Here is a 57,671-nt window from a genome sequence, read left to right as displayed (position 1 = left end):
AATCGACAGGCCCCGTCCGGTGGCAACGGTCTCCGGTCCGAAGATCACGTCCAGGGGATTGGCCGCGAACGCGTCCACCGGATCCTTGAAGCTCATCACCGCGATCCAGAAGATCGGAAAACTTGCGAGCAGGCACCAGAACGCCAGGAAGCCGGCGGAGGAGACGCGCAGCGCCATCGGCTGCTGCATGGACTTCGGCAGGCTCATACCTTGCCTCCCTTGTGATCGCGCCAGGTCTTGCGCAGAAGCGGCACCAGCAGGACGACGATGCCGATCATGGTCAGCATGGCGCTGGCCGAGGCACGCGAGATCGACCGGTTGCCGCTGTCATCGGGCGTCAGGAAGTCGTAGGTCAGCCATTGCAGCGAGATGCGGTAGGCCTGGCTGGAGAAGCCGACGATTTCCTCGAACACCCGGTAGGAATCCATCAGGTGGATCAGAGAAATGAAGACGATCAGCGGCATCAGGTGCGGAATGACGACGTAGCGCAGGCGCTCCCAGCGGCTGGCCCCGTCGATCATCGCGGATTCCAGCGTGTCCTGGTTGACCGTCTGCAGGCCGGCATAGAACACCACGAAGGCAAACGGTGCCACGTGCCAGACCCGGTAGAACATCATCAGGAGCTCGATGGTCCAGCCCTGGGCGAACATCGAAATGTCCCGGGCAAGCCACCATTCCAGGAAGGCGGTCATGATGCCGTCGCCGATGAACAGCCAGCGGATCGACAGAGCGCCGATCACCGGGGTGATGATAAAGGGCAGCAGCGATACGAAGATGATGGGGCCACGTATCATGCGGGTGGCGTTGTTGACCGTGATCGCGATCGCCAGCCCGACGCCGATAACGAGGGGAAGCGTTACCAGCGTGAAGGTGAGGGTAAAGCGCAGCGCCTTCCAGAAATCGATGGTCAGCAGCGCGCCTATATCGAAGGCCTTCAGGGCTGCCCAGGCCCGGTCGGGCTCCAGGACATTGCGGTAGCTTTCCAGCCCGACATATTTGACCGTGGTGACGATCTTGCCGTCGTCTCCCAGAATGGGCTGGGTCTTTGTTTCGGTCACGCAGGTCTGGGTCGGGAAACCGGGCGTGCAGGTTTCCACCTGAACCGTCTCGAAAACCGGCTGGGTGAGATAGAAGCTCTGCAGAAACACGCTGATCAGCGGCGCGGCAATGAAGAGCAGCATGAGGAAGATGGACGGGCCGACAAAAGCGGCGAATGTCTTGGAATTCATGCTCCCCTCCCGGTCTGCGTGTTGAAGTGGATGGACGGAGGGCGGGACCGCCCTCCGCTTTTGCCAGGCCTGATTACTTGATCAGACCGGCTTCCTTGGCAGAGGTCGTGTAGGCGCCAGCGATGTCCTTCAGCGTCGTTTCCGCGTCCTTGGCACCGGTCAGGTAGTCGGCAACACCATTGCCGAGCGCGGTGTGCATCAGGCCCATCTGGGAGCTCGCCGGATAAGGCAGCGCGCCGGCTTCGGCGGTCTGGACCACGCCCTGCGCCAGGGGACCCGGCTCATACCCCTGCACCAGCCAGACAGCGGCGTCATTGTTGGCTTTCACCATCTCCGGGGTCAGGCCGTTCATCGCGACCCGGAAAGCGGCTTCGGCTTCTTCGTCCGTGATGTTCTTGGCGATGACCATGCCATCCCACCAGAGCGTCGACGCGGCACGTGCATTCGCTGTCGGTGCGCCGGCCATCTTCACCTTGCCGACCACCTGGGATTCGTCCGGATCGTCCATCGCGCCGGCGCGGCTGGCCCACAGGTTCGCCATCGCGATCTTGCCCTGCTGGAACTGCTGCTGGACATAGGTGCTGTCGGACACGAGATATTCCGGGTCCATGTACTCGGTCAGCTTCTTCAGCATCTCGAGCGAGGCAATGCCCTCGGCATTCTCGATGGTCGGGGTGTTGTCCTCGGCAAAGAACGTGCCGCCCATGCCCAGATACATGTTGACGAATTCCTCGCCAAGGTTCCAGCCGGTCTGGAAGGTGCCGCCGATCGGATAGTCGACGACGCCGGCCTCCTTGATCTTCGCGGCCGCCGCCAGTACCTCGTCATAGGTCTTGGGCACCGGAATGCCGAGATCGGTCAGGATGTCCTCCCGGTACATCAAATGCTGGGCGTTGACCATCATGGCGATCGCCATGATCTTGCCGTCGACCTTGATTAGCTGGTTCGGCGTCAGGTTCTGACCGTATTTTTCGACCAGGTCGTCAAGCGGACGGACCGTGCCTTCGTTCATGAGCGGCACCAGCGTGCCGTTGGCGACGCCGCCGATCTGGTAGAGTGCAGGGTCGGCCGCGAAGGCTGCCGGCTGCTTGGTGCGAAACTCCTGGTCGAGCTCCGCTTCGAAATTGCCGCACTTGGCCATTTCCGTGGTGACGGCCTTCCAGGCCTCGAAACCCGCCGACAGCGACTTGATCGTGGTGGTGTTTTCAAAATCGCAGGCGCTGGCCGCGCCCGTGACCGCCAGCGTCATCGCGCTGGCAAGAAGCAGTTTCTTCAACATCTGTCAGGTCTCCCTGCTGTTCTACGCGCCTCTCTGGCGCAGCTCTGGTTTGTTTGGCTTGGTGCCGATCGGACCGGGTTCACACGTCGAGGCGTGCCCCGGTCTCGTGATGAAAGAGGTGGCAGATCCCTGCCGGTATGCTGAGGCCGACGGTCTCGTCGATCTCGATGCGAAAATCCTTGTTCGCCTTGACGGAGACCAGGGCCCCGCCGGCCTTGACGGTGATCATGGTGGCATCACCGAGCAGCTCCATCGTGTAGACAGGCGCGCTGATCTGGGCGGCCCCGCCCGCCTGGGCAACCGCCGCATCTTCTGCGCGGAAGCCGAGCGTGACTGGACCGTCGGGCCCAGTGAGGCCGCCAATTGTGACGTTTACACCGGTGAAGGTGCCGCCCGCGAGCGTTCCGGTCATCAGGTTCATGGCCGGAGAGCCGATGAACCCGGCAACAAAGGTGTTGGCCGGCTTGTCGTAGATGTCGGTCGGCGTGCCGACCTGCTGGATCACGCCGCGCTTCATGACGACGACGCGGTCGGCCAGGGTCATGGCCTCGATCTGGTCATGGGTGACGTAGATTGTGGTGACTTTCAGTTCATGCTGCAGGTTCTTGATCTGGGCACGGGTGGAAACCCGGAGCTTGGCGTCCAGGTTGGAAAGCGGCTCGTCCATCAGGAAGACGTTCGGCTCGCGCACGATCGCCCGGGCGAGCGCCACGCGCTGGCGCTGGCCGCCGGAAAGCTCCGCCGGCTTGCGGTGCAGGAATTCCCGAAGTTCGACCATGTCCGCGGCGCGCAGGACCCGTTCATCATGGCTGGCGGGATCGACCTTGCGGACCTTCAGCGGAAAACGGATGTTCTCGTAGACATTCATGTTCGGGTAAAGGCCGTAGGACTGGAACACCATGGCGATGTCCCGATCCTTGGGATCGAGGTCGTTGACCACGCGGTCGCCGATAACGATCTCGCCGTCCGTCGCATCCTCCAGCCCTGCGATCATGCGCATGGTTGTGGTCTTGCCGCAGCCGGACGGTCCCAGAAGGACGAGGAATTCACGATCGGCGATGGTCAGGTCGAAATTGTCGACCCCGACAAATCCACCCCACCGTTTCGACACGTTCTTGAGCTGAATTTCAGCCACAGCGTCCCTCCTCAATCGTCCGCTGGCCATTTTTTGCATTCCTATGCAAAATAGCTAGACACAGAGATAAGACTTTGGCAATGATTTTTTGCATACGAATGCAAAATAGTGTTTCGGCACACAAACCCTTGGTATTGGCAGGCACTCCCATGTCCGACTTCCGGCAAGCTCCCCACTCCTTCCTGAACGGCATTTTCGCGACCGGATCCGATGCGGATAAGGAGCTTATCTCCAAACACTTACGCGACGACGTGGTGTTCGATGTCGCCTTTCCGGTCAATCGGCTGGAAGGGTGCGACGCCGTTGTCGAGGGGTTCTATACGCCGCTGAAAGACGCTTTCTCGCATGTGCGCCGGCGCGACGAGATCTTCATTGGCGGGCCCAACCGGCGCGCGCCCGGCGGTCACTGGATTGCCAGCGTCACGCATTATGTCGGCAATTTCGAAAAACCGCTGTTCGGCATTCAGCCGTCACATCACCTCGTGTTCCTTCGTTCCGGAGAGTTCTACCGGGTGGAGCCGGACGGCCGGATTTCGGAAGCCAAAATCATCTTCGATCTCCTTGACCTGATGCGGCAGGCGGGACTCTTCCCCCTGCCCCAGATGCTCGGCACCGAAATGCTGTTTCCCGGTCCGGCCACCCATGACGGCGTCCTGCCGAAAGGCCAGGCGAATGGCGAAAAGACGCTCGATCTCTGTGAAGCCATGCTGGCCGACCTGAAGGCCTTCGACCCGGAAAATTTCACCTCCAAGGGACAGACCGGCGACGACGGCTACTGGCATGACGACATGCTCTGGTACGGGCCGGGTGGCATCGGCTCGAACTATCGCTGGAGCGGCTTTGAGAAGGATCACCGCGCTGCCTTCCTGACGGCCTTTCCAGACCGGGTCGGCGGCAATCACTATTGCCGGATCGGCGACGGCAACTTTGCCGCCGTCAGTGGCTGGCCGTCCATGACCATGACCCATCAGGGCGACTATCTGGGCGTCAAGGCGACCGGCAAGCCGCTGACGCTCCGGGTGATGGATTTCTATCGCTGCGCCGGTGGCAAGATCATGGAGAACTGGGTGCTGCTGGATTACCTTGAGCTGTTCCACCAGATGGGCGTGGACCTGATCGAGAGATCCCAAACCGCCGGCAAGCCTTAAGGCTCAACCTAACGAGGCCCATTTTCCTCATTGCAATCGGGCATACCCCTACACAAGCTCACCTACAGAACCGAAATAATAGTCCGAAATCTGGCTAGTATCCAATAATCAAAGCCTAAATAGGAAAACTCGGATCACGCGATCCCTTTTTGGTATTATTATTACCTTCGGACAGCCTACGGACAACTTGACGTGTATTTTTTTCTTAGTCCATATTGTTGGAGAAGTTAAAATCCAAAAAACCACGTTGTGTGAGGGGGATACTCAATGAGAAATCGGGAGAATTCGCCAAAATTCGGCGCCTATTTAGCAACCAGTTAAAGTTGAACAGCCGACATCCCGGCACTTGGCGTTGAATCCATCGAGTTGCGCTTGCTCTTGGAGAAACAACAACTCACTGGCATCTCTTACCTTTTCGAAGATCTACAAAAACAATAAACTCAAAACTACTTCCAAAAGGCAAGCCAGCTACTCTCATAAGCGATTTTAGCTATTTAAAACGTAATTATCGAGGAAAATGATGGGTGACACACTAGATGAAATTAAGAGTAACTTACCGATCGAGACCACAACTGCCTATGCCGGCATTATGGCACTAGCAAATCGAGGAGAAAACATCGCAGGCCATATGAATGCTATGACTATTGTTTTTGTAATACTACTTCTCTTTACGGCCGCTCTTAGCCTTATCAGAACCAAGTCTCTTTTGAGTCTATGTCTTGCAATATCAGGCTTCACCGTTTGGGTGATTAATATTGACATCACCCGTTTCTCAAACATCGTTGCGAACATTTATAACGAGTACTTATTGCCCTCTGGAGCTGACCCAACAGAATTCACAGACGGCCTTGAACTGATTTTGCCCAGTCTTGCGATTTTCTATAGTGTAATACTCACAATCATTTCAGCGGCTAAATCAAAAGGTGTATGGGGAGAAGCAAATGGGTAATCTCGCTTGGTCAAGAACCGACATCAAGTCAATTTGCTTGGCTTTTTTTGTTGCAACTATTTGGCCGGATGCAGTCAGCGCCGCATCGTTCGACGGTGCGTTATCATTAAACAGGGAGAACCTGTTTGGAACGATCGCACTTGTTCCCAAGGCGATCCGGAAAGGTCAATTCTCCAGTATTAATAAATACAATGTGATACCACATGAAAGTGAAGTAAAATTATCTGGGCAAACTGCGTATTGTTTTATCGCCACCCATTTTGACCCGGAAAATTCCAGTAAAATTCTTGCTTACAAATTCAGCACTACCGTTATGGAGGGAGATCAACTATTAGTCGTAGACCCGGGAACCCGTAAAACTCTTCCAATTACAAACAACAACGCGAGCACAAAATTTCCTTCTTATTGCATGTATGCTCGTGCCGCCGGCACCAAGATGAACGTGAGTGTTCAGATAAAGACTTCTGAGAGAGAAATAGATCGAAGTTTCACCATTGTTTTTCAGTGAAACCACCTTGGGTCAGGAGCCCTACTCAAGCTGTCCTTCTTCACTTGAACTGTGGAATGGCCCAGCCAGCAGAACTTAACGACCGGGGAAAACGTCAGCAACACGAATTGATCGTGCGCTTGAACCGGGAGGTTTCAGAAGCAGGCCGCCGCCGCCCTGGTGTTCGGCGGTCAATGTCACCGGCCGCCGCCCAATAGATTCTCCATTGTGAGGTCGATATTGCGCCTTTGCCGGCGCAGGTCGCGGATCTGGCCGTGCCACCTCTGATCCAGGGCGCGCAGCTGGGAATTCACCTCGACCCAGAAATCGTACTTCAGATTGGTCGACAGAAGGATCTTCTGGTCTTCGGACAGATCCGGATGGTTTTCGTCGATATAGGCTCTGACATCCCGTTCGAAACGCCGGTACCAGTCCGCGCGTTCGGTTTCGGACATCAGCAGCAGGCCATTGGCCGGCGCGTCGATCGACATGAAGATTTCGGCGATCCGGTGTGACACCAGCTCCTCGATCATCTCGCGCATGGCCCGGCGCAATTCTCTTGGACGCGCGTTCGGATCGCGCAAGATGGCGCGGTGCCGTTCGGTTCCAATCGACGTCTCCAAAAGACCCGTGCGGTAGGCCGCGAAATCCTCCGGCGAAAACTCCGTCTCGTTCCATTCCTCGCGGATGAGATCAAAAAGGCGCGACAAGGCGCTGTCGCCTACATAACGCTGGAGAAAATGCGAGACCGGAACCCGGAGCAGGATGGTCTGCAGGATCTGAGCAGAGATGAACCCGGTCACGCCAAGGCCGATGGCGCGCGACGCGGTCACGTCGATGGTCGTGCCCAACGGAGTCGCAACGGACACCGTCCGGGCCACAACGGGTGCGCCGAGCCGGCCGGTCACAAAGGCGGCTCCATAGGCCCGGGACAGGATCTGGGAAACCACAAACGCTCCGAAACAGGCGGCAATTCCTGTCACCGCGACGATCTTGACGTCCCGGCTTGCCTGCTCCAGATCCGCGGCAAATTGTGAATGCGTGGCCGCCTCGTGCAAGCTGCCGGCAATGGCCTGACGATGGGCGCCGTAGACGACCACTTCCGAACGTTTCTGTTGCAGGATCGCCAAGGCGGCGATCGCGGTATCCAATTCAACGAGGCGTCGAGTGCGCCTTGACTGATCTCCTGGCATTTCGGGCTCCTGTCATGAATATTTGCGTAAAACGCTTCATACACATGGCAATCGGGAGCGGCTCATCAATGTAACCTCAAGAAAAGCGGCAAAAAATCGCGCAGACATGTGAATCTCGTCACACCTCACAAGAATTTCAACTGGATTTGACTTCCAAATAACAACTCAAGATGGCGTAATTATTTCACCGGGACCCATGAGCTCCTGATGTTCCGAAACAAGGCCCCGGCAAACCGGGACATCAGACGTCCCGTTCCTCCCAAAGACTGGACTGTCGCGTCACCAAATCGACGTCGTAGCGCTTCTGGTCCGGCGGGCGCTTGCCTGCCGTGATCCAGGCGAGCATCGCCTCGGCGGCGTTTTGGCCGAACAGGGCGGAATCACAGCGAACGGAACTGAGCCTTGGATAGGCGATGGAACTTTCCTCGATGTCGTCGAAGCCGACGATCCTGAAATCCCGGCCGGCCCGGATACCGGCCTCGGCAAAGCCGCTGAGCATGCCAAGAGCGACCAGGTCGCTGAAACAGATTGCCGCCTCGATGTCCCGGTGCTCCTTTGCAAGATGCAGGGCGATGTCGCGGCCGAAGGCTCGCGAGGGGCGACCGTAAAAGGCTTGGGGTGCAAGACCGCCCGCCGTCATTGCTTCGTGATAACCGGACATGCGTTCCAGCGTGATCGGACGGTCCTCGATGCCGCCGACAAACGCGATTTTTCTGCATCCTTGCGCGATCAGGTGTTCTCCCGCCAGCCGGCCGCCGGCCGTGTAGTCATGGGAGGCGAAGGGAAACAGGTCCGTACGCTCGTCCACCTGACGCAGCACCTGCATGGTCGGAATGCCCGCGCGCTCGATACGGTCGAACGGCCGGTCCTCGCCGCCATAGGTCGGCGATATGACAAAGGCCGAGACACCATGTTCGATCATGCTGTCGATCACCTGCGCCTGGATGTCCGGTTTTTCGTCGGTGTTGGCAATGACGGTGGAATAGCCCTGACGGGCAAAACACATCTGGGCACTGGCGGCGAATTCGGTGAAGAATGGGTTGCGCAGATCGTTGATGATCAGGCCGATCAGGCCGGACGCCGCGCCGCGCAGGCCGGCGGCCGAGCGGTTATAGACATAGCCGAGCGTTTCCATGGCCGCGGTGACCTGGTCCCGGGTCTGCTGCTTCACCAGCGAGGAATTCTGCAGGACAAGGGAGACGGTGGATTTCGAGACCCCCGCCTTTTTGGCCACATCCAGTATGGTCGCCCGCTTGCCCATTCCCTGTCCCTATTCCACGCCGTGGAGCTTCAATAGCAGCTTCATCCGGTCAACCGCCACCTCCGGCTTTGACAACACCCGGGCCTGATCCGCAAGCCGAAACACTTCCGCATAATGAGTGATCTCCCGGGCGGACTGGAAACCTGCCGGCATGATGAAGTGGCTCTGCGCGCCGTTCAGCCAGGCAAGGAAGGCAATGCCGGCCTTGTAAAACTGGGTCGGCGCCTTGAAGATCTCGCGGCTGAGCGGCACGGTCGGCGCGAACAGCGTGTGGTAGGTCTCCATGTCGTCCTTGGCCAGCGCTTCCAACGCCTGGCTCGCGGCAGGCGCGATCGCTGCGAAGGCTCCCAGAAGCGCATGGGAATAATGTGTTCCGTCGCCGGCGATCAGGTCGGCATAGTTGAAATCGTCGCCGGTATAGAGCCGGACCCCTTCAGGAAGTCTCGCCCGGAACCGTTCTTCATAGGCCTGGTTGAGCAGCGAGATCTTGATGCCGTCGACCTTTTTCGCGTGCGCCTTGATGATATCCAGAACCGCCGAGGACGCGGTTTCGAAATCGGCGGCACCCCAGTAGCCGGCAAGCGCCGGATCGAACATGTCGCCGAGCCAGTGCAGCACGACCGGCGCCGCCGCCTGATCCAGCAGCCTGCCATAGACAAAGGCGTAATCGTCCGCTGTGGCGCCGATTGCCGGAAACGCGCGCGAGGCCATCAGGATCACCTGCCCGCCGGCCGCCTCAACCGCCTCCATCTGTTCGGCATAAGCAGCCAGGATATCGTCACGATTCTTCAGCTCGGACAGCAGCTTCTGATCGGTGCCGGCGCCGCAGGCAACGCGGGGTTTCAGCGGATGGGCCTTTGCTTCCCGCATCGTGCGTTCGATGAGTTCCTTCGCCGTCGGCCAGTCGACCCCCATGCCGCGCTGTGCCGTGTCCATGGCTTCGGCAAGGCCAAGGCCCTGATCGAACAGCCAGTTGCGGAACCGGAGCGTGTTCTCCCAGTCGACCGCAGGAGACCCGACCCAGGGATCGCGCTCGGCGAGCGGATCGGAGACGACGTGGGCGGCGGCAAAGGCGGTGCGGGTGAGCGGCACTTCGGGCGCGCGTGGCACCAGCGGCTCCCCGGTCAGCCGGTAGGGTTCCAGTTTATTGGCATAGGTCGGAAGGGTCAGCATCGGAAACTCCAGAATGGGCGGTGGGCCAGGTCAGGCCGCGACCGGAATGTCCAGCACCAGGATGCCGTCGATCCCGCCGATTGCGTTGGCGACGAGCTTGCCACCAAGGGCCTTGTGGTCCGGGTGGGTTTGGTAGCGTTCCAAAGCGTCCCAGTCGTCGAAATCGACGACAAAACCGTGCATATAACCCCGTTCGATCTTTTCAGGACTTTCGCTGCGCCCGGAAGTGATGCCGCGGATGCCGGAGACCTGCTTTTCGATCTCGCGCAGCTCGGCGAAGAGGTCCGAGATCGTCTCTTCCGAGACGTCTGGCTTGAACTTGATGAGGACGATGTGACGGATCATGGTCAGGCTTTCAGGTCTTCACGGATCATGTCGGAGGCTTTTTCGCCGATCATGATGGCCGCGGCATTGGTGTTGGAGGAAATGACGTTCGGCATGATGGAGGCGTCGACGACGCGCAAGTTTTCAATGCCATTGAATTTCAGGCGCGGCGTCACAACAGCGCCGTCATCGACGCCCATGCGGCAAGTGCCCGCCGGGTGATGCGAGGTCTTGGAATGCTCACAGATGAACCGGAAATACTCATCGTCCGTCTTGAGATCCGGTCCAGGCAGCCGCTCGGCCTTGATGAAGGGTTTCAAGGGTGCCTGAGCCAGGATCTCCTGGGTCAGCTTCAGGCCGCGGATCGACATTTCCCGGTCACGCGGATCTTCCAGGTAATTCGGATCGATCAACGGTTCGGCCGACGGATCGGCGCTGCGCAGGCGTACTGTGCCTCTGGAGCGCGGCCGCAGGTAGCAGGAATTCAGGGTGACGCCGCCATCGGGCATGGCGGCCACGCCCGATTCAATACCGGTGCCGAGGCCCAGGTGAAACTGAAGATCGGGTGAGCGCGCTTCCGGATCCGCGTACCAGAAACCGCCGGTCTCGAACAGGCTTGAGGAGACCGGGCCGCGCCGGGTCAGGAGATATTGCAGGCCGGCCATCACAGACAGGTGCGGCTTGGCGAACCGGTCATAGGTGTGCGGTCCGCTGACCTCGCAAATGCAGTAGAGATCAAGATGATCCTGCAGGTTGGCGCCGACATTCGGCTGGTCGAGCACCACATCGATGCCAAGGCCATGCAGATTGTCGGCCGGGCCGATCCCGGAGAGCTGCAGCAGCCTCGGCGAGCCGATCGAGCCGGAGGAGAGGATCACTTCCGCGTCCGCGGTCAACCTGGTGCCATCGACCAGTTCGACCCCGGTGGCCTTGCCCGCTTCCACCACGATCCGACGCACATTGGCGCCCGTGCGGACCTCGAGGTTCGGCCGGTTCTTGTTGGGGGCCAGATAGGCCATGGCCGCGGAGGACCGGCGGGCGTTGCGCTGGGTCAGCTGGTAATAGGCGACGCCATCCTGTTTCTCGCCGGTGACATCCTCGTTCTTCGGAATGCCGAGGGCGGCCGCGGCCTCGAAATAGGCCTCGCATATGGGGAGCGGCGCGCAGGGTTTTGAAACGCCGAGCGGCCCGCCCTTACCGTGATAGCGGTTGTCGTAGGTGTCGTTGTCCTCGGCCTTGCGGTAATAGGGCAGCACGTCCTCATAGCCCCACCCCTCGCAGCCCAGCTGGCGCCATTCGTCATAATCGAGCGCGTTGCCGCGGGTGTAGATCTGGGCGTTGATGGCGGAGCCGCCGCCGATCACTTTGGCCTGGGTGTAGCGGAAGACCCGGTCGTTCATGTGCTTTTGCGGCACCGTGTGCCAGCCCCAGGAACCGATGCCCTTGGTCATTTTCGCGAAGCCTGCCGGCAGGTGATAGAACGGATGCCAGTCGCGTCCGCCCGCCTCCAGCAGCAGCACCTTGATATCGGGATTTTCCGTCAGCCGGGCCGCGACGACGGAGCCGGCGCTGCCGCCGCCGATGATGATGAAATCGTAGCCTTTTTCCATGTTCAACCCAAAGAGTGCTGTTTCTCAAAGACGCGGGATCGACAGCCCGCCATCCACCTTGATGGTCGTACCGGTCGCAAACGCCATCTGGCCTTCTGCAAGCGGCACCACGGCTGCGGCGATGTCTGCCGGCTGGCCCCAGCGCGCCGCCGGCACCAGCCCCTGTTCGATCTGCGCGGTGTATTTGTCCTTTACCCCTGCCGTCATCGGCGTCTCGATGATGCCCGGGCGAATTTCGAAGACGCCGATGCCGTGCGGCGCCAGGCGCACGGCAAAGAGCTCGGCCATCATCGCGGCGCCCGCCTTCGACAGGCAGTATTCGGCGCGCTCAACCGAGACCATGCTTGCGCTGACCGAGGTGATGAAGATCAGGGAGCGGTAGCTGCCGGCATCGCGTGTGAGCATCCGCCGGGCAACCTCCTGGGCCAGGAAAAACGCCCCGCGCAGGTTGACGCCCATGACGAAGTCGAAATTGTCCGGCTGCAGATCCAGGAGATCGCCGCGGATCTTTGCCGGAACGCCTGCATTGGAGACCAGCGTGAAAACGGGCCCAAGTTCCTGTTCGATCCGGTCGAGCACGGCCGCATGACCATCGATCTCCTGGAGATCGTGCTGGAAATAGGCTGCATCAGGGCCGAGACGGGCGAGTGCCTCGGTGACTTCCGGATCGCCGGCCGAAAGCTGGGCCAGGATCGCAACCCTGTATCCCGCCGCAACAAGCGCCTCGGAAATGCCGAGACCGATGCCGCGCTGTCCGCCGGTGACCAGTGCCAGCTTGCTCATGCCGCCAGATCCTTTTGAATCGTTTCCGCCGTCCGGAGCGCAAGCGCCGCAACCGTCAGGGCCGGGTTCACCGCCGCCGAGGTTGGCAGTGCGCCTGCGTCGGCGACATAAAGGTTCGGATGGTCCCAGGTCCGGCAGTCGGGCCTGAGCACCGACGTTGCGGGATCGTCGCCCAGTCTCACGGTGCCGCATTGGTGGGAGGGGACCTGGCCGTCGAAGAGACGGGTCATCACCAGCGGAAAGCCGGCCCGGCGCAATGTCTGCCGCATTTTTGAGACCAGCTTGTCATGGGCGGTCATGTTGGACCGGCGCCAGATCAGCTGCACCTTGCCCTCGTTCAGGACCACCCGGCTCTCGGGATCTGGCAGGTCCTCGGAAATGAGATAAAGATCGAGCGCGTGACCGGAAATCCAGCGCGCGGCGATTTTCGGCAGTTGCGGTACCTGGATCTTCAGGATGTCCGGGGTGACCCGCCCCAGAAGCTGAACATTGCCGAGCGGCCTGCCGTCCTCACCGTCGTCCAGGTACCACTCGTTGATGCCGAAGGTCTTCTGGTAGACGGAGGTGTTGCGGAAGCGTGGGTCGATGGCGATCATCGCCGTTGCATTGTGGTTCATGAAGCAGCGGCCGACATAGTCGGAGCTGTTTGCAATGCCCGAGCGCAACAGCAGCGCGGCGGACTGGACAGCCCCGGCGCACAGCGCCACCACTCCCGGCGTCAGGCAGATGTCCTCGCCGTCCTTCTCATAGACGACTTCCTCGATCCGGTCGGTCTTGTAGCCGGTGCGCAGCTCCCTCACCTCGGCCCCGGTGACGAGGCTGACATTGTCGTGGGAAAGCGCTGCCGCCAGGGGACAGGTCTCGGCGTCCATCTTGCCGCAGCGCAGATCCGGATAGCCGTCCCAGCCGGTCTGCCCCGCGTCGAGCCAGCGGTCGATATCGACCCCGAGCGGCAGGCTGAAAGGCACGACGCCGGCCTGTTCCAGGCGCCGCCTGGCGTGACGGATCGCCTCTTCGTCCGGCACGGGCGGGAACGGATAGGGTTTGCCATGGGGCGGCTCGGTGGCATCGGAATGGGCATCGCCGCGGACCTGGAACAGCTGCTCTGCCGCATCGTACCAGGGCGACAGCTCCTCATAGGCAAAGGGCCAGGCGGGCGAAACGCCGTCATAATGCTCAAGGGCGGCGAAATCCTCTTTCCGGTAGCGGATCAGGACCGCGCCGTAGAGCTTCGAGTTGCCGCCGACATTGTAGTAGTTGCCCGGCTCGAACGCCTCGCCATCGGCATCAAGCCAGGTCTCGTTGGAGCGGAAGGCGCTGTTGGTGTAGATGCGCCAGGGATCGCGCGCCGGTGCGTCGTCCGGGATACGGTTGCCCCGCTCCAGGATGACAATACGCGCACCGGACGGCGCAAGGCCGGCGGCGAGTGTCGCGCCGCCCATGCCGCTGCCGATGATCACGATGTCCGGGGCGTTGGTCACGGGTCAGGCAATCCTGTTTTCTGTCTGCGGATCGAAGGCAACCGCCTTTTCCATGTTGAAGGCAAAGGGGAAGACGTCCCCTGCCCGCACATTGACGTCTGCGCGGAACCGGCCGGTGACATCCTTGCCGCCGATCTGGCTGACCACAAACGTATCCGAGCCCGCGGGTTCGGTCACTTCCACCGGAGCCTCCACCATGTGGACCGCGTTGGAGTTGCGATCGGCGCCGTCCTTGTCGGTGATCGCTTCCGGGCGAATGCCGAGGACGATGTCACGGCCGACACTGGAGGCAAGGGTCTCACCGGCAAAGGGCACTGCAGCGGACTTGCCGTCCGCGAGCGCGATTTCGGCCGCCGGACGTCCGTCGAGCGAGACAACCTTGGCCGGGAAGAGGTTCATCGAGGGCGAACCCATGAAGCCTGCGACGAACATGTTGGCCGGGTTGTCGTAGATCTCCTTGGGCGTGCCGAGCTGCTGGACATAACCGCCATACATCACCGCGATCCGTGTCGACAGCGTCAGCGCCTCGATCTGGTCGTGGGTCACGTAGACGATGGTGGTGCCGAGCTTCTGGTGCAGCTTCTTGATTTCGGTGCGCATGTCGACACGCAGCTTGGCGTCGAGGTTGGAGAGCGGCTCGTCGAACAGGAACACGTCGGGTTCGCGCACCAGGGCGCGGCCCATGGCAACACGCTGGCGCTGGCCGCCCGACAGTTGTCCCGGCTTGCGGTCGAGCAGATGGCTGATCTGCAGAAGGTCTGCGACCTGGTCAATGCGTTTCTGCCGTTCCGGTTTCGGGATGCCGTGCATTTCCATGCCGAAGGAGATGTTTCCGGCAACGGTCATGTTCGGGTAGAGCGCGTAGGACTGGAACACCATGGCGATGTTCCGGTCCGCCGGCTTGACGCCGTTCATGCTGCGGCCACGGATCGCGATCTCGCCAGAGGTGATGTCCTCCAGTCCCGCAATCATGTTGAGCAGCGTGGACTTGCCGCAGCCGGATGGGCCAACCAGCACCAGAAACTCGCCTTCCTCAACGGAGATGTCCGTCTCGTGCAGGACTTGCAGGGAGCCGTATGATTTTGTGGCTTTTTTGATATCCAGGAAGCCCATGGTCTTATCCTTTGACTGAGCCGGCCATCAGGCCGCGGACGAAGTAACGGCCCGCGACAATATAGACGAGCAGCGTGGGCAGCGCGGCCATGATCGCGCCGGCGAAATGGACGTTGTATTCCTTCACGCCCGTTGACGACTGCACCAGGTTGTTCAGCGCGACGGTCATCGGCTGGCTGCTGAAATCGGAGAAGGAGGCGCCGAACAGGAAGTCGTTCCAGATGTTGGTGAACTGCCAGATGATGCACACCACCGCGATCGGCCCCGACGACGGCAACAGGATGCGCCAGAAGATCCGGAAGAAGCCGGCCCCGTCGATCTGCGCGGCCCGGACCAGCTCGGTCGGAAAGGCCGCGTAGTAGTTGCGGAAATAGAGCGTCGAGAAGCCGATGCCGTAGACGAAATGCACGAAGATCAGCCCGGTCACGGAACCTGCCAGGCCCATCAGGCCGAGCATGCGGGCCATCGGGATCAGCACCATCTGGAACGGGATGAAGCAGCCGAAGAGCAGCAGGCCGAAGACAATGGTCGCGCCACGGAACGTCCACTTGGTCAGAACATAGCCGTTGAGCGCGCCGACCAGCGTCGACAGGGCGACCGCCGGTACGACCATGATGATGGAATTGAGGAAATAGGGCTTCAGGCCTGTTGCCTCGACGCCGACCTGGGCACTCGACCAGGCACTGAGCCAGGGCGCGAGCGTCCAGTCCTTCGGCAGCGCCATCATGCCGCCCGCGGTGATTTCCGACAGGGGCTTCAGGGAATTGACCAGCATCACATAGAGCGGCAGCAGGTAGTAGATGCAGAACAGGGCCAGCAGGGCGTAAAGGACAAACCGGCCTGGACTGAACGAGCGGGAACTGGTTACGGTCACCATCACTTTTTCTCCCGCAGTTCCGACCAGAGATAGGGCACGATGATCGCGGCGATCGTCATCAGCATGATCACGGCGGAAGCCGCGCCGATGCCCATCTGGTTCCGGGTGAAGGTGTAGGAATACATGAAGGTTGCAGGCAATTCGGTCGATGTCCCCGGCCCGCCGCCTGTCAGCGCGATGACCAGGTCATAGGACTTGATCGCCATGTGTGCCAGCACCACGAAGGCGGACATGAAGGCCGGGCGCAGCTGCGGAATGATAATCCGGCGGTAGAGCGCGAAGGTCGAGGCGCCGTCGATCTGGGCCGCCTTCATCATCTCGCTGTCGATGCCGCGCAGGCCTGCCAGGAACATCGCCATGACAAAGCCGGAAGTCTGCCAGACCGCCGCGATGACAATGGTGTAGATCGCCATTTCGCGATCCTTGATCCAGTTGAACTTGAAATCGGTCCAGCCCCAGCCCTGGACGACCGCCTCGATGCCGATGCCGGGATCCAGGAACCATTTCCAGGCCACGCCGGTTACGATGAAGCTGAGCGCCATCGGGTAGAGATAGATGGTCCGGATGAAGCCTTCCGCGCGAATGCGCTGGTCGAGCAGGATCGCCAGCAACAGCCCCAGCACGCAGCAGATCGCGATGTAGAGAACACCGAAGATCACCAGGTTGGAAACGGCGGTGTCCCAGGCGCGCAGCCGGAACAGCTTGTCGTAGTTCTCGAAGCCCACAAGCCCGAAGGTCGGCAGGATCCGGCTGTCGGTGAAGGAGAGATAGAGCGTGAACAGGATGAAGCCATAGACGAAGATCGCCACGATGGCGACGGTCGGGCTCAACACCAGTTTGGGCAACGCGTCACGCAGTCTGTCAGCAACGGAACCGCGCGGGTTCGCTGTTTCAGAAATAGACATTGTCAGTCCCCGGCCGTTTTGGAGAGAGCGGTGACGGATCACCGCTCTCATTGGCACGCTTATTTGTTGATCTGAACCGCGTTGACGAGTTCCTCGACGGCGGTCTCGCTGTCGTATTCACCGTTGAAGTGGGCGGTGATGACGTCATACATCGCATTCTTGATGGCTGCCGGGTTGGCATGGCCATGCGCCATGGAGCCCACCAAATTTCCACTTGCTGCAGCAGCCTTCAGATCGGCTATACCCTTTTTGCCGCAGGCATCGAAAGCTTCGTCCGAAACATCGGTTCGCGCAGGAACCGAGCCTTTCACCACGTTGAACGCTGACTGAAAGTTTGGCGACATTATCGCGGCCGCAAGTGCAGCCTGTTCCTTACCGACTTCGGGTCCTTGAGCAAAAAGTGCAAACTGGTCGGAAAGGAAGGTCACCTTTCCTTCTGTACCCGGGAAGCGGAAGCAGAGGAAATCCGTATCGGGCTGCTTGCCGGCATTGAGGAATTCACCCTTCGCCCAGTCGCCCATCATCTGGAAAGCGGCGTCGCCGTTGATGACCATCGCAGAGGACAGGTTCCAGTCGCGACCGGAGAAGTTGTCATCCACATAGGAGCGGATCACGGCCATCCGGTCGAAAGCCTGCTTCATCGTATCAGAGCCGAGGGCTTCCTCGTCGAGATCGACAAAGACCTTGTTGTAGAACTCAGGTCCGCCAGTCGATAGGACGACCGCATCGAACACCGTCGCTTCCTGCCAGGCCTGACCGCCATGAGCGATGGCGGTCTTGCCGGAGGCCTTGACCTTTTCCAGCGCGGCGACGAATTCGTCCCAGGTCTGCGGCGGCGCAATGCCGAGCTCGTCTAGAACGGCCTTGTTGGCCCAGACCCAGTTTGTGGAGTGCACGTTCACGGGTGCTGCGACCCACTTGCCGTCATATTTGGAGAATTTCTGCAGGGCTTCGGGCACGACATCGTCCCAGCCTTCCATGCCGGCCAGGATGTTCAGGTCGGCGAGCGCGCCTTCCTGGGCCCAGTCGGTGATGTCGAAGCCGAGCATCTGCACGGCGGTCGGCGGGTTGCCGGAGGTCACGCGCGCGCGCAGCACGGTCATGGCCTGGGTACCGCCGCCACCGGCGACCGGCATGTCCTGCCAGCCGATGCCCTGGCTTTCCAGGTCTTCCTTCAGAACGTTGAGGGCCGCAGCCTCACCGCCGGAGGTCCACCAGTGCAGGACCTCGACATCCGCTGCCTTTGTCGCTGTGCCGGCCGCAAGAAGCGCGGCGGCCGCTGTCATCATGGTTGTGAACTTACGCATAGATTTCCTCCCTGACTGCGTATCTTCATCCTTCCAGTCCGGGGATCAGGTCCCCGGGTCGACCCAAGGCGCGCGCGTGCGGCCGATCCGCATCGTCACGGTTTTCGCCTCGAGAAACTCCTCCAATCCGTATTTGCCCAGCTCCCTTCCCTGGCCGCTTTCCTTGACGCCGCCAAAGGGCAGTTCGGCAAAGCCGTCCATCCAGGTGTTGGTCCAGACCGTGCCGGCCTGGGCGCGGCGCGCGAATTCCATGCAGGTGTGGACGTTCTCGCTCCACACGCCTGCGGAAAGGCCGTAATCCGCGTCGTTGACCAGCGCGATGGCCTCGTCCAGCGTCTTGAAAGTCAGCACCGACAGTACCGGGCCGAACACTTCCTCGCGGGCGATCGGCATGTGGCCTTTCACATTGGCGACCACGGTCGGCTGGTAGAACTGGCCGGCAAGTCCCGGCACTTCGAGAGCAGCGCCGCCGAGGCGCACATCCGCCCCAGCCTTCGCGGCCTCCTGCACATAGGTGTCGATCTTCTGCTGGTGGCCGGGGGTGATGATCGCCCCGACCTTGGTCGATGGGTCCAGCGGATCTCCGAAGGGAACCTTGCGCGACACCTCCACGATGCGCGCAACGAAGGCCTCGGCTATGTCCTCGTGCACGATAATTCTGGATCCGGAATTGCAGCATTCGCCGGCATTGAAATAGACGCCGAAGACGACTGCATCGACGGCACTTTCAAGATCCGCGTCCGGAAAGATAACCTGGGGATTTTTCCCGCCAAGTTCGAGCGACACCTTCTTCAGGGTGCCTGCGGCTGCCTTGACGATGGCCTTGCCGACGCCGGTCGAGCCGGTGAAGGTGACCATGTCGACGCGCTTGTCCGCCGTCATCGCCGTTCCCACCGGGTCGCCATAGCCGAGCACGATGTTGACGACGCCGGCGGGAAGTCCGGCCTCGATCAGGAGTTCGCCGAGAATGACGGTCGTGGCCGGTGTCATTTCCGAGGGCTTGATCACCGCGGTGCAGCCGGCAGCCAGGGCGAAGGGCAGTTTCTGGGACACGATCAGGAACGGGAAGTTCCACGGCGTGATGATGGAGACGACGCCGATCGGTTCCTTCAGCACCAGGCCGAGAAAGTCGTTGCCGAGGGAATTGTAGCTCTCGCCGTGAAGCGTGCGGGCGAGCGAGGCGGCAAAGCGCCAGATGTCGGCAGCGCCTTCGATTTCCGCCCGCGCCTGACTGATCGGCTTGCCGGATTCCAGCGTTTCCATGAGCGCGATCCGCTCCCGGTCGCGGTCGATCAGATCGGCAACCTTCAAAAGAAGCGTCGCCCGGTCCTTGCCGCTGGTCCACGACCAGCGCCCCTTGTCGAAGGCCAGCCTCGCGGCGGAGATCGCCGCATCGACATCCTGCACGCCGCCCTTGCTCGCGCGGGTCACCAGGCTCGCATGGGAGGGCGACAGGCGCTCGAAGGTCGCCCCGTCCGCGCTTTCCCGCCAGCTGCCGTCGATCAGGTGCCGGGCAAGGAAAGACTCGTTCGGGATTTTGGCTTCGCTGATCGAAACAACGTTGAGGTCACTCATGGTCATTTTCCAGGAAAAGTCGGTTTGCGTTTTTCGCGAAAGGCGGTGACGCCCTCGTCGCGATCGGCGGTCGGCCCGATCATGCCGGCTCCCAGCGCCTCGATCATGGCGCCCCGGTCTTCGTCGACAGCCGCGTGGATCATGTATTTCGCCACTTCGATGGCGCAGGGCGAGCGCGACGCCTGTGCTTCCGCGATTTCAAAGGCCCTTGAGCGCGGGTCCTCGGCGATCTCCGCGCAGAACCCGGCCGCGTGGGCGCGCTCTGCCGAGATCCTTCGGCCGAACAGCGCCATTTCCTTCACCAGCGGCTCGCCAAGCAGGCGGATCAGCCGCTGGGTACCCGACCAGCCGGGTACGATCCCGACCGCGGCCTCCGGCAGGGCCAGCGTTGCCGCCGGCGACATGACGCGCATGTCGGCGGTGCCCGCAAATTCCAGCCCGCCGCCAAAGGCATGGCCGTTCATCGCCGCGACTGTGGGTTTGGCAAGGCGCGCCAGGCGGTCGAAGATCCGGTGGCCATAGCGCACCCAGTGGCGGGCAAAGTCCCAGGGTTCCAGCTCGGACCAGGCGAGAATGTCGGCCCCGGCACAGAAGGCGCGGCCCTCCTCCGCGCTGATAACCACTGCGCGGATGCTGTCGTCCCGCTCGATCTCCACGCAATGCGGTTCGACGGCTTCCAGCATTTCCAGCGTGAAGGCGTTCAGCTTGGCCGGATTGTCCAGGCGCAGCTCGGCGACACTGCCATGGCGGATCAGGTGCAGCGCGCTCATAGGGCAAGCTCCATCGCGCCTTCATTGAGCAGAGCCTTCGGCATCATCTGCAGGTTGCCTGCCAGTTTCACCCGCCCACCGGAGGCTTCGACAATGTCCCTTTGCGGATCAATGCCCGGCATGATCTCGGTCGCTGTCAGGCCGTCGCCAGTCAGCTCGATGACACAGCGCTCGGTGACGTAAAGCACTTGCTGGCCGAGCTCGCGAGCCCGGCGTCCGGAGAAGGTGACGTGTTCGACCTCGTCGACCATCTTGGTGAACTTGCCCGGCGTTTTCACCTTGAGGGCGTCCGGTGTCAGCTCGATCTCTGCGCCGGCCTCAAACAGGCCAGAGAAGACGATCTTGCGCGCATTGGCCGTGATGTCGACAAAACCGCCGCAACCCGCTGTCAGGTAAGGTTTCTTGCCGAGCTTGGAGACATTGACGTTGCCGTCCAGGTCGACCTCGAGAAACGACAGGAAGGAAACGTCGAAGCCACCTCCCTGAAAATAGGTGAATTGCTGTGGCGACGGCATGAAGGCGTCCGCGTTCGAAGCGCAGCCAAAGGCAAAGCCGGTCAGCGGCATGCCGCCCGTTGCACCCTGCTCGATTGCCCAGGTGACCGCCTGTTCGCGGCCGGCCTCCAGAAGCACCCGCGGCACGATCGCGGAAATACCGAAGCCGAGATTGGCGGTCTGGCCGGCGCGCAGCTCCATGGCGGCGCGGCGCGCGACCACCTTTTCCACGCTGTGCTCGGCCAGGGAGAAGCTGGACCAGGGCCGCATGATTTCACCGGAGATGGCCGGATCGTAATCCGTTTCCGTGGTCTGGCGCTGGTCGGGATCGACCACGATCAGATCGACCAGGTGGCCGGGAATACGCACGTCATGAGGGCGCAGGGACCCGCAGGCGGTGACCCGCTTGACCTGCGCGATCACCAGGCCGCCATGGTTGCGGGTCGCAATGGCCTGTTCCAGACCGCCGAGATAGGCGCCCTCGTGTTCATAGGTCAGGTTGCCGCTTTCATCCGCCGTCGTCGCCCGGACAATAGCAACATCGGGCACGATGTTCGGGAAATGCAGCCAGGTTTCGCCGGCAAGCTCCAGGCGGTTGACGATCGGTTTGGCTTCGGCCGCCTCGTTCATGGCGCAGCCCTGGCGAACGGGATCGACAAACGTGTCGAGGCCGACCTTGGTCATCACGCCCGGACGACGCGCCGCGACATCGCGATGCATGTCGAACAGGATGCCCGACGGCACGTTATAAGCAGCGACCCGATTGTCGACGAGCATGCGCCAGATCTCCGGCATGGGCAGCGACGACGGTCCGGAGGGATAGGACCCGGCGATGATCGTCGACAGCAGTCCATCCTTGGCGATGTGGTCGATGCCCTTGATGCCGTACATGTCGCCGGCCGCGATCGGGTGCAGCGTCGTAAGGTTTCTCGGATGCCCTTCCCGGTCGAACCTGTCGCCGATGGCTTTCAGGATCCGGTCCGGGCATCCGAGGCCGGAGGAAGAGGAAACGGTGACAACCGCGCCATCCGCGATGCGTCCGGCGGCGTCTTCCATGGAAACGATCTTGGAGGTCATGTTCAAAAGCCTCCGTAATTGACGGTGACGGCCTGGCCGGTCTGCGCGGCCTCGCGCACGGCAAGGGCGACCGCGAGCGACTTGATGCCGTCGACACCGTCCGCCGACGGGGCGCCGGTGCCCGCGACTGCACCCTTGAAGAGACCAAGCGCATATTCGTAGAGATTGTGTTTTGCGAACGGGATCGCGTGCTCGCCATCCGCATCGACCAGGACGATCTCGCCGGTCGGCTCCTGGGTCATGACGTTGCGGGCGAAGAGCGAGCCCTTTGTGCCGTGGAATTCGATGCCGGTGCCGGCAAAGGGATGGGTGAAGCTCTCATGGCTCTCGACCATGGCGCCCGAGGGCATCGACCAGACGGACATGACGCTGTCCTCGACCCCCTGCCCCATCCCGGAGGCACCCGCTTTCGCAACAACTTCCTGCGGGTCTTCACCCAGGTGAAAACGGACCGTGTCCGCGTCATGCACCGTGATGTCGGGAATAACCCCGCCGCCGGCGGCCGCGTCGTTGATCCGCCAGCCCTGCAGCACTTCGGGCAGATGCACCGCGTGGAAGACACGAGCGCTCAGCACTTCGCCGATACGGCCCGAGCGGATCAGGTCGCGAATGGCGAGATGGGAGCCGGCATTGCGCAGATGGTGATTGGTGGCAAAGACGACACCCTTTTCCTTTGCAGCCCGGACCATTTCGCAGGCGTCGTCCAACGTCATCGCCAACGGCTTTTCGCACAGGATATGCTTGCCGGCCGCGATCGCCGCCAGAGCCTGGGCATGATGCTTCTCGTTGGTCGTGGAGATATAGACCGCGTCGACGCTGTCATCCGCAAGCAGCTGGTCCAGATCGGTAAGGCTCCGGCCAATGCCGTTCTCGCGGGCATAGCCTTCGCCACGCGCGGCATCCGAACTGAGCACCGACAGGATGTCACCGCCCTGTGCGCGGATCGCCTCAATCATGTAGCTCGACGCAATCCGGCTCGCGCCGATCAGGGCCCAACGCATTCAGACCTCCCAGATATCTTGTTGCTTGCCTTTTTTGGAACGTTCCAAATCTTGTTTCTGAATATTGGAACGTTCCAAATTTGTCAAGAAAGGAATCCGAAATTTAGAAGCACTGCGCTTCGCGCTCTACAAGCGAGACCTTTGCAAGGCGTTTCAGGCAACGCTCGGCATGGAAAGGAGAGAGATGGTTTTAATGGGCGCTAGCTTCGGCAATTGCGGATGTCACGACGCTGGCCCGACCTTCTTCCGTCGCACCTTTGTCGGCGTTTCACCGAACTCGGCCTTGTAGGCTTGCGAGAAGGTCGGCGCGGTCAGGAATCCGCAGGCGATCGCAATCTCGATCAGGGAAATATGCGTGCTGGTCACCAGTGTGTGGGCCTTCTTGAGGCGGATCTTCTTGTAGAACCGGGCCGGGGTCGTGTTGAGATAGACGGTGAAGAGCCGTTCCAGATGGCGCGGCGACAGGCCGACCTGGCTGGCAAGGTCCGACAGGCGCAACGGCGCCTCGACATTCTGCTCCATTAGCTGGACGACCTTCTGAAGCCGCTTCTCGAACAGGTTTGTGTTGTCGCTCATGCCCTTGGGCTGCGGATGGGAAAACCCGCGTACATTCTCGACAATCAACAGGCTGGCGATCTCGGCGCATTGCCAGCTTTCCAGATGGCTGGCCAGTACCCCGATCACGGCTTCGACGGAAAAGCCCTCGCCGGAACTGGTGACGATGCTGCCGTTTTCCTGGGCAAGGCTGTCCGAAAGCTGCGGCGTGTTGCCAACCTCGCGCAGCAATCCGGCATCGCGCCAATGCGCGGTCGCGCTGCCGTCTTCCAGATTGGCGGCCTTGATATATTCGCGCGACGCATCGGAAAGAAGCAGCACCCGCCGCTGAAGCTTCTGCATGGCCCGGAGGCGGCGCAGCCAGCCCTCATGCCGGTTGCCGGGACCGGCTATCACGATCAGGCAATCGCGCAGGAACTGGTCGCCGATGGTCGGCTCCGCGCGCGCAATCATGTCCGACCGGCTGTCGACGAAACCCGGCGTGTCCGATGTCAATTGCCAGGCAAACCGGTCCCGGTTCAGGACGTCGTTGGCCGTTCTCAGGACGGACAGAACCGAGGCCAGTTCGAGATCGGAAAAGCCGGGTTGAATGAAGATTTCAAACGTGAGCTTGTCATCTTGTTTTTGGTTGTCAGTCGGCACTTGGCTCTTCGATTGCGGCGTTCGGGTTTCGGGCGCGGCACCGGTCAAGATGCTTTGCAACTACATTGCCCCAAGGGTCTACTGCCCAAACTTCACCTTAGTCAAATCGTTGACACGAACCTGCAAAACGCAAAAACACGCACGGCTCCCGTCAAAACGGAAGCCGGTGCGGGTTCATGTGCCGATTGTCGGGCGTATCGCCCTACTTCGTCTTTGCGTCCAGGCTGTATCGGCCGGCGCCGAAGGCAACAATCTGCAAAAGGCCACCAGCAATGGCGATGTTCTTGAAGAAGTGGATGAACTGGTTCTGATCGCCCAGCTGGTTGTGGAACGCCAGTGCGGCAGCGACCGTGAAGAGGGCCATGATGCCAGCGGCATAGCGGGTCTTGTATCCGGCGATCAGCGCGAGACTGCCGAAGATTTCGACAACAACGGCGGCAATATAGCCAAGCGTTGCAAAGGGCAATCCGGCCGCGTCGATCCAGGCGATGGTCGCTTCCGCCGAGCCCAGTTTGTTGATGCCCGCAAGAAGAAACAGCGGCGCGATCAGAAACCGCGCGGCGAGCGGTGCCAGGCCGTCCAGGGTCCCGAAGAGTGCAGCTCCGGTAGTATCGGCACCGGTATTCACATTGAGAACAGTCATGGGTCTTGTCCTCATCTGTCCGGCGATCCCCCTGAGCGCCTTGCTGTGAGATCACGATACTGTTTATCTAATATTTTATAAGGTAAGTATTTTTCGCCTGTTTGTTCAACAATATCGAACAATCATAAATACTCTCGCACCGATTTCGAGAGAGAACCCATTGACCTGTGCGCTTCCATTGTCATTCCGGTTTGACGCGATAGCGGCAAGACCACGCCCCAGTACACCGTGTCGCAAACGCTTGAAAACCAAACACAACTACGTAGTTACCGGGCCCCGACCTTCCGCTTCGCTCCAGCCGGGATGACAAAATGAGAGCGTGTATCTTTTGCGTAAGGCAGCGACGCTTCCGGAGGAGTTTCTGCTCTTGGCAGTGGGTCTAACCTCATACCTCCCCGCAGCGCTTACCTGTCCGGTTCCGGCCCCTCCTCCTTGAACCTTACGGGCGGTGACTTTTCCGGAATGAGACCGGCGCGGAACCGCTGCAGCACCACCTGCAGCAACAGACCGACCAGCAGCATGCGGATGAAGGAGCTGCGTGTGGCCCATTCTGGCGGCAGACGGTTGGTGAAGATTTCCGTCACCGACCACAGGGTCCAGATGGCGAGCGCGCCCAGGATCGCCCCCTTGTTGTTGCCCGAGCCACCTGCCATCAGCATCACCCAGACAAGGAAGGTCACGAGCAGCGGATCGGTCGCGGTCGGCGACAGGAAGCGGAAATAATGCGCCGACAGGCCGCCGGCGATGCCCATGACGGCGCAGCCGATGACGAAGGTCTGGATGCGGAATTTCTCGATGTTCTTGCCGGCCGCCGCCGCCGAAGTCTCGTTGTCGCGAATGGCCCGGAGGCTCCGCCCCCAGGGACTGTCATAGAGACGGCTGGAGGCCACGAAGACCAGCAGCACCACCAGCCAGACAAAGCCCAGAAACACAACGTCGCTCATGCGGCCTGTGGCCAGGTCGCCAAGCGGGCGCGGAATTCTGGACACGCCTAGGCTGCCATTGGTGAGCCAGTCCTCGTTGACGATGACCAGCCGCAGGATCTCGGCAATGCCGATCGAGGCCATGGCCAGATAGTCGCTCTTGAGGCGCACACAGATCTTGGCAACCGCCCATCCAGCCAAACCGGCGAGGATCGCCGCGCCGACAAGTCCGAGCGGCACAGGCAGACCGTAACCGCCGAGATGCCGGGACGAGGCTGCCGTGGTCAGGATCGCCGACGAATAAGCGCCGACGCCGTAGAACCCGGCGATTCCCGCATTGAAGAGCCCGCCCATGCCCCACTGAATGTTGAGGGCGAGGCAGAGCAGCGCGTAGATGCCGCCGAGGATCAAAAGGCTGACGAGATAGAAAAAGAGACCTGTGAGTTCCATCAGAGCAGCCTCCCCTTGAAGAGGCCCTGCGGCCGGAAGATCAAGAGCGCGATCATGCAGATGAAGGCAACCGCTGTCTTGTAGGACGGCGAGATCAGTGCGTCGTCGCCGATCCAGTGATAGGAGGACAGCTCCTCGGCAAGGCCGATCAGGAACCCGCCGGCCATGGCGCCCATGGGTTTGCCGATACCGCCGAGGATCGCCGCGGCGAACATCGGCAGGAGCAGGTTCCAGCCGAGGTTCGGATGGGCGCTGGTGTTGAGCGCCGCGAAAGCGCCGGCAATGGCCGCAAGCGCCGCGCCGATGATCCAAGTCCAGCGCACCACTTTTGCGGTATCGAGACCCGAGACTTCGGCCAGTTCCGGATCATCCGCCACGGCGCGCATCGACCGGCCGGTTCGGGTCCGGCTCAGGAAGAAATGCAGCAGCACGGCGATGATGGCGGTGGCGACGATTGCCTGGAGATGCAGGACGGACACCCGGATCGTGTCGAACAGCACCAGGGGCGGCTTGACGCCTGTCGAGAACACCTGGTTTTCCGAGCCCCAGATCAGCTGCACGAGCGAGCGGAACACCAGCGCAATGCCGAAGGAGGAGATCACGGTGTAGATGGTCGGGAGCGCGCGCAGCGGCTGGTAGAATAACCGGTCCACCAGCAGCGCGGAAACGATGGTCAGCACCATGCCGAAGGGGATCAGCAGCAGCGGATTGACCGGCAGGATCGCCGCCGCGGCGAGGATGCCGTAGGTGCCGAGCGTCATCAGATCGCCATGGGCGAAATGGGCAAAACGCAGAATGCCGAAGATCATCGAGATGCCGACGGCGCCGAGCGCATAGATGCTGCCGATGGTCAGCGCCGGAAACAGATAGAAATTGATGAATTCGATCATGCGGCCGCGCCTCCCAGAAACAGGCGGCGGACGTCTTCATCGGCGAGCAGTTCCTTGCCCGTGCCGCTGACATGGTTCCGCCCGGCCACAAGGATATGGCCATGATCGGCGATCTGCAGCGCCTGGCGCGCGTTCTGTTCCACCATCAAGATCGTGATCCCGGTTTTGCGGATGTCGAGAAGCAGATCGAAGATCCGTTCCAGATAGGCGGGCGAAAGGCCCGCGGTCGGTTCGTCCAGCAGGATAAGCTTCGGCTCGCTCATCAAGGCCCGGCCCATGGCAACCATCTGGCGCTGACCGCCGGAGAGCTCCCCCGCCGGCTGGCCGAGCTTGTCCTTCAGGTCCGGGAACAGGGCGAGGATCTTCTCGCGTGTGGCGGCCTTGTCCTTCGGCGGGGCGGCATAGGTGCCCACATCCAGGTTCTCTTCCACCGACAGGGTGGCAAAGACGTTTTTCGACTGGGGCACGGCCGAGACCCCGAGCGGCACCAGCGCAGAGGTCTTGCAGCCGACCAGTTCCTTGGCGCCAAGGCGGATTGAGCCGGCGGCGACTTGCGTCAGCGCGAAAATGGTCTTTAGAAGCGTCGACTTGCCGGCCCCGTTCGGGCCCAGAATGACCGCGATCTCGCCCGGCTCGACGGTGAGTGAAATGTCCTCGATGATCGGCGGGCCGCCATAGCCGGCCGTCAGATCCGTAACCGACAGACGTTCGGTCATAGGCGGGCCTCGTATTTGCCGCCGCCGAAATAGGCTTCAATGACCCGTTCGTCATTGCGGACAGCCTCGACCGTGCCTTCGGTCAGGAGCGTGCCTTGCGCCATGACCAGCACGTGGTCGCAAAGCTTGGAGACATAGTCGAGATCGTGCTCGATCAGGCAAAAGGTCAGCCCGCGCTCGCGGTTGAGCATCAGGATCTTGTCGGCGAGCTTGCCTAACAGCGTTCGGTTGATGCCGGCGCCGATCTCGTCGAGCAGCACCACCTTGGGCTTGCGCATCAGGGCCCGGCCAAGCTCGACCAGTTTTTTCTGGCCACCAGAAAGATTGCCGGCTTTCTCGTCGATGACATGCTCCAGTTCCAAAAGGCGAATGGTGTCACGCGCGGTGTCGTAGATCTCCCGCTCCTCGGCGGCATAGCGACCACGGCGAAAGATCACGTTGATGACATTCTCGCCTTCCGGGGCCGACGCGGCGGCCATCAGGTTTTCAAGCACCGAGAGACGGTCGAATTCATGTGGGATCTGGAAGGTGCGCGCGAGGCCCGCCGCTGCCCGCTGGTGGGGTTTCAGGCGGGTGATGTCGCGCCCGTCCAGGATCACCCGTCCGGAAGTTGGCCGGACAGCGCCGGCGATCACGTTGAAGGCGGTGGTCTTGCCCGCACCATTCGGCCCGATCAGGCCGGTGATGCGGCCTGCACCGATTTCGAAGCTTGCGTGGTCAACCGCCCGCAGTCCTCCGAAATCGACGCAGATCTTGTCCAGTCGGATCACGTCAGGTCCGGCTTATTCGACGATTTCGACTTGCTTATAGCCGTCGCCATCGACGACGAACTTGCCGATGTAACCGCCGACATCGCCATTGGCGTCGAATTCAGCGTTGCCACTGGCGCCGTCATAGTCGATGTCCTTGCCTTCCTTAAGGAGGGCTACGGCCTTGGCCCATTCGCCCGGACCGACTTTCTCGCCGGGAGCCATGGCGACATCGCGCAGCGCCTGAGCCATTGCGGCCCGGTCGGTCGAGCCGGCCTTCTCGATGGCCAGCAACGCCAGGAAGGTGGCGTCATAGGTCTGGTCGACAAAGGCCTTGTCGGCGCCTTCGCCATATTCGGCGTTGAAGGCGTCATGCAGGGTCTTCTGAGCCGGGTTCTCGGCCGGAGACGTCGGCGAGGAGAAGAACGAGGTCTTCAGCGCGTCAGCGCCGACATTCTCGATCAGGAGCTCGTCACGCAGGCCGTCGGTGCCGACAAACTTGGTGAAGAGACCGCCCTCGATGGCCTGGCGCACGATCTTGCCGCCACTGTCACCGGCATAGGCGATCACGACCAGAGCCTGCGGCTCACCCTTGGCGAGACTTGCCAGTTCGGAGCGGTAGGAATCCTTCTTTTCCTCGTGCTTGTTGGACGCGGTGATCGTGCCGCCAGCGGCCTCATAGGCAGCCTGGAAGGTCTGGCCGATGCCCACGCCGTAGTCGTTGTTGACATAGGTCAGCGCGACTTTGTCGAGGCCGTCGGCAAGCACCATCTTGGCGAGGATCTCGCCCTGGTAGTTGTCGGAAGGCACGATGCGGAAGACGAGACCGTCGTCCTGAAGGTCGGTCATGGCCGGCGAGGTCGCCGTCGGCGAGATCTGGGCAACGCCGGCCGGAATGATCGCGGCTTCGGCGGCGGCGATGGTGGTGCCGGACATGAGCGAACCCATGACGATCGGCACGTTCTCGATATTGACCAGCTTCTGCGCCGCATCGACCGCGCCCTGGGCCGTGCCGGTGGTGTCGCCATAAACCGCCACGGCCGTACCGCCGAGCAGGCCGCCCTGGTCGTTCACCTGTTTCACGGCGAGATTGGCCGCGTTCTGCAGCGGCGGAATGAAGTTTGCGATCGGTCCGGTGATATCCATCAGAACGCCGATCTTGGTGTCGTCCGCGAAGGCGGCGGAGCCTGCGCCCAGCAAGGCTGCGGCCGCCACAAATGTCGTCAACTTCCTCATGCTGTCATCCCCTCTTGAAGCTTGCTGTCATTACGCCTGCACGGTTTGCTCATTCCTCCTCGGCAAACTTTCCTCGCGCAGGATTTCCGTATCGAACCGGCCCGGCAGGCTGACTTCCAGCAGTTCCAGGTCGGTTGTCGCGCCCGTGTATCTGGTCGCCATTTTCGGCGGGATAACGAAGGCGTCTCCGGCGGACAGGCGGAAAGGATCTTTGCCTTCGCCCTCAAGGGTCATCTCGCCTGCCAGCACAAAGTTGAACAGGATGTCGCCGTGATGGCGCGTCCAGGGAGCGGTCTCCCCGGTCGGTCGCGCCACCAAAACGGAGGCGACACCCTTGGTGTTGTCGCAAATGGTCGTGTCGCGCGCTTCAAATCCGGGAACGCGGAACGGCGCGAAAACACCCTCCTTTGCCAGATTATGCACGAATTTCTGTCCCTGCCACTCCCTGTCAGGCCGTTCCTGCGGGGTCGGCAGGGTCATGTCGTGATCGATCTCGGTGATGTGCTCGGCTGGCACACCGATTTCGACCACCTCGATGCCGTCAGCGGCATGCATCACCCGGTGCCGGATTTCCGGCGGCTGGATGAAACAGTCGCCCGCCGTCAGACGTCGCATGCCGCCCTGATCCTCGTAAAGCACGTCGACCCAGCCGCGCACGCAGAAGATCAGCTGGAAACCGACCTTGTGGAAATGCACCATGTCGGGCACGGGCCCGTCGGGCACACGGATATGCGAGGCAATCATCGCGCCGCCGAGGCGGGTTGGGACCAGGTCGCGGTATTCCATGCCAGCGCGCCCGATCACCCAGGGCGCCTGATCGGCAAGACGGCGCACAACGAAAGCATGTTCGGTTTCGGGCAGAACCAGTGGCGGGTTCAGTTCGTCGATTTCAACACGGGTGCCGTTGGGCGCGACCAGCAGGCGTTCACCGCCGGCAAAGCCGCCCGGATCCTCGGTCAGGATGCGCAAGGTGCCCGGCCCTTCCGGCGCGTCCTTTTCCACCCGCACGCGCAAGCCGTGACCGGAAAAGACGGCGATTTCCGGATTGTCCGCCGGGTAGATCATGTCGAGCCGCATCTTCAGCGTCTTGGTGAAAAACGGCAGGTCCCTGGCCAGATCCTTCGTCGGCAGGCGTATCTCGGCGCGTGTTTCCGTCATTAAACTTTCCCCTCCCCTGGACCCGCGCGATTATCCAGCCCGCGCGGTTGATCCGGATTGTTCTTTCAAAGCTGCCGCATGCGCGGCGAGATAGGCGGTTTCGCCGTCGAAGACGAAGCGCAGAATGCGGTCACTCGCCGCCACTGCGTCCCGTTGGCAAAAGGCCTCGTAAAGCCTTGCATTGCCGGCGACGATCAGCGGATGGTTGGCCTTGTCGGCAAAGGTCATCATGCGCACGGCCTGGACCTGGGTCATGTAGCGCTGCAAGGCCTTGCGCAGCGAGGCGTTCGACACGGCGGCAATCCAGCCGTTTCTGAAGATCTCACAGGCCCGGAACAGGCGCTCCGGATCACCCTCAGTCATGGCCGATCGGGCATCGTCCAGGATGCCGCCGAGGGCGGCAAGCTCATCCTCCGTCAGACCATGCGCCGCCATGGCAGCTGCACGCGGCTCCAGCAGACGGCGCAGGTCGAAGATCTCCAGGATTTCCTCATGGTCCAGCCTCGGCAGAACGAAGCCCCGGGTAGTCGGCTCCAGATAGCCCTCATGGGCAAGCCGCATCAGCGCATCGCGCGCCGGCATGCGGGAGACCCCGAACTCGGCGGCGACCGCCGTATCCACCAGCCGCACCCCTTGCACAAGCTCGCCGCGCTGGATGCGCCCCATCAAAACATCATGGATCTGGCCACTGGTGCTCTGTCCGCTCGCAGCTGCTGTGGAGATCTTGGCTTCAGTCATCCAGAGAACTCCTGGAGCGCGCTCCGATCAGCCCAAAACTGTATACAGAACTAGGACGCAAACCGGAAACGTACGGACCATTTTCTCCAGAATTCTGCAAAGGAAAAATCCTTTAAGCTTGAACTATTCCAAAAACTGTATACGAATAATCACATACTGGTCAATAGCGGTGAAGCCGGTGAAACGACGATTTGTCCATGCACCGGCCGGACACCAGACAAAGACGTTCGGGAGGAACCATGACCACCAGAGAAGACGGCTATTTCCTCTATCACTCGATCGGCCAGTACCCAGGCAAGGAGGCGGATCTCGCCGCCGCGATGGCTGATTTCGGGACGATCTGGTGCGCCTCCGACGACCGGCAATGGCCCTATCTTCTCGGCAAGCGGGCTGAATTCATCGACCTGTGGCGCCGCCTTCTTGGTGCGCCTGACGGCTCTGCGACGACCTGCGAGAATGTCACCCAGGGCGTGCACATGTTCCTGACGGCCCTGCCGGACAACTATCTGCGCGGGCGCAAGGTTCTGGTCGCCGCCGACTGTTTTCCCTCCAACCATTTCCTCCTCACCCGGCTGCAGGACCGTCTTGGCTTCGAATTGGTCACGGTCAAGATGCGCCAGGGTTCCGGCTGGGTCGCGGACGAGGACATGATCGCCGAATGGGATGGCGACGTGGCGCTGGCGCTGCTCACCTGGGTCAGCTCGACCACCTCCCACCGGATCGATCTCGAGGCCCTTGTCGCTCATGGCCGCGCCATGGGCAGCCTGATCGGCGTGGACATCACCCAGGCGGCCGGACTGCTGCCTTTCTCTGTCCAGGAGCCCCAGGTCGATTTTGCCGTCTCGACAAGCCTCAAATGGATGTGCGGCACGCCGGGCGCAGGCGTCTTCCATGTCCGCCCGGACCTGATCCCTGAATGCCGGCCGGAGCTGCGCGGCTGGTTCAGCCAGGACAACCCGTTCAACTGGGACATCGAAGCCTTCGACTATGCGCCGGACATCCGCCGCTTCGACAACGGCACTCCCGCCATCCTGCCGGCGGCCGCCACGGTTCCAGCCCTGACATGGCATGCGAATGCCGACACGGATGCGATCCTTGCTCATAACAGGCGGCTCAGTGACATCCTGATCGGCGGTGTGGACAAACTCGGCCTGAAGCTGCTGACGCCTCGGACGGAAAAAGAGCGCGGCGGCAGCCTGATGATCGCGCTGTCGTCGACGGAAGAGGCCGGCAAAGTGTTGAATGATCTCCGGGATGTCGGCATTTCCGCCGACACGCGCGGGGCGACCCTGCGGCTGTCGCCGGGCGTTCAGACCACGGAAGACGCGACCCGGGAAGTCCTGGAGGTGCTGGGCAGGTCGCTGGGCACTGCGGGCTAGGCGCCGGTCAGACGAGACGTTTTGAGAGAGCCCGCATGTGGAATGGAGCAAGTGGCCGCTCCTTCGAGACGCCGCTGACGCGGCTCCTCAGGATGACGCTTAAGGGTGTAGCAGCCCATTGAACTATCAACACATTCAGTGTCACCCCGAGAGTGGGACAGCCCCTTGATCCATCAACACACTCAGCGTCATCCTGAGGAGGGCCGCTAGGCCCGTCTCGAAGGAGACGGCTGCATACTCTAATCCCTCTCCATCGTCATCCCGGACAGAGCGCAGCGAAGATCCGGGACCGGCGAGCCGAGGCCTCTTGGGAAGATTTGCGCTGCCTTACGACAGCCTGGTGGCCTCCGGTCCCGGCTCGCGCTTCGCTTGGCCGGGAAGGCGATGGAGGGTTTTAATTCGTCACCCCGCCCCGGCAAAGCTCTCCACCGTCTTCAGCGCCCCATCCAGATCCGCGCCCTTTTCGTCCTTGAGCGCGGCCTCGCGCAGTCGGGCGACCCAGTCGGGACCGTCGTCGCGGCCCTCCACCAGCCTTGCACCGGCCAGCACCTTGTCGAATTTCGTCAGGCCGCGCGCATGGGTGTCGGAATAGCCCTTGATGAGGCGACGGCATTTCAGGATTTCAACCGCCATGCCATAGCGGTCCGGCAGGTAGCCTGAAACCATTTTCAGCCAATCGTCCAAATGCGCCTGCTCCATCCGGTGACGAAGGGTTTTCAGACGCCAGCCACGAAGTCCGCCCAAGACATAGAGCATCAGAAATCCGCGCAGACTGTCGGAACGGATCCGGCGGCCACGATTGAACCAGCGGTCGATGCGGGCCCGCCAGACCGGATCGGCGTCGAGTTTGACCCCCAGCGTGGCCGGCAGAAGCCCGATGATTTCCTCCGCCCGCGGATGCAGGTAGTCGGTCAGCTGCAGCAGGTTGCCGTCCGCCAGTTTCATCTCCGCCTCGATGCGGCGGAAGCGCTGCGGACGGGTCTTCAGGTCGGCCACCCGGATGACGTCATCATAGGCCATGGCGTTGGCGATGTATTTGGCGGCCTCGCGGGTGAGTTTGAAATGCCTGTCCACGCTGTCCTTTGCGGCAAGCGCTTCCAGACGGTCGAGATAGTCCCCGCCATAGGCGCAGTCCTGAAAGTCGACGACCTTTTGCAGGCCCGCCCTCGCCATTTCCCGGCACGGTTCGGGCAATGAAGCGATGCGTGCTTCCAGGCTGGAATAGGCATCGCGGCTTCCTTTTGGACCGGAAGGCGCAACGATCTCAGCCTTGGCGGGACGCAAAGGCGCCGCCTTTTCCGGCTCACCGTTTTTGGCAAGTTCATATCCCGCCGCAAAGGCTCGCAAGCTGGCCTCGACGCCCTTGCCACCGGCCCGGATTGCCTCCTCGAAGGCTTCGCGCGGAAACGGCAGTGCTTCGGAGCCGGCCAAGGCACCAAACAGGGAGGCCGAAATCACCGACCCGACCCTCAGCGCGGCCGCATCCATATCCGCCAGCACAAGCTTGTGCGCCGCGAGTTCCGCTGCGGCCTTCACTTCCTCGGAGGAAGCCATGCCATCGCCCGGCACGGTCTTTTCAGAGACCGCCAGCATGCGGTGGCTGGAGGCGATCAAGGTCGTGCGGTCCGGCGTCACAAACCCGCGCATGATCGCGCGCCCCGCCTCCATCATCTCCGCGGCGATGATGATATCGACATCCCCGGCTGACGGTGCCAGCGAGAACACCGGCGCGGCCACGGTTCCAGGTGCCATCTCGATATAATAGATGGTCGCGCCCGTGCGCTGCGCGACGCCTGCGACGCTTGTTGCCTGGCAGTGATAGCCTTCCGAGCGGGCAAGACCCTCGATCCAGTTGGTCAGGACACCGCCGCCCTGGCCCCCCACCGCCATGACTGCAAGCTTGATGATGCCGTCAAGCGCCGGATCGGCAGGCTGGGCATCGAGAGGAAGGGACAGAGACATCAAACGCCCTCCGCGTTGAAGGTCAGACGCCGGCCTGCACGCCGGGTCTGCAGCCAGGAAATGAGTTTGGTGCGAAACCCGGCCAGCCAGCTTTCAAGGCCACCCGGGTTGTGGACCACCTTGGCCTCGAAAAAGGACGGGCACAGGATCGCCGCATCGGCAACCTCGCCGCAATTGCCGCAGCCAACGCAGGACTGGTCGATATGGGCGACCGGATCGTCGCGCAGCGGATCGTCCAGTTTCTTCAGCGACAGAGACGGGCAGCCGGACAAGCGGATACAGGCGTGATCGCCCGTACACACATCCTGATCGACACCGAAGCGTGGCACTTCAACCCGCTCGCCACCGGAAATCGCCTTGTTGCGCAAGGGCTTTTCGCGCCGCTGGCGATTGAGCATGCATTCCGACGAGGCCACGATGACCTTTGGACCGTCATAGTCGGTGGTCAGCGCCTCGCGGATGGTGGCGCGCATTTTGGTGACGTCATAGGTCCGGTCGATCTGCCGGATCCACTTCACCCCGGCGCCTTCCAGCGCCTTGGTGATCGGGTTGTTGGTCGACTTGGACTTGTTTTTCGCCCGGCTGGAGGGAATGTCCTGGCCGCCGGTCGCGGCGGAATAATAGTTGTCGACGATGATGGCGACGCTGTCGGACTTGTTGAAGACCATGTTGCCGATAGAGGAACTGAGGCCGTTGTGCCAGAAGCCGCCATCGCCAAGGATCGAGATCGCCCGCTTTTCACCGCCGCCGTCAAATGCGGCGTTGGAGGCGGGTCCAAGCCCGTAGCCCATGGTCGAGCCGCCGATCTCGAAGGGCGGCAGGCAGGCAAAGAGGTGACAGCCGATGTCGCCGGTGATCTGGTGCTGGCCGAGATCCTGTTCGACCATTTTCAGCGAGGCGAAGATCGGCCGCTCCGGGCAGCCGGTGCAAAAGCCGGGCGGGCGGATCGGTACGGTCTGCGACAGGTCCGGCAATTCCGGCTTGGGTGCGTTCGGCGCCAGCACCTTGCCCGGCAGAAGGTCCGGCGCGTGCTGGCGGATGAAGGCGTCGATGCCGTCCAGCATGATCTGGCCGGTATATTCGCCGGCGCGCGGAAACGTTCCCTTGCCTTCCAGCCTGGTGCTCCGGCCTTCCTTGTAGAGCATGGCACCGAGCTGCTGCTCGATGAATTCCGGCTGACCTTCCTCGACCATCAGGACGGCTTCCTTGCCATCGCAGAAATCGAGAAGATCGGATTTTACCAGCGGATAGGTGACGTTCAGAACGTAAAGCGGCACGGACGTGTTGCCGCTGATATCGGCGAGGCCCAGCCGCTGCAGCGCGCGGATGACACTGTTGTAGATGCCGCCGAGACAGACAATGCCAACCTTGCCCTCGTCAGGACCGAAGCGCTCGTTCAGCTGATTTTCCAGAATGAATGTCTCGGCCGCCGGCCAGCGGTTGTCGATCTTGTCATGCTCGTGGGCATAGGACATCGGCGGCAGCACGACGCGCTTGAAGTCGCGCATCGGGCTGGAGAGCGCGTCCCTGACGGACAGCGGCGGCGGAACGTTGTCGCTGGTCTCAAAACTGCCGGTGACATGACAGGAGCGAATCCGGACCATCAGCATGACCGGCGTGTTGCTGGCCTCGGAAAGCGCAAAGCCGTCGCCAACGGATTTGACGATTGATGTCAGGTTCGGCCGTGGATCGAGCAGCCAGAACTGGGATTTCATGGCAAAGGCGTAGGAACGCTCCTGCATGATGGAGGAGCCTTCGCCGTAATCCTCACCGACGATCACCAGCGCACCGCCATTGACGCCGGAAGACGCGAGGTTCGCGAGCGCGTCGGAGGCAACATTGACGCCAACCGATCCCTTGAAGGTCACCGCGCCGCGAATGGGATAATGCACGGAGGCTGCCAGCATGGCCGCGGCCGCCGCCTCGGAGGCATTCGCCTCGAAGCGGATGCCGAGTTCGCCCATCAGGTCCTCGGCATCGGCGAGCACATCCATCAGGTGCGAGATCGGAGCGCCCTGATAGCCGCCGACATAGCCGACCCCGTTTTCCAGGAGCGCCTTGGTGATGGCCAGAATGCCTTCACCGGTAAAGGTGTCTCCGGTGCCTTTTCTTAGATGCTCAACCTCAGCCTTGAACGACCTTTCGGCCATCGGCTCCTCCCTCCACGGTCAACTCATATCGGGTGCTTGCGCACGTTCTTCAAAATGGTCTGCAGCGTGGCGACAAAGGCGCGCTGCTCGGCATCGCTGATGCCCTTGAACATCTGCTGATAGGCGCTCGCCAGATGCGGCCAGAGCTGTTCATGGGTCTCCCGCCCCTTGGCCGTGATATGAACACGCACCGCACGGCTGTCGTCCTTGTCGGCAACGCGCCGAACCAGCCCGTCGCGCTCCAGCGCATCCAATGCTCTGCTCAGGGTCGAAACTTCGGTGATTGCGTAAATCGCCAATTCGCCGATCAAAAGGCCGTCAATCACCGAGAGCACGGCCAGGGTTCGCATCTTCGGCGTTGTCAGGCCCAGATTGGCCATTTCCTCGCGCAGGGCCGCGTTGTAGCGGCCCATGATGCGGTTCATCAGGTAAGGCGGGAAGTTCTCCAGTCCGATTTCACCCAGCCGTGGCGTGCGGGCTTCTTCCGCCAGCTCGTCCGTCCGATCCTCGTCGCTCATGCACCCATCCATTTCGCCAGATTGTAGCCGGAGCCGCCGCCGAGCCCTGGACCGGGATGGGTCGAGGCACCGATCATGTGGAGATTCCGGATTTGGGTGGCGCTATTAACGGACTGGGCAAAGGGGCGCCAGATGAAAAACTGGTCAATGCCGCAGGACCCGCCATAAGGATCGCCGCCGACCAGATTGATATTGAGGTTGTTGAGATCGGCTGGCGAATAGGCACGCCGCGCCAGCTTGATCTGATCGAAATTCCGGATGTGCCGCGCCAGGATCTGCTCCAGCCGGTCCGCGAAGGCTTCTCTGACGGCTTCCGTCCACTCCGGTCCGGTTTCGATAGCATTGGCAGCGTCGCCCTTGATTACCCGCGGTGCGTCCGGGATCTGCAGCCACAAAACCGCTTTGCCGTCCGGAACCCGGGAGGGGTCGAGACGATGGGGCTGACCGACGCAAATGGTGGGCACTTCAGGCAAGAGACCCCGTTCGGCCTCATTGGCGGATTTCGAGACGCTGTCGATGCCGTCCGCCAGATGGATCAGGGCCACGTCTTCCAGTCCGTCCGCGATCCAGTCAGGCTCACCATCCAGCGCGTAGTGGAGCTGGAAATTGCCCCGGCCATAACGATAGGTCTTCACTGCCTCGGGCGCGGGCTCTTGCTTCAAAAGGCGCTGATAGAGCTGTGACGGCGTGACCGAGGCAATGACGGACTGTGCCTTGATGGTGTCCCCGTCCGAGGTCTTCACACCGATCGCCCTGCCGTCCTTTACCAGGATCTGGTCGACATCGACGCCTGTGCGGATCTTTCCGCCCTTTGCCTCGATCAGCTTACGAAACGCCTCCGGCACGCTGGCGGAACCACCCTTGGCGACCGGTGCACCGGCGGCTTCCAGGGCAAAGGCAATCACCTTGCCCATCTGGCCCGAATAGGTGCTTTCAGGCGTCAAGCCGGTGTGCAGGACCCAGGGCGCCCAGAGCGCCTGAACGGTCTCGCTTGAATAACTTCCTTCCAGCCAGCCCCGCGCGGGCTGCAAGGCCGCGCCGAACCAGGCCTTGAGGCCTGTCAGCCCGCGCTTCCAGGCTTGTTTGGCGAGTAGCCCGGCCATTTTCATCGACCAGAGCGGATTGCCAAGCAGGGCAAACAGGAAGTCCGCATCGGCCTCGATACCGCCGACATCGGCGGCATGCTGCTCTCCGTCCCCGGCAGCCAGCTGGCTGAAGGCGGCGACATTGGCGGCCCGGTCCATGGCGAGGCGCGCCGCTTCTCCATTTGGCCGGATTACGGCGGTCGGATGCTGCGTGTGACAGAACTCCAGGCCGTGCCGGCCGAGATCTTCCGCCAGCTCCGCATAGGCGGGCGATGTCAGGAACAGGACAAAGGTGGCCGCCATGACGTCATGCCGGTAACCCGGCAGCGTGATCTCCTCGGTGCGCATGCAGCCGCCGATTGTCTCGGAGCGCTCAAGCACCAGCACCGGCTCGCCCTTGCGCGACAGCAGAGCTGCCGCGACCAGGGCGTTGATGCCGGAGCCGATGATCACATGCGGGGCGGCCACGGTCGCGTCCTCAGGCTTTCGGAACCAGCGCCAAAGCGCGGATCGGGCTGCCCGTGCCGCGTTCGATCTTGAGCGGCGCGGCAATCAGGATCGCGCCCTTGGCGGGCAGCTTGTCGAGATTGGCCAACGAAGCGAGGCCAAAGCAATTGTCCCGGTGCAAAAGATTATGCGCCGGATAAGGCGGCTCCATGCCACCGGCCTGGCCGGCATCGGTTCCGATGCACTGGCTGCCCCAGCCGACAATCTTCTTTGACAGAAGATATTCGATAGCATCCGGGGTCGGCCCGGGGCTATGCGGCCCGGTTTCGTCGGCATTCAGGAACAGGGCCTCGTCATCGGCGCGCTTGTCCCAGTCGGTGCGCATGACCACCCATTCGCCAGCGCCGATTTCACCATGTTCGGCCTCCCAGGCCTTGATCAGGTCGGCGGTCAGCAGGAAATCCGGGTTTGCCTCGGTTTCCTTCGAACAGTCGATCACGTTGACCGGCGCCACCAGACGCTGGACGTTCAGCGTGTCAGTGAAGCCGTCGGAATAGTCCTTGCCGGTGATCCAGTGATGCGGGGCGTCGAAATGAGTGCCCGAATGCTCACCCAAAACCATCCAGTTCCAGGCAAAAAACGGCCCGTCTGAATCGTATTCGCTGATCTTGTGGATCTCGACCTTCGGTGTGTTCTTGGCGAAATCTGGCGGCAACTGGATGATCGGTGTGTCGGGACCCAGAACGCCCGTGCAATCCACCACTTCCACATCTCCGGACAGGAGCATGGCCCCCAGTCCGCCGAGCGCGTTCTCTGCAGACATAATCGTTCCCTCTGTATGTGTACGGCCTGTCGGCTCTTTATCACAAATCGATGCTAGACAGATTTATTTGTATTTGCAATTATCTTCTTCAACGAGCGGAGGGGAATTGCGTGAGCGAGACATTGGACAGCGTGATCATCGGCAGCGGACACAACAGTCTCGCCTGCGCTGTGCATCTGGCCTCCAAAGGCTGGAACGTCGGCGTGTTCGAGCGCGCGTCCGAACCTGGCGGCGCGGTCAAAACCGGCGAATACACGCTCCCCGGATACCGCCACGACTGGGCCGCCATGAACCTGTCGCTGTTTGCAGGCTCAGCCTTTTTCAAGGAATACGGGCAAGAACTCTCCACTCACGGACTGGCATTTGCACCTGTAGCCGATTGTTTTTCCTCTGTCTTTCCGGACGGAACCTGGCTCGGCGTCAGCAATGATCTTGAAACGACAGCCAAGCGCATGGCCGCGGAGAATGCAGATGACGCCGACACCTGGCGTGCGCTGACAGCGGATTTCCCCACTCAGGCAGAGACCTTGTTCGGCCTTCTGGGCAGCCCGGCAAAAAAACGTGCATTTGCACATATCCTGTTCAAGGAATGGCGCCGGAACGGCACAGGCGGCGTGCTCGATCTTGGCCGTTTCCTGCTCGCTTCCCCGAGGGACTGGCTGACGGAGACCTTTGCGTCGCCCAAGGTGCGCGCCATGCTTGCCGCTTGGGGCATGCATCTGGATTTTGCGCCGGACATTTCCGGCGGCGCGCTCTTTCCCTACCTGGAAGGCATGGCCAACCAGGCCTTCGGCATGGTGCTTGGCCAGGGCGGCGCCGACACGATCGTCAGGGCCATGGTCGCCAGCATCGAGGCGCGGTGTGGCTCGGTCACCTGCAACGCAGAGGTCAGCCGCGTAATCGTTGAAAACGGCCAGGCGCGCGGCATTGAGCTTGCCGACGGGCGCAGGATCATGGCGAAGAAAGCGGTGATCGCCAATGTGGCACCCGACGCCCTTCTGAAACTGACCGGCGACACCGGCAACACATCCTACGACCAGGGCCTGAAAAAATCGGCCCACGCACCGGGCACGATGATGATCCATCTGGCCATGGACGCCCTGCCCGACTGGACCGCTGCTGAAGACCTCAAGAAATTCGCCTATGTGCACCTGGCGCCGGATCTCGACCAGATGGCACGCACCTATACCCAGGCCCGGGCAGGCCTGTTGCCCGACGAGCCGGTCGTTGTCTGCGGCCAGCCGACTGCAATCGATCCGAGTCGCGCGCCGGAGGGAAAGCATGTGCTCTGGCTTCAGGTACGCATGGCGCCCGGCACCATCAGGGGCGATGCCGCCGGCACAATCGCGGCGACCGATTGGGAGACCGCGGCCGAGCCCTTTGCCGAACGGGCGCTCGACATTCTGGAGCGCTATGCGCCCGGAACGCGGGCCAGGATCCTTGGCCGGCACATTGTGACACCCGCCATGCTGGAGGCGGACAATCCGAACCTGGTCGGAGGAGACCAGATCTGCGGAAGTCATCATCTCACCCAGCACTTCCTGTTCAGGCCCGTTCGCGGCTTTGCCGACGGCTCAACTCCGGTGGGGAACCTGTTCCACACCGGCGCCGCCGTCTGGCCGGGAGCGGGAACCGGAGCCGGGCCCGGATACCTGCTCGCGCAAAAACTCGCCGGATAGCGACAAAAGACAAACGCACCGGCGCCAGAGACCAGATGGGGAACTGAAACCATGACAGTATCAAGACGCACATTGCTGAAAAGTGCGGCCGTCAGCGGCATGCTGACCGCCGTCGGAACACCGGTTTTCGCCAATGACATCGAGGAACTGGTGATCGCCTACAACGTCAACCTGCCGAGCTGGGACCCGACCGTCGGCCCGTCGGCGGTGAACCCGACGATCCAGGGCATCTACCAGTCGGTGTTCGACATGTTCATCCACCAGAACCCGGACCTGAGCTTTGCCTCCGGCATTCTCACCGACTGGGGCTGGAACGAGGACAAGTCCAAGGTCTGGATGGATGTGCGCGAGGGCGTCACCTGGCACAATGGCGACCCGCTGACGCCGGAAGACATCGTCTGGTCGCTTGAGCGCGCCGGCAGCTCCGACACAGGCAACCCGATCCAGTTCATCTGGGGCAAGATCGGCAATTTTTCGATCGACGGCAACCGCGTCACCGCGGACGTCAAGGAATACGAGCCGACCATCTTCAAGTGGATGAGCTTCCTGACCGGCTATGTCATGCCGAAGAAATACTATGAAGAAGTCGGCGCCGACGGCTTCGAGGCCGCGCCCATCGGGACCGGCCCCTACATGGTCGACAAGTTCGAGCGCAATGCGTTTGTCCGCCTGAAAGCCAACGAAAACTACTGGGGCGGTGCGCCGGAGTTCAAGACGGTGACCATCAAGTTCGTCACCGACGCCTCCAGCCGCACCTTCGAGGTCATGTCCGGCAACGCCCATGTCACCCTGGAAATGCCCTATGAGGAATTCGACCGGCTGAAGGAACAGGACGGCATCGTCGGCACGGCCACGCCGATCTCCGATATCGGCATGATCTTCATCAACGATATCGAGCCGATGAACGATCCGAATGTGCGCAAGGCGATGGCCCACGCCATCGACAAGAAGACCATCATCGAGCGGCTGCTGTCGAATTACGGTGTGCCGATCGACACGCTGCAGACGCCCGACTACACGGCCTATGACCCGTCGATCACCGTGCCATACGATCCGGAGAAGGCCAAGGAACTGCTGGCGGCGTCCGGTTACGGCCCGGATAACCCGGTCTCCTTCAAGATCCAGACCACGCGCGGCTTCAAGCCCAAGGATTACGAGATCATCCAGGCGATTGTCGGCCTGTGGCGCAAGATCGGCATCGAGGCCGAGATCGAAGTCTACGAAATCGCCAAGCATTACGAGCTGCGCGCCGCCGACACGCTCGCCCCGGCCGCCTTCTACAACTGGGGCAATGCCATCGGTGACCCGACCACTTCGACAGGCTTTGCCATGTTCGGCCCCTCGCCCCATTCCGTCTGGGACGGCGAGGACCTGATGCAGAAGATCCTGCCGCTCTGGGGCGAGGTCGACGAGGACAAACGCATTGCCGGCTGGAAGGAGGTCGACCGGTTCATAGCCGACAATGCCCTGGTCATTCCGCTGATCCAGTATGTGCAGCCGATCCTGCATTCGGACAAGGTCAAGGTCACACCGCACGCCTCCGGCGCGCTGCTACCGGCCCTGATGACCAGGTCCTGATACAGCCACACACCCCGCCTACGCCGCAGCGCTCAAGCTGTTCCGAGCTCCCGGAGCGTTGCGGCGGTTTTTTCTGAACGGAATACGGGCCGGCCCACATGCAGATTGCGCGCGCGTTGATCACGCGCCTCATTACCACCCTGGTCACGCTCCTGGGCGCGGCCGTCATCGTCTTTGTCGTCATCCGCGTGGTGCCGGGCAATCCGATTGCCATGATGCTGCCTCCCGGCGCGACCGATGCCGATATCGATCGCCTCAAGGCGCTTTACGGCCTGGACAAGAGCATACTCGAGCAGTTCTGGATCTGGATCGGCAATGTCGTCCAGGGCGACTTCGGCATGTCCATAACCCTGCGCCAGCCGGTCTATGACCTCGTCATAGGCCGCCTGCCCGCAACGCTCGAGTTGTCGATCCTGGCGCTCCTGATCGCCGTTTTCCTGGGCGGTGCCGCGGCGCTGACCGCAACGCTTTACCGGGGCACAAAGATCGAGGGCGGCATCGATGTCGCCGGCGGCGTTGCGCTCTCCCTGCCCGACTTTCTCTGGGGCCTGGCGCTGATCCTGGTCCTCGGCGTGCTCTGGCCGCTGTTTCACATTTCCGGCCGCGTCTCGCCCTCGCTCGGCTTCGAGTTCGGCTCCAACTTCTACCTGTTCGAGGCACTCGCCCGGCTGCAGTTCAACGTCGTTGGAGACCTGATCGCCCACATGCTGATGCCGGCCCTCGCGCTCGCCATTCCACTGGCCGCGATCATCCTGCAGCTGTTGAAGCAATCCCTGAAGGAATGCATGCACGACGACTACATCACGCTCGCCCGAACCAAGGGGTATTCGGAAAGCTCGATCATCCTGCGCGACGCCCTGCCGAATGCCATCCTGCCGACCCTGACGCTGATCGGCGTGCAGTTCACCTTCCTGATCGGCGGCACGGTGATCATCGAACGGCTGTTCTCCTATGAGGGGCTCGGCAACATGGCCATCGACGCGGTCATCAACCGCGACCTGCCGCTCATCCAGGGCATCGTGCTGGTGTTCGCGCTCCTGTTCACGCTGGTCAACCTGGTGGTCGACATGACCTATGCCGCCCTGAACCCGAGGCTCCGTCATGCTTGATGCCAGAGGACAAATCCGCCGCCTTCCGGGCGTCAGGCTCTGGCTCAGCGGTGGCTGGTTGGCGCTGCTGGTGCTCGCTGCAATTTTCGCCCCCCTGATCAGCCCGCACGATCCGCTGGCCCAGGATCTGTTTGCCGGTCGCCTGCCGCCGGTCTGGGAACAGGGCTCGGATCCCGCCTTTCTGCTCGGCACCGACAGTCTCGGCCGCGACGTTTTGAGCCGTATGCTTTACGGAGCGCGTCTTGCCCTGATCGTGGCGCTGGTCGCCGGCACGCTCACCTGCCTGATCGGGGCGACGCTCGGCCTGATCGCAGGCTTCTTCCGGGGCTGGGCCGATCTCATCATCTCGCGCCTCATCGACATCTGGATGGCGTTTCCACCGGTCCTGTTCGCGATCCTGCTGATCGCCGTCATCGGCACGGGACTGACCTCCGTGATCGTCGCCATTGTCGTCATCGACTGGACCCGCTTCGCTCGCGTAGTCCGCGCCGAGGCGATGAGCCAGGGCGCAATGGACTACGTCGCCTCGGCGCAGGTTGCCGGCCGCGGCCGTCTTGGCACGGCAATGACCGAGATCCTGCCCAACGTGCTGCCGACGATCGTCGCGCTTCTGACGCTGGAAATGGGCATTGCCATCATCGTCGAGGCGATCCTCTCCTTCGTGAACCTTTCCATCTCGACCGACCAGCCGACCTGGGGCGGCATGATCGCCGAGGGGCGTGCCTCCATCTACCAGGCCTGGTGGGTGCTGGTGTTCCCGCTCTTCACCCTGTTTCTGACCGTGCTCAGCTTCTCCCAGTTCGGGGAAGGCCTGAAAGAACATTTCGACCCGGTGCTACGATGAGTTTTCTTTCGATCAGGGACCTGAACGTCTCGCTGGCCAACGGCGCGCCCCTGCTGAGGCGCGTGTCGCTGGATGTCGCCGCCGGAGAAGTCCGTGCCCTGGTGGGCGAAAGCGGCGCCGGCAAGAGCATGATCGGCAAGGCCGTGCTCGGCATTCTGCCACGCGCCGCCAAAGTGACCGGAGGCAGCATCCAGCTCGACGGCGAGGATCTCGAGACCCTGTCACCCAAAGCCAGGCGTCAGCGCATCGGTGCCCGGGTTGCCCTGATCCCGCAGGATCCGCTGACGGCGCTCAACCCGTCACGCCGGGTTGGCCCTCAGATCACCGACCGGCTGGTCGACATTCTCGGCTGGAAGCGCGCCGAGGCCGAAGCCAGGGCACTGGAGCTGCTGGAGGAGGTGCATATCCAGGCGCCGGACCGGGTGATGAAAGCCTATCCGCACGAACTGTCTGGCGGCATGCGCCAGCGCATCCTGATCGCGTCGGCCTTTGCCGCCGAGCCAAAGCTGATCATTGCGGACGAGCCGACCACCGCGCTCGATGTCACCGTCCAGAAGCAGATCCTGAAGCTGATACGCGAGATGCAGCAACGCCACGGCACCGCGCTGTTGTTCGTCACGCATGATCTCGGTGTCGTCTCCAAGATCGCCCAATCGCTCACAGTGCTCTATGCCGGCAAGGTGATCGAAGAAACGGATATCAAGGCCTTTTTCGCAGGTCCGTCTCATGCCTATTCCCGCGCCCTCCTGGCCGCGACACCGAAATACACCGACCCGGATGGATCGCTGACACCTGTGCCCGACAGCGTGATCCAGGCGGTCGAAGCGGAAATTGCCGCCTTTGACGCCGGGCAAATGGGGACGGTGCGCGCATGAGCGAGATGATCTACCAACTGAAAGACCTGAAGGTGTCTTTCCCGGACATGTCGAAAAAGCCGCTTCTGGGAGCCGCTCCGCGTATCGATGTTCTGAAGGGTCTGACCTTCGACATTCCGAAGGGCGAGGTCCTCGGCATTGTCGGCGGGTCCGGCTCTGGCAAGTCAACACTCGGCCGCGCGCTGATCCGGCTGATCGAGCCTGATGACGGCGCCATTCTGTTCGAAGGCACGGATATCACGCATCTGGGCGAGGACCGACTGCGGCCGCTGCGCCGCCGTTTCCAGATGATCTTCCAGGACCCGATGTCCTCGCTCAATCCGCGCCGGCGGGTCGGCGGCATCATTGCAGGCCCGCTGAAACTTCAGGGACTGGACAACGTCAAGGGCCGGGTCGACGAGGCGCTCGACATGGTCGGCCTTCCGCGGTCCTTCGCCTCACGCTATCCGCACGAACTCTCCGGGGGACAGAGACAGAGGGTCGGCATCGCCCGGGCAATCGCGCTGAAACCGGATTTCATCCTGGCGGACGAAATCGTTTCCGGGCTGGACGTCTCCTCCCAGGCGCAGGTGCTCAACCTGCTGGAGAGCCTGGTCCAGGACCTCGGCCTGACGCTCGCCTTCATCAGCCACGATCTCTCGGTGATCCGCCGTCTGTGCACGCGCATCCTTGTGCTCTATCAGGGCGAGATCGTCGAGAATGCCGAAACACCGGCGCTCTTCGCAGATCCGAAGGCCGCCTATACCCGCACATTGCTCGACGCCATCCCCTTGCCCGATCCGGCGCAGGCGTGGTTTTAGAACCAGTGTTCTGCCCCTGGGGTCCGGCCCCTAGAGCCGGCTAACGGACCTGACCGGCACCTTCAGGCGTTCCGAGGCGCCGCTGATGTGAGCTGCCATGGCCGTCCGGGCTCCGGTCCGGTCACCGGCCTCGATCGCTCTCAGAACCCTGCGGTGCTCTTCTCGTGTCACCTGGAGGAGATCGTCCTTTTCATAGACATCGGAGGTAACGCGCGCCGTCTCCTTGAGGCGCGAGGAGATGTAGCAGATGATGCCATAGAGATAGGCATTGCCGGTCGCCTTGCCGACGGCGCGGTGAAAGGCGGCGTCCGCTTCCAGGCGCCGCTCGTCGAAATGGAGTTCCCCGTCCAGTTCCGCGATCGCCTTGCCCATGTCTTCCAGATCGAGCGACGTCCGGCGCACCGCGGCAAGCCCCGCCGCCTCGATTTCCAGGAGCCCGCGCAATTCGAACAGGTCCGCCAGATTGCCGGACTTGCCGAGCGCCTGGATGTCGACCCGAAACGTCTCGCGCTCTGTAATCGGCTTCACCACCGCGCCGCGCCCCTGGCGCGATTCGACCACGCCATCCGACCGCAGCCGGGCGATGGCTTCCCGCACCACGTTGCGGCTGACACCGAATGTTCCGGCGAGCGCGTGCTCGGTCGGCAACGTGTCCCCCGGCACCAGCTGCCCTTCTGTAATTTTTGACATGATGTCGGCGGCAATCTGATCCGGCAAAAGCGATGTGCGCCGAACCTCCCGAAATTCCGTCATAGCCACGCTCCTCTAGCCCCATCCCGCGGGCATTTCTTTGTTATAGCGGCTCAGCGCGCGGCATACCCTGTCTTATCCTTTTGGCTAATACCGCGCACCAATGCATGCATAGGCCAAGGCGCGGGTCTTGTCGAGCGATGCTTCCCGAGGGGAAGGTCGTCACGCGCGTCAAATCGGAAAATTGATTGAAAAATCACAGGGCAAAGATGACTTCCGCGGCGCGCACAGCGGCAGACGCACGGTTCTCGACGCCAAGCTTCACGAAGATCTGCTCAAGATGCTTGTTCACCGTGCGCGGAGACAGGCCCAGGATCTCGCCGATATCCTTGTTGGACTTGCCCTTGGAGATCCAGATCAGCACTTCCGCCTCGCGCTGGGTCAGTTCAAAGCGTTCCTGCAGCGCCTGCACCTGGCCGGCTTCGTCTTCCGCCGTCACCCGGAAAAGGTTCTCGTCAGGTCCCACGCGTCCCAAGGGATGCAGCTGAACGGCCAGCTCCTCCGACAGGCCGAGCATGAAACTCTTGCGCCGCCCTTCACCCTCCGAGGACCTGTCCAGCCAGTCGCCAAGCGCCCGGCCGAGCCGGAACAGGCTGGTCTCCGCGGCGCCGGTCCGGGACAGCAGATTGTGGATCTGAGGGGTCGACCAAAGCACCGTCCCCTCCCCTGAAACCGCCACCAGGTGCCGGCCGGCGGCGTCGAGCGCCACATGAGCACTCTGCACGGAGCGGGCGTTCTTCAGGTGCACCTTGATCCGGGCCTTCAGCTCGTCGACATCGATCGGCTTGGTCAGAAAGTCCACGCCGCCCGCTTCCAGCGCCCGGACAATATGCTCCGTCTCCGAAAGCCCAGTCATGAAGATCACTGGGACATGCTGAAGCGCCTGGCTGTCCTTGATCTTCCGGCAGGTGTCGAAGCCGTCGAGACCGGGCATGACCGCGTCCATGAGGATCGTGTCCGGTGTCACCTTTTCGCAGATCTTCAGCGCCGCCTCGCCGCTGGTGGCAACCAGAACGGCAATCCCCGTCTTCTTCAGCGCCTCGGTGACGAAACCGAGCGTTTCGGGGCTGTCGTCCACCACCAGGACCGTATCGCGGCGTTCATCCGTCATGGGTTTCCAGTTCGCTCAGGACGTTTCTGTAACTGTCGAAATCGAACCGGGAGAGATGGTCCTGTAGTTCTTCGATCAAGGGCTGGTTTTCGGGGGTTGCCGCCAACTCGTTCAATTTTGCCTCGATCCCTTCAACATAACCGATATCGGCAAGAGACATCAGGTCAGCGACATGAACAGCCCCGGGCGACCGCAAGGGTCCGGTGGGCGCCTCCGATGCTTCCTGCCCGTTCGCCAGTTCGGTCCAGGTCACGCCCAAATGCTTTTGCAACAGGTCGTAGAGCTGACCAATCGCAAAGGGTTTGGCAAGCGTCGCGGAATGGTGGGCGGGGCCTTCCGGGCGCAGGCTCTGGTCGCCGATATTGGCCGAGAGCATGATGATCGGTGCTTTTTCGCCGCGCTTGCGCAGGGCCTCGGCGAGTTCCCAGCCATTCATGCCCGGCATCAGAATATCGATCACGTAAAGATCGGGCGACAATGGCGCCACCGTGTCGACACAGGCGTACCCACTATCGGCTTCAACAACCGCAAAACCGATGGGTTTCAGAATATCGCTTACGAGCGCCCGGTGATCGGGATTGTCGTCGACCACCGCGATCGTACGCCTTTTCCCTTCGTAGCCGCGGACCTGTTTTTCCAGCCGGATGGTGTCCACGGGGCGGTCGACACCGGACAGCATCAACCGCACCTCGAACGAGGCGCCCTTGCCCGGTTCGCTGGCGAGCGCGATGGCGCCGCCCATGGTTTCTGTCAGGAGCTTGGTGATGGTCAGGCCGAGACCGAGACCCGGCACACGCTTGCCACTCGCGGCCTTGCTGCGGCCGAAGGGCTCGAAGATCTTGGTCTGGTCTTCAAGGTCCACGCCCGGGCCGCTGTCATCAACGACAAAACTTGCGACCTGAGACCGGTAGCCGACCTTCAGTGAGACAGAGCCCTTGTCCGTGAACTTGATCGCATTGGACAGGAGATTGACCAGGATCTGGCGCAAACGCTTTTCGTCCGTGCGCACGAAAACCGGCAGGTTTGGCGCACGCTGATAGCTGAAGCCGAGGCCCTTGGAAGCCGCCTGCATGCGGAACATGTCGACGATCTGGTCGAGGAATTCGTGGATGTTGATCTCGTTGGAATAGATCTGCAGGCGCCCGGCCTCGATCCTGGAAATGTCCAGCAAGCCATCGATCAGGCCGGAGAGATGCTCCGCGCTGCGCCGGATCGTGCTGATCGCGGGCCTGCGCTCCACCGGCAGACTGTCGTCGCGCTCCAGCACCTGCGCGTAGCCCATCACGGCGTTGAGCGGCGTGCGCAACTCGTGACTGAGGCCGACCACATAGCGGCTCTTGGCAAGGTTGGCCGCTTCGGCATTCTCCTTGGCCTTTTGCAGGGCCGCGTCGGTGACGCTATGGGCATCGATTTCCTTTTGCAGCAGGGCGTTCTGGCGGGCCGATTCCTCCTCCGCGACCCGGCGCGTATCATGCGCGAGCACCAGGAACCAGCAAGCGATGCCGGCGACGACTGCAAAGACAAAGAAGATCAGCGCGACGGTCTGGGCAATGATGCCCGTCGGATCTCCCAGTCGGCTGGCCGCCTGTTCGTAGATGACCCAGAGCACCAGTCCGATACCGGTTATGGAGAAAACGGAGGTCAGTGCATAGCGGCCAAGTCTTGAGCGGAAGGTCGCAAGGATACTCTCCGGCAACACAAGCGCGGCGACGGTGCCGACCTGGTGCGCCACCCTTGCCTTGGGCTTGCAGCTGTCGCGGCAGCGGGCATCGAGCGAGCAGCACAGCGAACAGATCGGCGCCTGGTAGGCCGGGCAATAGGCCATGTCCTCCGGCTCGAACGGGTTCTCGCAGATGGAACAGGCGATCTGGTCTTTCTGTTGCCAGCTCTGGCGCGGCTTGCGAGCAAGATAAAACCGGCCGCCGGTCGCCCAGGCGATCGCCGGCGCGGCAACAAAGGCGATTGCCATGGCGAGAAATGTCGCCAGGGCGGCGGCGGCTTCACCGAAAAGGCCGAAATGCGCGGCCAGGGAGAGTGCTGTCGCCAGCAGCATCGCTCCGGTACCGACCGGGTTGATGTCATAAAGATGCGCCCGCTTGAACTCGATCCCCGGCGGCGACAGGCCAAGCGGCTTGTTGAGAAAAAGATCGGCGGAAATGGCCGAGAGCCAGGCCATGGCCACAATGGAAAAGACGCCGAGTGTTTCCTCGAGCAGGCGGTAGATGCCGAGTTCCATCAGCAAGAGTGCGATGCCGACATTGAACACCAGCCAGACAACCCGTCCCGGATGGGAATGCGTCAGCCGGGAAAAGAAATTCGACCAGGCGAGCGAGCCCGCATAGGCGTTCATGACGTTGATCTTGAGCTGCGCAACGACCACAAAGGCGGCCATCAGAAGCAGCACCACGGTTTCGTTCGGGATCATGTAACCGAAGGCAACCGTGTACATGCGCGAGGGCTCGTCCGCATGGCCGACCGGGACGCCGTGCGACAGCACCAGCACGGCCAGGAACGACCCGGCGATCATCTTGGGCGCGCCAAGCAACACCCAGCCGGGACCGGCCAGGAACAGCGCCAGCCGGTGGCGGCGGCGGGCGAAATCCTGGGCGGGCAGGAAACGCAGGAAGTCCACCTGCTCTCCGATCTGCGCCATCAGCGCCAGGATCACGGCGGAGGCGGCGCCGAAGCTGACCAGGTTGATGCTGGCCCAGCCGCCCACACCCGTCTTCGGCATCTGTGTGGCCGGATCGATCCCGGTGAATGTCAGCCAGCTGCCGACCGCCTGCCAGTCAGTGAAAACGATGAAGATAAACGGCAGGATGTTCAAAATGATCCAGAAAGGCTGTGTGGCCAGCTGAAACCGGCTGATCCAGGTGATGCCGTGGGTCACCAGCGGGATCACCGCGACCGCACTGACGACATAGCCGAGCCAGAGCGGCAGCCCGAAGGCGAATTCCAGCGCGCTCGACATGATCGAGGCCTCGATCGCGAACAGGATGAAGGTGAAGCTGGCATAGATCAGCGATGTTACCGTGGAACCGATATAGCCGAAGCCGGCACCGCGGGTGAGCAGATCGATATCGACCCCGTAGCGCATGGCATAGCGGCTGATCGGCAAACCGACCACGAGCAGCACAAGGCTGCCGACCAGGATGGCGAGAAAGGCATTGGCCGTGCCGTGCGACAGCGTGATCGCGCCGCCGATGGCTTCCAGCGCCAGAAAGGAGATTGCCCCGATGGCCGTCTGCGAGATCGCGCGGGAGGAAAACCGGCGTGCGCTCTTGGCGGTGAAGCGCAGGGCATAGTCTTCAAGGGTCTGGTTGTTGACCCATTTGTTGTATTGCCGCCGGACCGGCAGAATGCGCTGACGGGCGGTCATGAGTTCGCAGGAAGCGGGCGGACCGCATCCCTCCCCATCCCCGATCCGGGACAAAGACCCTCGACGCTCCCTGCCACTCTTTTCATCAACTGCCTGTATTTTTGGCAATCGCTTTCTGCCATGCCGTGGTCTTTCGCCCCGTTAATTGCGCCAAGCCTTCCTCACAGCACATTTCGTGCCGGAATGACCTCAAGTGTGCCAAAGGCCTCCACAGGCCCGATTACGTCAATTGACGTATGTTGCAGTGCAAAGGTTCCGGCGCACGATCCGTTCCCGACAGCGGCGCTCCTTCCTGCCGCCTTTCACCGGCCCGGGAACCGGTGACGTCACGAAAAGGGGAACATCCATGAAAAAGACACTCACATCCTTCGCACTGGCAGGCCTGATGGCCTCCACAATGATTGGCGGCGCGTCCGCCCAGGAAGACACCATCAAGGTCGGTATCCTGCATTCGCTGTCGGGCACGATGGCAATTTCGGAAACCACGCTGAAAGACGCCATGCTGATGCTCATCGACGAGCAGAACAAAAAGGGCGGCCTGCTCGGCAAGAAACTGGAAGCGGTCGTTGTCGACCCGGCCTCCGACTGGCCGCTGTTCGCGGAAAAGGCCCGTGAGCTGATCGAAGTCAACGGCGTCGATGCCGTCTTCGGCTGCTGGACGTCCGTCTCGCGCAAGTCCGTGCTGCCGGTCTTTGAAGAACTGAACTCGCTGCTGTTCTACCCGGTGCAGTATGAAGGGGAGGAAAGCCAGCGCAACGTCTTCTACACCGGCGCCGCGCCGAACCAGCAGGCCATTCCGGCCGTCGACTACCTGATGAACGAAGAAGGCGTGGAGCGCTGGGTCCTGGCCGGCACCGACTATGTCTATCCGCGCACGACCAACAAGATCCTGGAAGCCTACCTGAAGGCCAAGGGCGTTGCCGAAGAAGACATCATGATCAACTACACGCCGTTCGGTCATTCCGACTGGCAGACGATCGTGTCCGACATCAAGGCCTTCGGCTCTGCAGGCAAGAAAACCGCTGTGGTCTCGACCATCAACGGTGACGCCAACGTGCCGTTCTACAAGGAACTCGGCAATGCCGGCATCAAGGCCGAAGATATTCCGGTCGTTGCCTTCTCCGTGGGTGAAGAGGAACTCGCCGGTCTCGACACCGGCCCGCTGGTCGGTCACCTCGCCGCCTGGAACTATTTCCAATCCGCCGACACCGAGATCAACGCTGAGTTCATCGACGCCTGGCACGCCTTTATCGGCGACGAGGAACGCGTGACCAACGACCCGATGGAAGCCCACTTCATCGGCTTCAACATGTGGGTCGAGGCCGTTGAAAAGGCCGGCACCACCGATCCGGACGCGGTCATCGACGCGATTGTCGGCGTCAGCGTTCCGAACCTGACCGGCGGCATGTCGGCGATGATGCCGAACCACCACATCACCAAGCCGGTGCTGATCGGCGAGATCCAGGATGACGGCCAGTTCGAAACCGTGTGGGAAACCTCCGGCCTGGTCGTGGGCGATGCCTGGTCCGACTATCTGGAAGGCTCCAAGGACCTGATCTCCGATTGGCGCGCGCCGCTCTCCTGCGGCAACTTCAACACCGCCACCGGCAAATGCGGCGGCTCCGGGTCCTAAGGGAGGAAACGGAGTTGGGACGGGCTCTTTAGCCCGTCCCCTTTTCCCGGTTCTTTACCGGAGAAGCCCCCCACCCCTAACCCCTCCCCACAAGGGGGAGGGGAACACCGCCGAAACCGCCGAGATGCTTTTCTTCCATGGTGAGATGGAAAATCGAAGCACGGCATTTTGGCAAACGGGGCGTCATCCCCCTTCCCCCTTGTGGGGAGGGGTTAGGGGTGGGGGTTCCCTGCAAAAATACCGCCGACAGGCGACCGAAATCTCCAATCTTCAAGGCGGACACGATGTCCCTGGCAAGACCAATTCTTCTTCTCTTCGCGCTGATCGCCGGCGTTCTCGCTGGCCCGGCGGTCGCCCAGTCCGATCCGGATACCCTGCGCCCGCTGATCAACGAGCTGGCGGACGGCAAATACGACCAGACCCAGAAACAGATTGAAGCGCTGGCAGCCACGGGCGATCCGGCGGTTGCCCCCGCGCTTGAGGCGCTTGGCGAGGGCGATCTTTATGTCCGCAAGTCCGACGGCCTGGTGTTCATCACCAAAAAGGACGGCAAGGGTTACAAGCTGACCGATCCGCTGACGCTGGAAACGGCTGGCGAAGCAGGCCGGCGCGAAGTCTCGAAGATCAAGGTCAACAACAAGCTGCGCCGGGTGATCCGCTCCGCGCTCGGTTCGCTGACGCTGAGGGCCCCCGATCCCGAAGTTCGCCGTCAGGCAGCTGAAGCCATTTTCAAGGCCCAGGACCCGGACGGCATCGAGGCGCTTGATGCAGCGCTCGCCGCCGAGACCGATGTTGGCGTGCGCAAGGTGATGGAAGAGGCCAGGGCCGCCGCGGTGCTCAATTCCGGCATGGACGAGGCGCAGAAACTGGACGCGGTCCAGACCCTTTCCGACATGGGCAACCGGGATGCGCTGTCGCTGCTGCTTGCAACGCAAGCCTCGACTGAGGGCGCGGTGCGCGACGCCGCGGGCAGAGCTATCGTAAAAATCGAGAAATCCATCGCCGCCTGGGATGCGGCACAGAACATCTGGTACGGCCTCTCGCTCGGCTCCGTGCTGCTCCTGGCCGCCATCGGCCTTGCGATCACCTTCGGGGTCATGGGGGTCATCAACATGGCCCATGGCGAGATGGTCATGATCGGCGCCTACACCACCTTCGTGGTCCAGGAACTGATCCGCACCTCCGCACCGGGCCTCTTTGACTATTCCCTGTTCATCGCCCTGCCGCTGGCGTTTCTGGTTTCCGGCGCGGTCGGGGTCGCCATCGAGCGCGGCGTGATCCGCTGGCTCTACGGCCGCCCGCTTGAAACGCTGCTCGCCACCTGGGGCATCTCCCTAGTCCTGCAGCAGGCCGTGCGCTCTCTGTTCGGCCCGACCAACCGGGAAGTCGGCAATCCGGACTGGATGTCGGGCGCCTTCGAGATTGGCCAGATGACCATCACCTATAATCGCATGTGGATCATTGTCTTTGCCATGCTGGTCTTTACCGGACTGATGCTGGTGCTGAAAAAGACCCCCTTCGGTCTCTATACGCGGGCCGTTACCCAGAACCGGCGCATGGCCGCCTCCATGGGCATCCGCACCCCCTGGGTCGATGCCCTCACCTTCGGCCTCGGCTCCGGCATTGCCGGCATTGCCGGAGTTGCGCTCAGCCAGATCGACAACGTCTCGCCGAACCTCGGTCAGGGCTACATCATCGACAGTTTCATGGTCGTGGTCTTCGGCGGGGTCGGTAACTTGTGGGGCACGCTGGTCGGCGCGATGACGCTCGGCGTGGTCAACAAGTTCCTCGAGCCCTATGCCGGCGCCGTGCTCGGCAAGATCTTCGTGCTCGTCTTCATCATTCTCTTTATCCAGAAGCGTCCAAGAGGCCTGTTCGCCCTCAAGGGCCGGGCAGTCGAAGCATGATGTCCTCCTTCCTTTTCCGCGCCATGGACACCCGCGCGGGGATCTTCCTCGCCTTGATGGCGGCCGTGATCATCCTTGTGCCCGCCGGCAATCTGCTGGTCCCGGAAGGGTCCCCCTTCCATGTGCCGACCTACGCGGTCACGCTGATGGGCAAGTATCTCACCTATGCGCTGCTGGCACTCGCCGTGGACCTGGTCTGGGGCTATTGCGGCATTCTCTCGTTGGGTCACGCCGCTTTCTTCGCCCTGGGCGGTTATGCCATGGGCATGTATCTGATGCGCCAGATCGGCACGCGCGGGGTTTATGGCGACCCGATCCTGCCGGATTTCATGGTGTTCCTGAACTGGAAGGAGCTGCCCTGGTACTGGTACGGCTTCGACATGTTCTGGTTCGCCGCGCTGATGGTGGTGCTGGTCCCTGGTCTGCTCGCCTTCGTCTTCGGCTGGTTCGCCTTCCGCTCGCGCGTCACCGGGGTCTATCTGTCGATCATTACCCAGGCACTGACCTACGCCCTGCTGCTTGCCTTCTTCCGCAATGACATGGGCTTTGGCGGCAATAACGGCCTGACGGATTTCAAGGACATTCTCGGCTTTGACATTCAAGCCGACACGACCCGCGCCGGCCTGTTTGCAGCCTCGGGCCTGGCGCTGGTCCTGTGTTTTCTCCTCTGCCGGGCGATCACGCGGTCGAAACTCGGCAAGGTGCTGGTGGCGGTGCGCGACGCGGAGAGCAGGACGCGCTTCCTCGGCTACCGGGTGGAGCATTACAAGCTGTTCGTCTGGACACTGTCGGCGATGATGGCCGGCATCGCCGGTGCGCTCTACGTGCCCCAGGTCGGCATCATCAATCCGGGTGAATTCGCCCCGGCCAATTCCATCGAGGTGGTGATCTGGGTGGCGGTCGGCGGCCGCGGCACGCTGGTCGGCGCCGTCCTCGGAGCCGTTCTGGTAAACTTCGCCAAGACCTGGTTCACCGCCGCCCTGCCCGACATCTGGCTGTTCGCCCTCGGCGGCCTGTTCGTCGTCGTCACCCTGTTCCTGCCGAAAGGCATTGTCGGAACGCTCTCCCAGGGCTGGAGCGCGCTGCGCCAACGCAAGGTGTCGGCCGATTATGAAGCCGGGTCCGATGAACCGCCCGCACCGCCGCAGTCTCCGAGCGCACCGGCGAAGATCCACCCGAAACCAGCCGCTTCGCGCCTTCCGGCCGATGCCGAAGCCCAGCCCGCGGAGTGATCAGATGGCCAGATCCAACAGCCTGCTTTACCTCGACGGCGTGTCGGTCTCCTTTGATGGCTTCAAGGCGCTGAACGAGCTGTCGCTGACGATTGCCCCCGGCGAGATGCGTGCCATCATCGGCCCAAACGGCGCCGGCAAGACCACGATGATGGATGTGATCACCGGCAAGACCCGTCCCGATTCGGGCGAGGTCTATTTCAACGGCACCGTCGACCTGACCGGCGAAGACGAGGCCTCGATTGCCGAACTCGGCATCGGCCGCAAGTTCCAGAAGCCGACCGTCTTTGAAAGCCACACGGTTCTAGACAATCTGGAACTCGCCCTGAAGGCCCCGCGCGGACCGTTCGCGACGCTCTTTCACGTGATCGCGCAGAGCGAGAAGAAACGCCTCGACTATCTGCTCGACCTGATCCGGCTGGGGCCGAAGCGCGGCGAACTGGCGGCCAATCTCAGCCACGGCCAGAAACAGTGGCTGGAGATCGGCATGCTACTCGCCCAGGATCCGAAACTGCTTCTGGTCGATGAACCCGCCGCCG

50 protein-coding genes (2 of these 50 running past the window's edge) are annotated in these 57,671 nt (G+C 61.9%); 14 read left to right on the top strand and 36 right to left on the bottom strand.

The features are described 5' to 3' along the window. The 4 genes from M0H32_RS02765 to M0H32_RS02750 form a co-directional block, all read right to left on the bottom strand. Positions 1 to 207 carry the beginning of a carbohydrate ABC transporter permease gene (locus tag M0H32_RS02765; RefSeq protein ID WP_248150397.1) on the bottom strand. 951 nt of this gene lie to the left of the window's left edge, so 207 of the gene's 1,158 nt are visible here — the first part of the coding sequence; the start codon lies at positions 205 to 207; its stop codon lies off the left edge, out of view. Beyond that, positions 204 to 1,229 (bottom strand): carbohydrate ABC transporter permease, encoded by a 1,026-nt coding sequence (locus tag M0H32_RS02760; protein WP_248150394.1) that lies wholly within the window; start codon positions 1,227 to 1,229, stop codon positions 204 to 206. The genes M0H32_RS02765 and M0H32_RS02760 overlap by 4 nt, the downstream gene beginning before the upstream one ends. Positions 1,230 to 1,302: 73 nt before the next feature. After that, complete coding sequence (locus M0H32_RS02755; protein WP_248150391.1) at positions 1,303 to 2,508, bottom strand: ABC transporter substrate-binding protein; 1,206 nt, start codon at positions 2,506 to 2,508, stop codon at positions 1,303 to 1,305. A gap of 79 nt (positions 2,509 to 2,587) precedes the next feature. Beyond that, a complete protein-coding gene (locus tag M0H32_RS02750) occupies positions 2,588 to 3,643 on the bottom strand; it encodes an ABC transporter ATP-binding protein (RefSeq protein ID WP_248150388.1) in 1,056 nt (351 codons plus the stop codon). A gap of 149 nt (positions 3,644 to 3,792) precedes the next feature. Here M0H32_RS02750 and M0H32_RS02745 point away from each other — a divergent pair, with 149 nt between their 5' ends. The 3 genes from M0H32_RS02745 (at position 3,793) to M0H32_RS02735 (ending at position 6,248) form a co-directional block, all read left to right on the top strand. Then, positions 3,793 to 4,791, top strand: a complete 999-nt coding sequence (locus tag M0H32_RS02745) for a nuclear transport factor 2 family protein (RefSeq protein ID WP_248150385.1) — start codon at positions 3,793 to 3,795, stop codon at positions 4,789 to 4,791. A 520-nt stretch (positions 4,792 to 5,311) separates the two neighbouring features. Further along, positions 5,312 to 5,740 (top strand): hypothetical protein, encoded by a 429-nt coding sequence (locus M0H32_RS02740; RefSeq protein WP_248150382.1) that lies wholly within the window; start codon positions 5,312 to 5,314, stop codon positions 5,738 to 5,740. Continuing rightward, entirely contained in the window at positions 5,733 to 6,248 is a 516-nt protein-coding gene (locus M0H32_RS02735; protein ID WP_248150380.1) for a hypothetical protein, read from the top strand. The genes M0H32_RS02740 and M0H32_RS02735 overlap by 8 nt, the downstream gene beginning before the upstream one ends. A gap of 176 nt (positions 6,249 to 6,424) precedes the next feature. Here the strand turns inward: M0H32_RS02735 and M0H32_RS02730 are convergent, their stop codons facing one another. The 24 genes from M0H32_RS02730 to M0H32_RS02615 all read right to left on the bottom strand — a co-directional run bounded on the left by M0H32_RS02730 (position 6,425) and on the right by M0H32_RS02615 (position 31,871). Beyond that, positions 6,425 to 7,420, bottom strand: a complete 996-nt coding sequence (locus M0H32_RS02730; RefSeq protein ID WP_248150377.1) for a hypothetical protein — start codon at positions 7,418 to 7,420, stop codon at positions 6,425 to 6,427. A gap of 241 nt (positions 7,421 to 7,661) precedes the next feature. Next, positions 7,662 to 8,681 (bottom strand): LacI family DNA-binding transcriptional regulator, encoded by a 1,020-nt coding sequence (locus tag M0H32_RS02725; RefSeq protein ID WP_248150373.1) that lies wholly within the window; start codon positions 8,679 to 8,681, stop codon positions 7,662 to 7,664. Between the two features lie 9 nt (positions 8,682 to 8,690). After that, complete coding sequence (locus M0H32_RS02720; protein ID WP_248150370.1) at positions 8,691 to 9,854, bottom strand: dihydrodipicolinate synthase family protein; 1,164 nt, start codon at positions 9,852 to 9,854, stop codon at positions 8,691 to 8,693. A gap of 30 nt (positions 9,855 to 9,884) precedes the next feature. Next, complete coding sequence (locus M0H32_RS02715) at positions 9,885 to 10,199, bottom strand: Dabb family protein (protein WP_248150368.1); 315 nt, start codon at positions 10,197 to 10,199, stop codon at positions 9,885 to 9,887. A gap of 2 nt (positions 10,200 to 10,201) precedes the next feature. Next, on the bottom strand, positions 10,202 to 11,788 hold the full coding sequence (locus M0H32_RS02710; protein WP_248150366.1) for a GMC family oxidoreductase: 1,587 nt from the start codon (positions 11,786 to 11,788) through the stop codon (positions 10,202 to 10,204). 24 nt (positions 11,789 to 11,812) lie between these two features. Beyond that, on the bottom strand, positions 11,813 to 12,571 hold the full coding sequence (locus M0H32_RS02705) for a 3-ketoacyl-ACP reductase (protein WP_248150364.1): 759 nt from the start codon (positions 12,569 to 12,571) through the stop codon (positions 11,813 to 11,815). Then, positions 12,568 to 14,052: a GMC oxidoreductase gene (locus tag M0H32_RS02700; RefSeq protein WP_248150362.1), complete on the bottom strand. Its 1,485-nt coding sequence runs from the start codon at positions 14,050 to 14,052 to the stop codon at positions 12,568 to 12,570. Before M0H32_RS02700 ends, M0H32_RS02705 begins: the two co-directional genes overlap by 4 nt. Before the next feature lie 3 nt (positions 14,053 to 14,055). Next, the gene (locus M0H32_RS02695; RefSeq protein ID WP_248150358.1) at positions 14,056 to 15,165 is read right to left on the bottom strand and encodes an ABC transporter ATP-binding protein; all 1,110 of its coding nucleotides are present in this window, start codon (positions 15,163 to 15,165) and stop codon (positions 14,056 to 14,058) included. A 4-nt stretch (positions 15,166 to 15,169) separates the two neighbouring features. Then, a complete protein-coding gene (locus tag M0H32_RS02690) occupies positions 15,170 to 16,042 on the bottom strand; it encodes a carbohydrate ABC transporter permease (RefSeq protein ID WP_248150356.1) in 873 nt (290 codons plus the stop codon). Continuing rightward, on the bottom strand, positions 16,042 to 16,947 hold the full coding sequence (locus M0H32_RS02685) for a carbohydrate ABC transporter permease (protein ID WP_248150354.1): 906 nt from the start codon (positions 16,945 to 16,947) through the stop codon (positions 16,042 to 16,044). The genes M0H32_RS02690 and M0H32_RS02685 overlap by 1 nt, the downstream gene beginning before the upstream one ends. Before the next feature lie 59 nt (positions 16,948 to 17,006). Next, positions 17,007 to 18,254 (bottom strand): ABC transporter substrate-binding protein, encoded by a 1,248-nt coding sequence (locus M0H32_RS02680; protein WP_425607281.1) that lies wholly within the window; start codon positions 18,252 to 18,254, stop codon positions 17,007 to 17,009. Positions 18,255 to 18,299: 45 nt separating this feature from the next. After that, positions 18,300 to 19,829, bottom strand: a complete 1,530-nt coding sequence (locus M0H32_RS02675; protein ID WP_248150351.1) for an aldehyde dehydrogenase family protein — start codon at positions 19,827 to 19,829, stop codon at positions 18,300 to 18,302. 2 nt (positions 19,830 to 19,831) lie between these two features. Continuing rightward, positions 19,832 to 20,599, bottom strand: a complete 768-nt coding sequence (locus tag M0H32_RS02670; RefSeq protein ID WP_248150348.1) for an enoyl-CoA hydratase/isomerase family protein — start codon at positions 20,597 to 20,599, stop codon at positions 19,832 to 19,834. Then, entirely contained in the window at positions 20,596 to 22,170 is a 1,575-nt protein-coding gene (locus tag M0H32_RS02665) for an acyl CoA:acetate/3-ketoacid CoA transferase (RefSeq protein ID WP_248150346.1), read from the bottom strand. The genes M0H32_RS02670 and M0H32_RS02665 overlap by 4 nt, the downstream gene beginning before the upstream one ends. A gap of 2 nt (positions 22,171 to 22,172) precedes the next feature. Next, positions 22,173 to 23,171, bottom strand: coding sequence for a Gfo/Idh/MocA family protein (locus M0H32_RS02660; RefSeq protein WP_248150344.1), 999 nt, complete (start codon positions 23,169 to 23,171; stop codon positions 22,173 to 22,175). 222 nt (positions 23,172 to 23,393) lie between these two features. Next, positions 23,394 to 24,368 carry a GlxA family transcriptional regulator gene (locus tag M0H32_RS29600; RefSeq protein WP_248150343.1) on the bottom strand — a complete coding sequence of 325 codons (975 nt, stop codon included), beginning with the start codon at positions 24,366 to 24,368 and terminating at the stop codon, positions 23,394 to 23,396. A gap of 202 nt (positions 24,369 to 24,570) precedes the next feature. Further along, entirely contained in the window at positions 24,571 to 25,011 is a 441-nt protein-coding gene (locus M0H32_RS02650; protein WP_248150341.1) for a DoxX family protein, read from the bottom strand. Positions 25,012 to 25,415: 404 nt separating this feature from the next. Next, positions 25,416 to 26,384 carry a branched-chain amino acid ABC transporter permease gene (locus M0H32_RS02645; RefSeq protein WP_248150339.1) on the bottom strand — a complete coding sequence of 323 codons (969 nt, stop codon included), beginning with the start codon at positions 26,382 to 26,384 and terminating at the stop codon, positions 25,416 to 25,418. Continuing rightward, positions 26,384 to 27,274 carry a branched-chain amino acid ABC transporter permease gene (locus M0H32_RS02640; RefSeq protein ID WP_248150337.1) on the bottom strand — a complete coding sequence of 297 codons (891 nt, stop codon included), beginning with the start codon at positions 27,272 to 27,274 and terminating at the stop codon, positions 26,384 to 26,386. The genes M0H32_RS02645 and M0H32_RS02640 overlap by 1 nt, the downstream gene beginning before the upstream one ends. Further along, positions 27,271 to 27,990: an ABC transporter ATP-binding protein gene (locus M0H32_RS02635; protein WP_248150334.1), complete on the bottom strand. Its 720-nt coding sequence runs from the start codon at positions 27,988 to 27,990 to the stop codon at positions 27,271 to 27,273. The genes M0H32_RS02640 and M0H32_RS02635 overlap by 4 nt, the downstream gene beginning before the upstream one ends. After that, on the bottom strand, positions 27,987 to 28,760 hold the full coding sequence (locus M0H32_RS02630; protein ID WP_248150331.1) for an ABC transporter ATP-binding protein: 774 nt from the start codon (positions 28,758 to 28,760) through the stop codon (positions 27,987 to 27,989). Before M0H32_RS02630 ends, M0H32_RS02635 begins: the two co-directional genes overlap by 4 nt. A gap of 12 nt (positions 28,761 to 28,772) precedes the next feature. Next, on the bottom strand, positions 28,773 to 29,975 hold the full coding sequence (locus tag M0H32_RS02625; protein ID WP_248150328.1) for an ABC transporter substrate-binding protein: 1,203 nt from the start codon (positions 29,973 to 29,975) through the stop codon (positions 28,773 to 28,775). Between the two features lie 30 nt (positions 29,976 to 30,005). Next, entirely contained in the window at positions 30,006 to 31,133 is a 1,128-nt protein-coding gene (locus tag M0H32_RS02620; RefSeq protein WP_248150325.1) for a cupin domain-containing protein, read from the bottom strand. Between the two features lie 30 nt (positions 31,134 to 31,163). Further along, positions 31,164 to 31,871 (bottom strand): GntR family transcriptional regulator, encoded by a 708-nt coding sequence (locus tag M0H32_RS02615; RefSeq protein WP_248150323.1) that lies wholly within the window; start codon positions 31,869 to 31,871, stop codon positions 31,164 to 31,166. A 239-nt stretch (positions 31,872 to 32,110) separates the two neighbouring features. Here M0H32_RS02615 and M0H32_RS02610 point away from each other — a divergent pair, with 239 nt between their 5' ends. Continuing rightward, the gene (locus M0H32_RS02610; protein ID WP_248150321.1) at positions 32,111 to 33,250 is read left to right on the top strand and encodes an aminotransferase class V-fold PLP-dependent enzyme; all 1,140 of its coding nucleotides are present in this window, start codon (positions 32,111 to 32,113) and stop codon (positions 33,248 to 33,250) included. A gap of 402 nt (positions 33,251 to 33,652) precedes the next feature. On the opposite strand, the gene M0H32_RS02605 is transcribed toward M0H32_RS02610, so the two are convergent. Genes M0H32_RS02605 through M0H32_RS02585 form a run of 5 tightly spaced genes read right to left on the bottom strand, consistent with a single transcriptional unit; the run spans position 33,653 to position 40,235 of the window. Then, positions 33,653 to 35,212: an indolepyruvate oxidoreductase subunit beta family protein gene (locus tag M0H32_RS02605; RefSeq protein ID WP_248150319.1), complete on the bottom strand. Its 1,560-nt coding sequence runs from the start codon at positions 35,210 to 35,212 to the stop codon at positions 33,653 to 33,655. Further along, on the bottom strand, positions 35,212 to 37,362 hold the full coding sequence (locus M0H32_RS02600; protein WP_248150318.1) for a thiamine pyrophosphate-dependent enzyme: 2,151 nt from the start codon (positions 37,360 to 37,362) through the stop codon (positions 35,212 to 35,214). The genes M0H32_RS02605 and M0H32_RS02600 overlap by 1 nt, the downstream gene beginning before the upstream one ends. 23 nt (positions 37,363 to 37,385) lie before the next feature. Continuing rightward, on the bottom strand, positions 37,386 to 37,880 hold the full coding sequence (locus M0H32_RS02595) for a MarR family winged helix-turn-helix transcriptional regulator (protein ID WP_248150316.1): 495 nt from the start codon (positions 37,878 to 37,880) through the stop codon (positions 37,386 to 37,388). Continuing rightward, the gene (locus M0H32_RS02590) at positions 37,877 to 39,433 is read right to left on the bottom strand and encodes a phytoene desaturase family protein (protein ID WP_248150314.1); all 1,557 of its coding nucleotides are present in this window, start codon (positions 39,431 to 39,433) and stop codon (positions 37,877 to 37,879) included. The genes M0H32_RS02595 and M0H32_RS02590 overlap by 4 nt, the downstream gene beginning before the upstream one ends. Positions 39,434 to 39,443: 10 nt before the next feature. Next, positions 39,444 to 40,235: a cyclase family protein gene (locus M0H32_RS02585; RefSeq protein ID WP_248150312.1), complete on the bottom strand. Its 792-nt coding sequence runs from the start codon at positions 40,233 to 40,235 to the stop codon at positions 39,444 to 39,446. A 50-nt stretch (positions 40,236 to 40,285) separates the two neighbouring features. Between M0H32_RS02585 and M0H32_RS02580 the strand changes: the two genes are divergently transcribed. The 6 genes from M0H32_RS02580 (at position 40,286) to M0H32_RS02555 (ending at position 47,120) form a co-directional block, all read left to right on the top strand. Then, a complete protein-coding gene (locus M0H32_RS02580; protein ID WP_282449043.1) occupies positions 40,286 to 41,914 on the top strand; it encodes a phytoene desaturase family protein in 1,629 nt (542 codons plus the stop codon). A gap of 51 nt (positions 41,915 to 41,965) precedes the next feature. Further along, entirely contained in the window at positions 41,966 to 43,492 is a 1,527-nt protein-coding gene (locus M0H32_RS02575; protein WP_248150305.1) for an ABC transporter substrate-binding protein, read from the top strand. Positions 43,493 to 43,590: 98 nt separating this feature from the next. After that, a complete protein-coding gene (locus M0H32_RS02570) occupies positions 43,591 to 44,601 on the top strand; it encodes an ABC transporter permease (protein ID WP_248150303.1) in 1,011 nt (336 codons plus the stop codon). Next, positions 44,594 to 45,445, top strand: a complete 852-nt coding sequence (locus M0H32_RS02565; protein ID WP_248150300.1) for an ABC transporter permease — start codon at positions 44,594 to 44,596, stop codon at positions 45,443 to 45,445. The genes M0H32_RS02570 and M0H32_RS02565 overlap by 8 nt, the downstream gene beginning before the upstream one ends. Further along, positions 45,442 to 46,320: an ABC transporter ATP-binding protein gene (locus tag M0H32_RS02560; protein ID WP_248150298.1), complete on the top strand. Its 879-nt coding sequence runs from the start codon at positions 45,442 to 45,444 to the stop codon at positions 46,318 to 46,320. Before M0H32_RS02565 ends, M0H32_RS02560 begins: the two co-directional genes overlap by 4 nt. After that, entirely contained in the window at positions 46,317 to 47,120 is an 804-nt protein-coding gene (locus tag M0H32_RS02555; protein WP_248150296.1) for an ATP-binding cassette domain-containing protein, read from the top strand. The genes M0H32_RS02560 and M0H32_RS02555 overlap by 4 nt, the downstream gene beginning before the upstream one ends. A gap of 30 nt (positions 47,121 to 47,150) precedes the next feature. On the opposite strand, the gene M0H32_RS02550 is transcribed toward M0H32_RS02555, so the two are convergent. From M0H32_RS02550 to M0H32_RS02540, 3 genes are all read right to left on the bottom strand, one after another. Continuing rightward, positions 47,151 to 47,873: a FadR/GntR family transcriptional regulator gene (locus tag M0H32_RS02550; protein ID WP_248150294.1), complete on the bottom strand. Its 723-nt coding sequence runs from the start codon at positions 47,871 to 47,873 to the stop codon at positions 47,151 to 47,153. A 193-nt stretch (positions 47,874 to 48,066) separates the two neighbouring features. Continuing rightward, positions 48,067 to 48,981 carry a response regulator transcription factor gene (locus M0H32_RS02545; RefSeq protein ID WP_248150292.1) on the bottom strand — a complete coding sequence of 305 codons (915 nt, stop codon included), beginning with the start codon at positions 48,979 to 48,981 and terminating at the stop codon, positions 48,067 to 48,069. Further along, a complete protein-coding gene (locus M0H32_RS02540) occupies positions 48,971 to 52,360 on the bottom strand; it encodes a hybrid sensor histidine kinase/response regulator (RefSeq protein ID WP_248150290.1) in 3,390 nt (1,129 codons plus the stop codon). The genes M0H32_RS02545 and M0H32_RS02540 overlap by 11 nt, the downstream gene beginning before the upstream one ends. Before the next feature lie 346 nt (positions 52,361 to 52,706). Between M0H32_RS02540 and urtA the strand changes: the two genes are divergently transcribed. From urtA to urtD, 4 genes are all read left to right on the top strand, one after another. Then, on the top strand, positions 52,707 to 53,993 hold the full coding sequence (urtA, locus tag M0H32_RS02535) for an urea ABC transporter substrate-binding protein (RefSeq protein ID WP_248150288.1): 1,287 nt from the start codon (positions 52,707 to 52,709) through the stop codon (positions 53,991 to 53,993). Between the two features lie 284 nt (positions 53,994 to 54,277). After that, positions 54,278 to 55,900 carry an urea ABC transporter permease subunit UrtB gene (gene urtB / locus M0H32_RS02530; RefSeq protein WP_248150286.1) on the top strand — a complete coding sequence of 541 codons (1,623 nt, stop codon included), beginning with the start codon at positions 54,278 to 54,280 and terminating at the stop codon, positions 55,898 to 55,900. Next, on the top strand, positions 55,897 to 57,132 hold the full coding sequence (gene urtC, locus M0H32_RS02525) for an urea ABC transporter permease subunit UrtC (RefSeq protein ID WP_248150284.1): 1,236 nt from the start codon (positions 55,897 to 55,899) through the stop codon (positions 57,130 to 57,132). The genes urtB and urtC overlap by 4 nt, the downstream gene beginning before the upstream one ends. A gap of 4 nt (positions 57,133 to 57,136) precedes the next feature. Further along, positions 57,137 to 57,671, top strand: partial view of an urea ABC transporter ATP-binding protein UrtD gene (urtD, locus tag M0H32_RS02520; RefSeq protein ID WP_248150282.1) — the 5' portion only. Its footprint extends 212 nt past the window's final position; 535 of the gene's 747 nt are visible here — the first part of the coding sequence; the start codon lies at positions 57,137 to 57,139; the stop codon falls past the right edge of the window.

This window comes from Roseibium sediminicola, from assembly GCF_023156505.1.
Classification (GTDB): Bacteria; Pseudomonadota; Alphaproteobacteria; order Rhizobiales; family Stappiaceae; genus Roseibium; species Roseibium sediminicola.
This window is presented reverse-complemented; position numbering and strand designations above follow the sequence as displayed.

Coding starts and splice junctions, on each gene's coding strand:
- M0H32_RS02760 (WP_248150394.1), bottom strand. CDS start 1,229: ATGAATTCCAAGACATTCGCCGCTTTTGTCGGCCCGTCCATCTTCCTC.
- M0H32_RS02755 (WP_248150391.1), bottom strand. CDS start 2,508: ATGTTGAAGAAACTGCTTCTTGCCAGCGCGATGACGCTGGCGGTCACG.
- M0H32_RS02745 (WP_248150385.1), top strand. CDS start 3,793: ATGTCCGACTTCCGGCAAGCTCCCCACTCCTTCCTGAACGGCATTTTC.
- M0H32_RS02740 (WP_248150382.1), top strand. CDS start 5,312: ATGGGTGACACACTAGATGAAATTAAGAGTAACTTACCGATCGAGACC.
- M0H32_RS02735 (WP_248150380.1), top strand. CDS start 5,733: ATGGGTAATCTCGCTTGGTCAAGAACCGACATCAAGTCAATTTGCTTG.
- M0H32_RS02730 (WP_248150377.1), bottom strand. CDS start 7,420: ATGCCAGGAGATCAGTCAAGGCGCACTCGACGCCTCGTTGAATTGGAT.
- M0H32_RS02725 (WP_248150373.1), bottom strand. CDS start 8,681: ATGGGCAAGCGGGCGACCATACTGGATGTGGCCAAAAAGGCGGGGGTC.
- M0H32_RS02720 (WP_248150370.1), bottom strand. CDS start 9,854: ATGCTGACCCTTCCGACCTATGCCAATAAACTGGAACCCTACCGGCTG.
- M0H32_RS02715 (WP_248150368.1), bottom strand. CDS start 10,199: ATGATCCGTCACATCGTCCTCATCAAGTTCAAGCCAGACGTCTCGGAA.
- M0H32_RS02710 (WP_248150366.1), bottom strand. CDS start 11,788: ATGGAAAAAGGCTACGATTTCATCATCATCGGCGGCGGCAGCGCCGGC.
- M0H32_RS02705 (WP_248150364.1), bottom strand. CDS start 12,571: ATGAGCAAGCTGGCACTGGTCACCGGCGGACAGCGCGGCATCGGTCTC.
- M0H32_RS02695 (WP_248150358.1), bottom strand. CDS start 15,165: ATGGGCTTCCTGGATATCAAAAAAGCCACAAAATCATACGGCTCCCTG.
- M0H32_RS02690 (WP_248150356.1), bottom strand. CDS start 16,042: ATGGTGACCGTAACCAGTTCCCGCTCGTTCAGTCCAGGCCGGTTTGTC.
- M0H32_RS02685 (WP_248150354.1), bottom strand. CDS start 16,947: ATGTCTATTTCTGAAACAGCGAACCCGCGCGGTTCCGTTGCTGACAGA.
- M0H32_RS02680 (WP_425607281.1), bottom strand. CDS start 18,254: ATGCGTAAGTTCACAACCATGATGACAGCGGCCGCCGCGCTTCTTGCG.
- M0H32_RS02675 (WP_248150351.1), bottom strand. CDS start 19,829: ATGAGTGACCTCAACGTTGTTTCGATCAGCGAAGCCAAAATCCCGAAC.
- M0H32_RS02670 (WP_248150348.1), bottom strand. CDS start 20,599: ATGAGCGCGCTGCACCTGATCCGCCATGGCAGTGTCGCCGAGCTGCGC.
- M0H32_RS02665 (WP_248150346.1), bottom strand. CDS start 22,170: ATGACCTCCAAGATCGTTTCCATGGAAGACGCCGCCGGACGCATCGCG.
- M0H32_RS02660 (WP_248150344.1), bottom strand. CDS start 23,171: ATGCGTTGGGCCCTGATCGGCGCGAGCCGGATTGCGTCGAGCTACATG.
- M0H32_RS02650 (WP_248150341.1), bottom strand. CDS start 25,011: ATGACTGTTCTCAATGTGAATACCGGTGCCGATACTACCGGAGCTGCA.
- M0H32_RS02645 (WP_248150339.1), bottom strand. CDS start 26,384: ATGGAACTCACAGGTCTCTTTTTCTATCTCGTCAGCCTTTTGATCCTC.
- M0H32_RS02640 (WP_248150337.1), bottom strand. CDS start 27,274: ATGATCGAATTCATCAATTTCTATCTGTTTCCGGCGCTGACCATCGGC.
- M0H32_RS02635 (WP_248150334.1), bottom strand. CDS start 27,990: ATGACCGAACGTCTGTCGGTTACGGATCTGACGGCCGGCTATGGCGGC.
- M0H32_RS02625 (WP_248150328.1), bottom strand. CDS start 29,975: ATGAGGAAGTTGACGACATTTGTGGCGGCCGCAGCCTTGCTGGGCGCA.
- M0H32_RS02620 (WP_248150325.1), bottom strand. CDS start 31,133: ATGACGGAAACACGCGCCGAGATACGCCTGCCGACGAAGGATCTGGCC.
- M0H32_RS02615 (WP_248150323.1), bottom strand. CDS start 31,871: ATGACTGAAGCCAAGATCTCCACAGCAGCTGCGAGCGGACAGAGCACC.
- M0H32_RS02610 (WP_248150321.1), top strand. CDS start 32,111: ATGACCACCAGAGAAGACGGCTATTTCCTCTATCACTCGATCGGCCAG.
- M0H32_RS02605 (WP_248150319.1), bottom strand. CDS start 35,212: ATGTCTCTGTCCCTTCCTCTCGATGCCCAGCCTGCCGATCCGGCGCTT.
- M0H32_RS02600 (WP_248150318.1), bottom strand. CDS start 37,362: ATGGCCGAAAGGTCGTTCAAGGCTGAGGTTGAGCATCTAAGAAAAGGC.
- M0H32_RS02595 (WP_248150316.1), bottom strand. CDS start 37,880: ATGAGCGACGAGGATCGGACGGACGAGCTGGCGGAAGAAGCCCGCACG.
- M0H32_RS02585 (WP_248150312.1), bottom strand. CDS start 40,235: ATGTCTGCAGAGAACGCGCTCGGCGGACTGGGGGCCATGCTCCTGTCC.
- M0H32_RS02580 (WP_282449043.1), top strand. CDS start 40,286: ATGCTAGACAGATTTATTTGTATTTGCAATTATCTTCTTCAACGAGCG.
- M0H32_RS02575 (WP_248150305.1), top strand. CDS start 41,966: ATGACAGTATCAAGACGCACATTGCTGAAAAGTGCGGCCGTCAGCGGC.
- M0H32_RS02570 (WP_248150303.1), top strand. CDS start 43,591: ATGCAGATTGCGCGCGCGTTGATCACGCGCCTCATTACCACCCTGGTC.
- M0H32_RS02565 (WP_248150300.1), top strand. CDS start 44,594: ATGCTTGATGCCAGAGGACAAATCCGCCGCCTTCCGGGCGTCAGGCTC.
- M0H32_RS02560 (WP_248150298.1), top strand. CDS start 45,442: ATGAGTTTTCTTTCGATCAGGGACCTGAACGTCTCGCTGGCCAACGGC.
- M0H32_RS02555 (WP_248150296.1), top strand. CDS start 46,317: ATGAGCGAGATGATCTACCAACTGAAAGACCTGAAGGTGTCTTTCCCG.
- M0H32_RS02550 (WP_248150294.1), bottom strand. CDS start 47,873: ATGACGGAATTTCGGGAGGTTCGGCGCACATCGCTTTTGCCGGATCAG.
- M0H32_RS02545 (WP_248150292.1), bottom strand. CDS start 48,981: ATGACGGATGAACGCCGCGATACGGTCCTGGTGGTGGACGACAGCCCC.
- M0H32_RS02540 (WP_248150290.1), bottom strand. CDS start 52,360: ATGACCGCCCGTCAGCGCATTCTGCCGGTCCGGCGGCAATACAACAAA.
- urtA (WP_248150288.1), top strand. CDS start 52,707: ATGAAAAAGACACTCACATCCTTCGCACTGGCAGGCCTGATGGCCTCC.
- urtB (WP_248150286.1), top strand. CDS start 54,278: ATGTCCCTGGCAAGACCAATTCTTCTTCTCTTCGCGCTGATCGCCGGC.
- urtC (WP_248150284.1), top strand. CDS start 55,897: ATGATGTCCTCCTTCCTTTTCCGCGCCATGGACACCCGCGCGGGGATC.